Source organism: Microbacterium halophytorum, assembly GCF_002970975.1.
GTDB lineage: Bacteria > Actinomycetota > Actinomycetes > Actinomycetales > Microbacteriaceae > Microbacterium > Microbacterium halophytorum.
Genome location: NZ_PNFA01000006.1, coordinates 115,344 through 172,594 on the forward strand (window position 1 = coordinate 115,344; position 57,251 = coordinate 172,594).

Consider the following 57,251-nt stretch of genomic DNA (forward strand, 5'->3'; position numbering starts at 1 on the left):
GGCGGGTTCGAGGGCGCCGTCGCCGCCGCGCTCGGCCCGCTCGCCGAGGGCGTGCTCGTCGCCGACCGCGACGCGGCCCGCGAGGTCGCCGCCCGCGCCGAGGGCATCGGCGTCGTCGACATCGTGATCGCCCAGGGCGGCCCGGATCAGGCCGAACCGCCGGGCGCACCGGGCGAGCTCGAGCGGGCGTCGGACGTCGTGACGGCACCCGCGGGCATCCGCGCGATCCTCGCGCACACTTTCATCGCCGACGACCTCGCCGCCGCGCTCGACGCCGGTTCCGCGGCGTTCTCATCCGGCGCGGCCACGATCGTCACGCGCGCTGGCGAGGTGCTGACGCCGCAGACGCTGCGCGCCGGTTCGGGCGAGGGCCGGTCGCGCCTCGAGCTGCAGGCCGAGCGCGACGACGCCGTGGCGCGCCTCGAGGAGGTGCGGGCGCAGGTCGACGACTTCGCGGCGCAGCGCCGCGAGGCCGGCGATGCGCTGCAGGCCGCGCGCACGGCATCGAAGGAGGCGCTGGCCGAGCTGAGGCGCCACGACGCCCAGCTGGCCCAGCACGCGGAGCACCTCAACAGAGTGACGGTGCGGTACGAATCGGCCATCGCCGAGTGCGAGAGGCTCGAAGCGAGCCTCGGGCAGGCGCAGGCCGCGGTGGGCGACGCCGAGAAGGACGCGGCGGCGCACACGGCCGCGCTCGAGGCGGCGCTCGCCGAACCGCGCCCCGTCCTCGACGCGTCGGCGCGCGCGGGGGTCGCCGCCGCCGTCGAGGAGGCGCGCGAGGCGGAGATGGGCGCTCGCCTCGAGGTCGAGACGCTGAAGGAGCGCGTCCGCCAGGCGGAGGGCAGGGCGCGCGGCCTCGAGAAGCAGCGCGAACGCGAGAAGGCGGCGGCCGAGCACGCCGCGCGGCGCGCGGTCATCCGGCGACGGCAGCGGGAGGTCGCAGAAGGCGTCGCCGATGAGCTGCCCCGTGCCATGGAATCGGTCGACCGCTCCGTCGCGGAGGCGCGCGTGGCCCTCGCCGAGGCCGAGAAGCGGCGCACCGAGCAGAACGAGGAGCTGCGCGGCCTGCGCGAGCAGGAGGCGGGCCTGCGCGAGCGGCTCGCGGGCCTCACCGAGAGCGTGCACGGTCTCGAGCTGCAGATCCACGAGAAGAAGCTCCACGTCGCGAGCCTGCTCGAGCGCGTCGCGAGCGAGCTGGCCCTCGACGAGCGCATCCTCGTCGCCGAGTACGGCCCCGACCAGCCGGTGCCCCGCGACATCGCCGACATCACGCCGGATCGCGCGCCCCGTGAGCTGCTCCGCGAGCCGGCGGAGGCCGTTCCGGACGGCGCCGCGGCGGACGAAGACGCGGAAGCCGAAGAGGCGGCGCGCCGCGGGGTCGCGGAACGGCGCGAGGCCGCGGCGCAGCGCGACCTGATCGCGGAGCCGGACGGCGCGGGCGGCGGCCCCGAACCGGGGGCGTCCGCGGCCGGTGCCGACCGCGGCGGCGTGGGCGAGGCGCCCGGAGCGGGCTTCGGGGACGGGCCGGCAGCACCCGGTGCCGACCCCGTCGACGCGACCGCGGCAACCGGGGCCGCCCCCGATGCGCCGGGTGCGTACGACGACGTCGAGACGATCCCGTACGACCGCCGCATGCAGGAGCGCCGCCTGCGCGACGCCGAGCGCAAGCTCTCGCAGCTCGGCAAGGTCAACCCGCTGGCCCTCGAGGAGTTCGCGGCCCTCGAGCAGCGCCACGCGTTCCTGAAGGAGCAGCTCGACGACCTGCAGCAGACCCGCGCCGACCTGATGACGATCGTGGCCGACCTCGACGAGCGGATGCAGGTGATCTTCGCGGCGGCGTTCGAAGACACCAGGGCGGCGTTCACCGAGGTGTTCCCGATCCTGTTCCCCGGCGGTACCGGCAGCATCTCGCTGACGAACCCGGATGACATGCTCACGACGGGCATCGAGGTCGCGGTGCGGCCGGCGGGCAAGAAGATTGAGCGGCTCTCGCTGCTCTCGGGCGGCGAGCGCTCGCTCGCGGCCGTCGCCCTGCTGACGGCGATCTTCAAGGCACGACCGAGCCCGTTCTACATCCTCGACGAGGTGGAGGCCGCGCTCGACGACGCGAACCTCGGCCGCCTGCTCGGCGTGTTCGAGACGCTCCGCGAGAGCAGCCAGCTGATCGTCATCACCCACCAGAAGCGCACGATGGAGACGGCGGACGCGCTCTACGGCGTCTCGATGCGTCAGGACGGCGTCTCGGCCGTCGTGGGCCAGCGCATCCGGGAGACCCAGGACGCGTAGCGGCGCGAGGCGCCGAATAGACTGGCCGGATGGTGCCGGACGTGACCTCGCAGTTCGACGCGATCGGCCCCGGAATGCGCCGCTGGCCCGACGTCGAGACGCACGACCTCGTCGCCGCCGATCGGAGCGACCGGGCGGTCCTCGGCGAGGCGGGGGAGATGCCGGATGACGTGGTCGTCATCGGAGATCGGTACGGGGCGCTGGCCCTGCCCGTTCTCGCGGCCCGGCCGGGAACGCGCGTACGCGTGCACCAGGACCCTCTGACGGGGGAGCGGGCGCTCGCGGCGAATGCCGAGGCGCTGGGCATCGACCTGGGCGGGCTGACCTGGCACGCGCTCGACGCCTCTCTGACGCGCGGCGCCGGCCTCGTGATCGGGCACCTGCCGCGCGGCCTCGACGCGCTCGACGAGATCGCGGGCGTCGTCGCCGACCACGCCGACCCCGCCGTGCGCGTCGCCCTCGGCGGGCGCGTGAAGCACATGACGCCGTCGATGAACGAGGTGCTCGGGTTGCACTTCGCCGAGGTGCGCGCGAGCCGCGGCATCGGCAAGTCGCGCGTGCTGCACGCGGCCGCTCCCTTGCAGGGGGCCGGCGCGCCGTGGCCGCGCAGGGCGGAGCACGACGGGCTCGTGCTCGCCGCACACGGCGCCGCCTTCGCCGGCACCGACCTCGACATCGGCACGCGCTTCCTGCTCACGTTCCTCGACGACATGCCGCATGCGGCATCCGTGATCGATCTCGGCTGCGGCACGGGTGCGATCGCGGCGTCCTTCGCGCTCGCTCGGCCGGAGGCGCGCGTGATCGCGACCGACCGCTCGGCCGCCGCGGTGGCCTCCGCCGCCGAGACGATGCGCGCCAACGGCGTCGCCGATCGCGTCGCGGTCGTGCGCGACGACGGCCTCGGCGCACAGCCCGACGCGTCGGCCGACCTCGTGCTGCTGAACCCGCCGTTCCACTCCGGCAGCGCCGTGACCGACGAGATCGCGCCGCGCCTGTTCGCCGACGCGGCCCGGGTGCTGCTTCCCGGCGGCGAGCTCTGGTGCGTGTGGAATTCGCACCTCCGCTATCGCGCGCACCTCGAGCGCCTGGTCGGCCCCACGCGCCAGGTCGGCCGCAACGCGCGGTTCACGGTGACCGCGTCATCCCGCCGATCGCGGCCTTCGTAGAACGCGCACGACCGTTCCGACGGCCGGGAACGGTGATCCGCGTCGTTCGGAAGGCTCGGGGCGCCACTGTCGAGAACCGACCGGATTGCGCCGTTCGAGCCCCGTGGCCGTTGAATGATTCGCCGGATCCGGCGCTGACACGGCCCACGACTCCGTACGATCGAGTCATCGTTCGAAAGAGGGGGACCATGGCTCAGCAGGTCGCGATCGTGTGGAATCCGAGCAAGACGTCTCGGGAGGAACTGGAGGACGCGCTCGGGGACGCCGTCGAGAAGACGGGCGCCGAGCTCGAGGTGATGTGGCTGCAGACGTCGCCGGACGACCCCGGTCGTGCCGCGGCCGAGCAGGCGATCGACAAGGCGGCCGGCCTGATCGTCGCCGCCGGCGGCGACGGCACGGTCCGTGCGGTCGCCGAGGTCCTCGCCGAACGCACCGCGGCGCTCGATGTCGGCGCTCCCGGCGCGGCCAGCGCGAGCGTTCCCCGCGATGGCCTTCCCGACCTCGCGATCGCACCGCTCGGCACGGGGAACCTGCTGGCCAGGAACCTGGGCGTTCCGGTCGGCGACCTCGCCGCGGCGTTCACGAGGGCGCTCGCCGACGACGCGCGATCGATCGACGTCGGCTGGCTGTCGGTCGACGGGGCCGACGAGCGACAGGCGTTCGCGGTGATGGCGGGCTTCGGCATCGACGCGCACATGATCTCCGAGACGGACGACGACCTGAAGAGCCGGGTCGGTTGGCTCGCGTACGTCGAGTCGCTGGGCCGCGCCGTCTCGGTCAGCGAGGTCATCGACATCCGGGTCACGGAGGGCGACGGGGCCGAGCGCGAGGCACGCGCGCACACCCTGATGATCGGCAACTGCGGCATGGTCCAGGGCGGCATCACTCTGCTGCCGGCGGCCGACCCGGCCGACGGCGAGCTCGACATGCTCGTCGTCGACACCGAAGGCGTCGGCGGCTGGTTCGACGCCGCCCGGAACATGCTGTGGGACAACGGCCTCAAGAAGCTTCTGCCCGGCACGGGGGTCGAGGCGGAGAGCAGCGACTCGATCGCGCATCACCGCACCACCCGCATCCGGATCGACCTCGACGAGCCGCGCGAGATCGAGCTCGACGGCGACATCATCGGTGAGGCGACCCGCATCGATGCCGAGGTGCAGCCAGCCGCCCTCCGCGTCCGCTGACGCGGTCGGCGGGACGCCGCAGGATCGCTGACCCGCGGCATGCTTCCGCCGATTGCGCCGCGCCTCGCGGATTCTGCCGCGCGTCGCAGCGCCGGACGTCTCCGCAAGCGCGATCGCGATTCCGCCGCCGTCGCGATCGACGCGCTTTCGGGCGCGTTCTTGCCGCGGATTCTGGAACCGCGGCTCGGAACGAGCGCTGCGCGCCGGCGGCAGGGCGGGGCCGGGCGCGATCCGGATGCGCGGGGCCGGGCCGATAGGCTGGGGGCATGGCGGAGAAATGGTCACTCGGGCGCGCGCTGCGCGGCATGTTCACGAAGCCGCAGATCGACGACGGCACCTGGGACGACCTCGAGACGGCGCTCATCACGGCCGACTTCGGGCCCGACATCACCGAGGCGATCGTCGACGACCTGCGCGAGAAGGTCGTTCGCTACGGCACGACGGACCCGGCCGACCTGCAGCGCATGCTGCGCGAGTCGCTCGAGGAGCGCTTCGCGAAGTTCGACACGACGCTGAAGCTCACCGAGCGCCCCGCCGTGGTCCTCGTGGTCGGTGTGAACGGCGTCGGCAAGACGACCACGATCGGCAAGTTCGCGAACTTCCTGCGCCGATACGGCCGGTCGATCGTCGTCGGCGCGGCCGACACCTTCCGCGCCGCCGCCGTCGACCAGCTCGCCACGTGGGCCGAGCGCTCGGGCGCCGCGATCGTGCGGCCCGAGAAAGAGGGGCAGGACCCGGCGTCGGTCGCCTTTCAGACGATCGACTACGCCAAGGCGAACGGCACCGAGATCGTGCTCGTCGACACCGCGGGCCGCCTGCACACCAAGGCGGGCCTGATGGACGAGCTGACGAAGGTGCGCCGCGTCATCGAGAAGCAGGCTCCGATCAGCGAGGTGCTGCTCGTGCTCGACGCGACGACGGGCCAGAACGGCGTCATGCAGGCCGAGGCGTTCCTCGAGCACGCGGGCGTCACCGGCCTCGTCATCAGCAAGCTCGACGGCTCCGCGAAGGGCGGCTTCGTGCTCGCGGTGCAGGAGCGCACGGGCATCCCCGTGAAGCTCGTCGGCCAGGGCGAGGGCCTCGGCGACATCACCGGCTTCACGCCGCATGTCTTCGTCGAGCAGCTCGTCTCATAGTCAGCGGCCCGCGAGCACTGCGCCGGCGGCGTTCTCGTCGCTTGCAGTACGCGGTACAGCTGCGCTCCTCGGCCCTGCCGGCACGGCACTCGCGAACCGCTGGCCCGTCGTACGAGCACGGCGCAGAACGCAACCGGATGGCATCGATCGTCAGCGACTGCTGACATCCGGTGCCCGGAATGATTGGATAGCCGCATGGCACTCGAACACGACTTCTTCGGCCTCTTGGAGTCCGGGCCGGACGGCTCGGTCTTCTGGTCGGAGACCGTCGATCTCGGCGATCAGAGCGTCGCGGTCGACCTGACGGCGCCCGATCAGGACGACGTGACCCCCGACGCGCTCGATGCCGCCGCCGCGATCGTCGCGAGCATCGAGGAGATCGACCGCCGCGCGCGCATCGCGATGCTCGGCGAGGTCGACAACCGCGCCAGCGAGGTCACCGAGTACATCCTGCAGCAGCAGGACCAACTGGGCGACGATCTCGAGGACCTCCTCGTCGATGTGTCCGGCGACATCGCGGTCGACATCATCCGGTCGATGCAGCTCGCGAGCGTCACGATCCTTGCCGACGAGCACGGCGGCTCCGACCCCTTCGCGGTGTTCGAGTACGCACTCGACCGCGATGCCGCCGACGATGTGCTGCTGGTCAACCTGATGGGCGACGGCGAGATCCAGTCGGTCACGAGCGCCGAGTAACCGAGCTCTCGTAAGCGAGGACGTCGCCGGGCCGGCAGCCGAGCTCGCGGCAGATCGCGTCGAGCGTCGTGAACGGAACCGCCGTCGCAGATTCCGCACCAGATCCGCACGTCAGAGCGCGTTCGTTGTCACCGCGGCCGGGTGGGATTGCGCGCCCGGGCGGCCGGCCCGGGCTGAGGGCGGGGACAGGGCCCGACCCCGCGCGGCGGTCTACGCGTCGCGCGATCTCCAGAGCAGCCAGACGAAGTACGGCGCACCCAGGAGGGCGACGACGAGCCCGGCGGGCAGCTGCTCGGGGGCGATGACCGTTCGTCCGATCGTGTCGGCGGCGCCGACGAGCAGCGCTCCCAGCAGCACGGCGACGGGGACGACGCGGGCGTGCCGCGCCCCGACGAGCGCCCGCGCGGCGTGCGGGGCGACGAGCCCGACGAAGCCGATCACCCCGACGGCCGTCACGCTCAGCGCGGCCAGCACCGCAGCGGTCACGAGGAGCACCAGCCGCGTCCGCTCGAGCCTGATGCCGACCAGGCGCGGGGTGTCCTCATCCAGCGCGAGCACGTCCTCCTCGCGCCGCAGCGCGTAGGCGAGGGGCAGGGCGATCAGCAGCACGACCGCGATCGGGATGATCTGCTCCCACACCCGACCGTACGTCGTGCCGGACAGCCAGGTGTAGATCTTCGGGGTGTCCCACGGGTTCGCGCGCAGCAGCACGAACGTCGTCAGCGCCGTGGCGCCGTACGAGACGCCGATGCCGATCAGGATGAATCGGTCGGCGTTGAGCCCGCCTCGCCAGGCCAGCAGGTAGACGAGGGCGAACGCGAGCAGTGCGCCCGTGACGGCGGCGGCGATCATGCCGGCGGTCGAGGCGACGGCGCTCGTGACGACGATCACGGCACCGAGGCCCGCGCCGCCCGTCACGCCGAGGATGCCGGGGTCGGCCAGCGGGTTCCGGCTGACGGCCTGGATGAGCGTTCCCGCGAGCGCCAGCGCCGCACCGGCGCAGACCGCGGCGGTGATCCGGGGCGCGCGCTCCGACAGCGCGAAGGCGATCTGCGGCGGGGCGTCGCCCTGCAGCCACAGCGCGACGTCCCCGGTGCGCAGCAGCGAGGTCCCCAGCAGCAGGCCCGCGACGACGACGCCGATCACGCCGATGACCGCCAGCGCGAGGACGGTCCAGAAGCGGGATTCGCTGCGCACCCCGAAGCGCACTTTCGGGGGTTCGCGGGTCGGGCCCGCGTCGCGGATCCTGCGCGCCATGACCACGAGGACGACGGCGCCGAGCAGCGTCGTGGCGACGCCGGTCGGGATGCTGATGGCCGCTTCCGCGCCCAGGACGGCGCGGAGCACGGCGTCCGAGAGGAGGACGACCAGCGCGCCGATCAGGCCCGAGGTCGGGAGCAGGAACACGTGGCGGGAGAGCCCGGGGATCACCCGGGTGAGGAGACGGGCGAGCACGGGGGCGCAGAGCCCCACGAACCCGAGCGGGCCCGCGAGCGTGACCGAGATCGCGGTGAGCGCGACGGCGAAGAGGATGCCGACGGCGCGCGTCGAGCGGATCGGGACGCCCAGCGACGACGCCGTGTCGTCGCCCAGCGCGAGCACGTCGAATCGCCGCCCCATCAGGAGCGCGATCGCGAGCACGAGGATCACGACGGGGGCCGCCTGTGCGAAGGCGTCCAGGTTCAGCTGGGTGAGCGAGCCGCTTCCCCAGGCGAGCAGGCCGTCGGTCTCCTCCTGGAACAGGATGAGCAGCGTCGACGTGCCCGCCTGGAACGCCATCGCCAGAGCGGAGCCCGCGAGGACGAGCCGCGTCGTGGAGGAGGCGGCCCCGCCCGCGAGCCCGAGCACGATGACGGCGCCGACGAGCCCGCCGGCGAACGCCACCGTCCCGGATGCCCAGATCGGCACGGCGATGCCGAAGGCCGCGACGATCGTGACGGCCAGGTACGAGCCGGCGGTGACGCCGAGCGTGTCGGGCGAGGCGAGCGAATTGCGCGACAGCGACTGCAGCAGGGTGCCGGCCGCGCCGAGCGCGAGGCCGACCGTGACGCCTGCGGCCAGGCGGGGGAGGCGGGAGCCCCACAGCACCGTCTGGTCGGCGAACACGGCGCCGCTGGTGCCCTGCGTCAGATGCCACAGCGACACCAGCGCGAGGAGCACGGCGAGGGCGACGAGCGCCGCCGCGGGGCCGAGGCGCGCGGCGCGCCGATCGGGCGCGGTATCCGCTCCGACCGGAGCGCCGCGCGTCTCGGTGACGGTCACTCGCCCAGAGCCGACACGTACGCGTCGATGATCTGCTGGGCCGAGCGCGGGCCGCCGAAGGTCCAGATGCCGGCGGGGAAGCTGTACACGCGCTCCTCGGTGACGGCCGGGAGCGACGCCCAGACCTCGTTGCTGTCCAGCGCGGTGACGAAGTCGTCCTCGGCGTCGTCGACCGTGCCGGTGTGCAGCAGGTTCGCGTCGCCGACGGCGACCATGCCCTCGATATCGGTCTGGCCCAGGCCGTAGGCCGCGTCGACCTCGCCGGTCCAGGCGTTCGTGAGGCCGAGCTCCTCGCCGATCTCGCCGATCAGCGAGCCCTGGCCGAACGGGCGGATGGCGACGTTGCCGCCGTCGACCCAGCCGTCGAAGAACACGAAGTCGGTGGTGGCCAGGTCGGCATCCGCGAGCTCGCCCGAGGCCTCGGCGAGGTGGGCCTCGAACTCGTCGGTGACGACCTCGGCGCGCTCCTCGCGGCCCGTCGCCTGTGCGATGAGGTCGAAGGTCGACAGCATCTTCGCGATGGGGTCGGCCGCGTCGGCGCCGATCGTGGCGAGCACGGGCACGTCGTACGCCTCGAGCTGGGAGATGATCTCGTCGTCCGCGCCGGTGGCCTCGACGATCACGAGGTCGGGGTCGGTCGCGAACAGCGCCTCGAGGTTCGGCTCCTGGCGCGTTCCCACGTCGGTGATGCCGTCGGGGAGGGCCTCGGCGGTGTCCCACGTCGAGTACCCCTCGGCATCGGCGACCGCCACGGGGGTGACGCACAGCGTGAGCGCGTCCTCGATCTGCTGCCATTCCAGGATGGCGACGCGCTCCGCCGGCTCTTCGAGCTCGACCGTGCGGCCGTAGTCGTCGGTCAGGGTGACCGGGTCGGTCGACGTCGCGGTCTCGTCGGCCGAGCAGTCGGCGCTGGACGCCGACTCGGGGGCCGCCGTGTCCTCAGCGGCGACGTCGGTCGTGCCGCATCCGGACAGCGCGAGCGCGAGGACGCCGAGCGCCGCGAGCGAGGCGAGGGGTGCCTTCTTCATCATTCCTCTGTTCAGTTCGTCGAGGCGGTGAGCAGGGCATCGGATGCCCGGCGACGCCGCTCCTGGTGACGCCCGCGCGGGTGCACGCGGACGTGGCCTGTCTCGGCGTCGACGACGGTGTCGATCCGCAGTCCGTAGACCTCGGTGAGGTTCTCGGAGGTGAGCACGTCTTCCGGGGCGCCGGCAGCGCGGACGCGTCCGGCCTGGATGAGGACGACCTCGTCGGCGACGGACGCCGCGTGGTCGAGATCGTGGAGGACGACGCCGAGCGCCGTGCCGCGATCGGCGAGGTCGCGCACGAGCTCGAGCGTCTCGATCTGGTAGCGCAGGTCCAGGTGGTTCGTCGGCTCGTCCAGCAGCAGGATTCCCGTGTCCTGCGCGAGGCACGTGGCCAGCCACACGCGCTGCAGCTCGCCGCCGGACAGCTCGTCGACCGCGCGGTGCGCCATGTCGGCGAGGCCCGTGAGCGCGAGCGCGTGGGAGATGGCGGCGTGGTCGGAGCCGCTCATGCCGGAGAAGCGGCCGCGGTGCGGGTGGCGGCCGAAGGCCACGACGTCGCGGATCTCCAGGCCGGAGGGGTGGGGGCGGGACTGCGACAGCATGGCGACGGTGCGCGCGAACTCGCGGGAGGTGAGCGCGCGGGATTCCGCGTCACCGACGTGCACCGTCCCGGCGTCGATCGGATGCAGCCGCGCGAGCGAGCGCAGCACCGTGGACTTGCCGCTGCCGTTCGGGCCGATCAGGGCCGTGACCTCTCCCGGGCGCAGCTGGAGCGACACATCGTGCACGACCCGGTCCTTGCGGTAGCCGAGCGCCAGGCTGTCGCCGCGCAGCGCGCTGAGGGAGTGGTCGGCATCGGGGGCAGTCACATTAGGGGAGCCTAACCTATAGCCGCCGCCACGCCAAGCGGGCCGGCGCGACAGCGGCCCCCTCGGGCGCCGCGCCGCGTCAGCCGGCGGTCGACCCGGCCGCGATGAGCTCCGCCGTGAACGCGTGCTGCGGCTCCGCGTACACGCTCTCGGTCGGACCGAGCTCGACGACCTCGCCGCCGCGCATCACGGCCACGCGGTCGCTCACGCGGCGCACGACGGCGAGGTCGTGCGAGATGAACACGATTCCGAGGCCCTCGTCCCTCTGCAGGGCCAGCAGCAGGTCGAGGATGCCGGCCTGCGTCGTGACGTCGAGCGCCGAGACCGGCTCGTCGCAGATCAGCACGTCGGGCACGGCCGCCAGGGCGCGCGCGATCGCGACGCGCTGCCGCTGCCCGCCCGAGAGCGTCGCCGGCATCCGGCCCAGCAGCTCGGCGCCGAGGCCGACGCGCGCCAGCAGCTCGCGGTCGCCGGGCGCCCCGTCGCGCCGCGAGTGGCGCAGCAGCGTCGCGACGCTGTGCCGGGGGTCGAACGATCCGAGGGGATCCTGGGGGACGAGCCGGATGCGCGGGGCCGGCTCCGGCATCCGGATCTCGCCGTCGTCGGGCCGCTCGGCGCCGATCATCAGGCGCGCCAGGGTGGTCTTGCCGGACCCGGACTCGCCGACGATGCCGAGCACCTCGCCGCGGGCGAGGCCGAGGCTCACGCCGCTGACGGCGGTGACGTCGCCGTAGCGGCGGGTGACGTTCTCGGCGGTGATCGCCGCGGGCGTCGGCGCGCCGCTCCGCCGGGCGCCTTCGCCCGCTCGCGCGGGCGGGGCGGCGCCGCGCTTCGGGCCGGACGGCACGGCCGCGAGCAGGGCTCGCGTCGTCGGGTGCTCGGGCGCGTCGAGCAGGCGCCGCAGCGGAGCGGCCTCGACGATCCGGCCGGCGTCGATCACCGCGACGCGGTCGGCGATGCGCGACACCGCGCGCAGGTCGTGGCTGATCAGGACGACGCCCATGCCCTCGTCGCGCAGGCTTCCGAGCAGGTCGAGCACCTTCACGGCCGTCGTCGCGTCGAGCGCCGTCGTGGGCTCGTCGGCGATCAGCACCTCGGCGTCGCCGACGACCGCCGACGCGATCAGGGCGCGCTGGCGCATGCCGCCGGAGAGCTCACCGGAGCGGCGGCGGAGCAGCGACTCAGCGTCGGGGAGGCCCGCGTCCTCGAGGGCGTCGACGACCCATTCGCGGCGCACCTTGCGCCCGATCCCGCCGACGGCGAGGATCTCGCCGACCTCGGCCCCGATCGTCCGCAGCGGGTCGAGCGACTGCAGGGCGTCCTGCAGCACGAGCGCGACGTCGCGGCCCCGCACCCGCCGGCGGGCGCGTCGGCCGGCGCGCGCGAGGTCGGTGCCCGCGACCCAGAGTCGGTCGGCGGTCACCCGGGCGCGCCGGTCGTCCTGCGTCAGGCCGAGGAGGGTGCGCGCGAGGACCGACTTGCCCGCGCCCGACTCGCCGACGATCGCGAGGCACTCACCGGGCGCGACGGCGAGGTCGAGCCCGTCGAGCACGCCCCCGGCGCCCGGCAGGTCGACGCGCAGCCCTCGGACGTCCAGCGCGAGGGCAGCGTTCGGCCCCGTCAGGTCGAGGTCGACCCCGCGGCGCCTGTTCCGGCCCCCGCCGGCGCTCGTCGCGCTCATCGGCCCGCTCCCGACATCCGGCGGCCCAACACCGTCAGAGCGGTCGCGACGACGACGATCGCGAGGCCGGGGAACACCGTCATCCACCAGGCGGTCGTGATGTAGACGCGCCCGGCGTTCAGCATCGCGCCCCATTCGGGCGACGGCGGTTCGGCGCCGAGGCCGAGGAAGCTCAGCGCGGAGACCCAGACGACGGCCTGCCCGACGCCGAGCGTCGCGGTGGCGACGAGGGGCCAGAGCGTGTTCGGCGCGATGTGCCGCAGGAAGGTGCGGCCGCGCCCCGTGCCCTCGAGCCGCGCGTACGCCACGTAGTCGCTGCGCGCGACGCCGCGCACGCGCGAGCGCAGGATGCGCGCGTACCCCGGTGCGGTCGCGAGGCCGATCGCGAGCACGCTCGACGAGGTGCCGGCGCCGAGCACGGCGACGAACAGCAGCGCGAGCACGAGCGTCGGCAGGGCGAACAGCACCTCGATCGCGCGGCCGAGCGCCGCGTCGAGCCAGGCGGGCCCGAGCCCGGCCGCGAAGCCCACCACGAGCCCGAGCCCGATGCCGAGCCCCGTCGCGGCCAGGCCGATGCCGGCGGATGCCCGCGCGCCGTGCACGATGCGGGTCAGCACGTCGCGCCCCGATTCGTCGGTCCCCGCCGGGTGCGCCCAGCTCGGCGCCCGGAACGCGTCGCTCGGCGCGATCGCGAGGGGGTCGCCGGGCGCGAGCAGGCCGGGTGCGGCGATCGCGAGGGCGAGCAGCGCGACGAGGGCGAGCGCAATGGCTCCCGAGGGGCCGAGCGCTGCCCAGAACCGGATGAGGCGGCCGGGCCGCGTCGTGGGAGCGAGTGTCATGAGCGCACCTCCGCGCGAGTGCGGGGCGTGCCGCGCGCCGCGTCGATGCCGGTCACGAGACCACCACCGCATCCGGTGCCCCCAGGCTCTGACGCTTCGCGCGGCGCAGGCGGGGGTCGACGAGGAGCTCCGCGGCATCGGTGAGGATGATCACCACGACGTACATGACGGCGACGACCGTGACGGCGCCGACGACGACGGGGACGTCCTGGGCGAGCGCCGCCTCCTGCAGCAGGCGCCCGAGGCCCGGCCTCGCGAACAGCACCTCGACGACGACGGCGCCGCTGAGGAGGTTGCCGAACGCCCAGCCGGACAGGGCGAGCGCGGGCAGCGACGCGTGCCGAAGAGTGTGGCGGAAGAACACGCGCGCCTCGCCGGAGCCCCGCGACCGCGACGTCGTCGCGAACGGTGCGGCATCCGCTTCGAGCACGGCGTCGCGCGAGACCTGCGCGAGGAACCCGGCGATGGGTACGGCGAGGGTGAACACCGGCAGGACGAGTCCCGCCGGGTCGCCCGGTTGGCTCGTCGCGGGGAACCAGCCGAGCGCGGAGGCGAAGACGAGGATGAGCACGGCGCCCAGCCAGAACTGCGGCATCACGGTCGACACGATCTCGGCACCACGGATGACGGCGTCGACGGCGCGACCGATCTGCCCGCGCACGGTCGTCGCGATCAGCGCGCCGGTCACCGCGAGCGCCCAGGCCAGCGCGAGGGCGAGCACGGCGAGCAGGAGGGTGCCGGGCAGCTGGTCACCGATGAGCTCGGCCACGGGCTGCCTGCGCGCGTAGGAATCGCCCAGCTGCAGCGTCGCGATGCGCCACAGCTGCGTGAGGTACTGCACGAACAGCGGCCGGTCGAGGCCGTACTCCTCGACGGCGGCGGCGGTCGCCTCCGGCCCCGCCTGCGAGCCGGGGCCGCCCATGATGGCCTCGAGAGGGTCGCCCGTCGAGCGCAGCGCGAAGAACACGATCGTCGCGACGAGCCAGACGACCAGCACCGCCCGGCCGATCCGCGCGAGCACCCATCGGGCGACGGCGCGCGCGGTGCTGACACGACCGGATGCCGCGGCCGCCCCGTACGGGTCGGTCGCGGCATCCGGTCGTGCGCCCCCTGGCATGCGCTACTTCGTGAGCTGCGCGTTCAGCAGCAGCGGCGTCGCGATCGTGTGCAGCGCGTCGACGCCCGTCACGCCCTTGTACAGGAAGTGGTTCTGCTGGTCGTAGAGCGGCAGGACCGCGAAGCTGCCGAGGATGATCTCCTGCGCCTGCGCGTACAACTCGGTGCGCTCGGCGTCGTCGGTCGTGCGCAGGGCGTCCTCGAGCAGTCCGTCGAGCTCGGGCAGGGTCAGCTGAGCGTTGTTCGCGAAGTAGCCGGACGGTGCGGGGACCGTGGAGTCGGAGTGGTACAGGATGCGCAGCACGTCGGGCCCGACGGTCGTGTACGGCGCCGAGACGGCCTCGTACTCGTGCGCCGCGAGCGCTCCGTACCAGGTCGACAGGTCGACGGGGTTCAGCTCGACGTCGAAGCCGACCGCCGCGGTGTTCGCCTGGATCTGCTCGAAGAGCGACTGCTCGGCCTCCGTCGACTGGTTGGTCGAGACGGGGAACCGCACCGTCAGCGTCTCGCCGCCCTTCATCCGGACGCCGTCGTCGTTGCGCTCGGTCCAGCCGGCCTCGTCGAGCAGCTCGTTCGCCGCCTCCGGGTCGGTCGCGAACAGCGCCTCGTCGCTGACGCCCATCGGCTCGACGCTCGACAGCGCGGAGTAGGAGCGCTCCGCCGTGCCCCGGAAGAGCGACTCGATGCCGGGGTTCGGGTCGGCCGACCGGATGAACGCCTCGCGCACGCGGGCGTCATCGAACGGCGCCTGGGCCGTGTTCAGCTCGATGCGGTTGGCCGACGCGGGGCGCGGCGCGTCCAGGTGCTCGATGCCCTGCGCCTCGGCCGCGGCGATGTCGGTCGGGAGGGGGTTGTCGATGACGTGCACCTCGCCGGACGCGAGGGCGGCCTGGCGCGTGGCGGCATCCGGGATGAAGCGCCACTCGAGCGTGTCGACGTGAGCCGGGCCGTCGTGGTCGCGCTGCGGGTTCGTCGGCACGTAGTCGTCGTTGCGCGTCATCACGACGCGGTCCTGCGGCGCCCAGCTCTCGACGATGAAGGGGCCCGTGCCGATCGGGGCGGCGCAGTTCTCCTCCTGGCCGCGCTCGATGCCGGCCGGCGACTCCATGGCGCTCCACTGCTGGCTGAGCACCTCGAGCAGCGCCGACTTCGGGGTGGAGAGGTGGAAGCGCACGTGGGCGTCGTCGACGACCTCGACCTCGTCGATCTCCTTGACCGACAGGTAACCGGTCGACGAGGCCGTGTCCGGATCCTGCAGGTGCTCGATGTTGGCCTTGACGGCCGCGGCGTCGAACGGGGTGCCGTCGGTGAAGCTCACGTCGTCGCGCAGCGCCAGGTTCCAGGTGAGGCCGTCGTCCGTTGCCTCCCACTCGGTCGCGAGCCAGGGCTCGATCTCGCCGTCGGCGCTGCGACCGACGAGCGGCTCGAGGTACTGGGTCGAGATGAGGCCCTGCGGGTAGTTGCCGCCGACGTGGGGGTCGAGGCAGGTCGGCTCGGCATCGCCCGTCGCGTAGACGAGCGTGCCGCCCTCTACGGTCGCCGCCTCTTCTTCGGGGGCGGCGGTGCCGCCGGCGCACCCGGCGAGGATCACGGCGACGGCCGCGAGTGCGGCGATGGGCAGGGAACGGCGGAACGGAAGCATGGCTCCTCGGGTGGTTCGCGGACTCGGTCCGGAAAAGGGACCGTCGTCCAGCCTACCCGCGACCGCGCCCCCGGGCGCCGCGCGCTGCGCGGGCCCCGCAGGACGCGGGTCGCCGTCTTCGTCGAAGAACGGTGGCCCGCGTCATGCGAACGCGCTCAGACCGCCTGCGCGAACTCCGCTGGCTGGTCGTCGGCGAAGTGAGCGAGGTTCGCGGGCAGCGCCCGACCCTTCTCGCGCATGCTCTTCGCCCAGAGCCGACCGGCGCGGTACGACGAGCGCACGAGGGGCCCGGCGAGGACGCCGAGGAATCCGAGCCGCTCGGCGGTCTCCTTGAACTCGACGAACTCATCCGGCTTGACCCAGCGCGCCACCGGCATGTGGCGCGGGCTCGGGCGGAGGTACTGCGTCAGGGTGATGATGTCGCAGCCGGCGTCGCGCAGGTCGCGCAGGGCCTGCTCGACCTCATCCGGCTCCTCGCCCATGCCCAGGATCAGGTTCGACTTCGTGATGAGGCCGGCCTCATGGCCCTGCGTGATCACGCCGAGCGAGCGGTCGTAGTCGAAGGCCGGCCGGATGCGCTTGAAAACGCGCGGCACGGTCTCGACGTTGTGCGCGAACACCTCGGGCTGCGCGCTGAAGATCTCGCCGAGGAAGCGGGGGTCGCCGTTGTGCTCGTTCGCGAGGAGCTCGACGCCCGTGTTCGGGTTGAGGCGGTGGATCTGCCGCACCGTCTCTGCGTTGAGCCAGGCGCCCGTGTCGTCCAGGTCGTCGCGGGCGACCGACGTGACGGTCGCGTACCGGAGGCCCATCGTCCGCACGCTCTCGGCGACGCGGCGCGGCTCATCTGTGTCGTAGGCGTCGGGCTTGCCCGTGTCGATCTGGCAGAAGTCGCACCGGCGCGTGCACTGCGAGCCGCCGATCAGGAAGGTCGCCTCCCTGTCCTCCCAGCACTCGTAGATGTTGGGGCAGCCGGCCTCCTGGCACACCGTGTGCAGGTCCTCGCCCTTCACGAGCGAGCGGACGTCCTGGTAGGCGGGGCCCTGTCTGACGCGGGTCTTGATCCACTCCGGCTTCTTCTCGATCGGGGTCTGCGCGTTGCGGACCTCGAGGCGGAGGAGCTTGCGGCCATTGGGGGCCGTCGTGGTCATGCGGGGATCCTCTCGAAGGCGTTGCGGAAGGCGCTCGCCGCGGCATCGGCGAGGTCGGCGGGGGAGACGTCGCGCCTGGATTCGCGCGCGATCGTCGTGACGCCCGCGTCGGCGATGCCGCAGGCGACGATCTCCTCGTACGGCGCGAGCGAATGGTTGCAGTTCAGGGCGAAGCCGTGCATCGTCACGCCGTGCGCGACGCGCATGCCGATCGCGGCGATCTTGTCCTGCGCGCCGTCGGTGCGCTGCACCCAGACGCCGCTGCGGCCCTCCACGGCGATGCCGTCGATGCCGTACGGCGCGATCAGCTCGATGAGCATCCGCTCGATCCGGCGCACGACCCCGACGGCGCGACCGCGGTCCTCGGCGTGCATGATCGGGTAGCCGACGAGCTGGCCGGGGCCGTGCCAGGTGATCCTGCCTCCGCGGTCGACGTTGATGACGGGGGTGCCGGATGCCGTGGGCCGTTCGTGCGGCTCCGTGCGGGAGCCCGCCGTGAAGACCGGTTCGTGCTCCAGCAGGATGAGCGTCTCCGGACGCGAGCCGTCGACGACGCCGGCGTGGACGGTGCGCTGCAACTCCCAGCCGTCGAGATAGGGGACGGCGTCCGGGGCGAAGCCCGCCCGCAGCACATCGATCATTCGGCTTCCCGCTCTCTTCACCGGACCGGCCTTTTCGGACTCGGTCCAATAATCTCTCGGTGGCACCCACCCTAGCGCGGATAGAGTGGGGTCATGACCACCGCCGCGCGTCGCCCCGGCCGGCCGCGGTCGATCTCGCGCGACATGCTCGCCGAAGCGGCGTGCGAGCTGTTCCTCGAGAACGGCTACGACGACACGAGCGTGACCGACATCGCGTCGCGTGCCGGGATCGGGCGGTCGAGCTTCTTCAATTACGCCGCGACGAAGGCCGAGCTGCTCTGGGGCGGGCTCGACGAGCGCATCGCCGCCGCGGCGGCGGCCGTCGACGAGGGAGCGGCGGCGGAGGACGCCCTGCGGCGTGCCGCCGCCCGCCTCGCGCCCGACGCCCTGGCGCTCGCGATCGCGAACGCGAGCGCCATGCGGATCGAGGCGTCGCTCGAGCAGGAGTCGGCGCTGCGCGCGCACCGCGCCGCGGTGCTCGCGGCCCGCGCCCTGCGACGCGACGGCGCCGATCCGCTCGCCGCCGATGTCACAGGCGGCGCCTACGGGGCGGCGCTGCTGGCGGCGATCCGGGCGTGGGCGCTCGCGGGCGCCGGTACGGCGCCCCTGTCCGACTGGCTCGATCGCGCCCTCGCGGCCGTCCCCGCACCGGCGCGCTGACGCGCGCGCTCACCCGGCGCTCCCATGCGGAGCCCGCACCGCGCGTCAGGCGCTCACGCGAGAACGCCGGATGCCCGACCGCGCGGGTCGGGCAACCGGCGTTCGATGCGCCCTACTTGCCGAACAGCTTCTGGATCTCGGCCAGGTCGGCCTCGCTCGGCTGCTGCTGTGCGGCGCCGAGCCCGAAGCCGGAGCCCGTCGGGCTCTGCGGCGCGGCCGTGAGGCCGGCGTTCTCGGCGGCGCGCTTGGCCGGGTTGCCCGAGCGCGATCCGCCCTTCTTGCCCTTGGCGCCCTTCTTGCCGCGTTTCGCGCTGGCGCCGGTCTTGCCGCCCATGCCGGGGGGCATCGCGCCCATGCCGGGAATGTTCGGGGTGCCGCCGCGCGCGACGGTCTTCATCATCTTCGCAGCCTGCTCGAAGCGGTTCACGAGCGAGTTCACGTCGGTCACCGTCATGCCGGATCCGCGGGCGATGCGGGCGCGGCGCGAGCCGTTCAGGATCTTGGTGTTGCCCCGCTCGGCCGGGGTCATCGACCGGATGATCGCCTCGGTGCGGTCGATCTCGCGCTCGTCGAAGTTCTCGAGCTGCTCCTTCATGCCGCCCATGCCCGGCATCATGCCGAGCATCTTCTTCATCGAGCCCATCTTCTTCATCTGCTGCATCTGCTGCAGGAAGTCGTCGAGGGTGAAGGCCTCCTTGGCGAGCTTCTCGGCGACCTTCATCGCCTCCTCCTCGTCGAAGGCCTGCTGGGCCTGCTCGATGAGGGTGAGGATGTCGCCGAGGTCGAGGATGCGGCTCGCCATGCGGTCGGGGTGGAAGGCCTCGATGTCGTCGAGGTTCTCACCCGTCGACGCGTAGATGATGGGGCGACCCGTGACGGACGCGACCGACAGCGCGGCGCCGCCGCGCGCGTCGCCGTCGAGCTTCGAGAGCACGACGCCCGTGAAGTCGACGCCCTCCTGGAAGGCGCGCGCCGTGTTCACGGCGTCCTGGCCGATCATCGCGTCGATGACGAACAGGACCTCGTCCGGGTTCGTCTTCTTCCGGATGTCGCTGGCCTGCTTCATCAGCTCGGCGTCGACACCGAGGCGGCCGGCGGTGTCGATGATGACGATGTCGTGCTGGTGGCGCTCGGCGTAGGCGACGCCGTCCTTGGACGCCTTCACGGGGTCGCCGACGCCGTTGCCCTCGAAGGGCGCGTAGATGGTCGCGCCCGCTCGCTCGGCGACCACCTGGAGCTGGTTCACAGCGTTCGGGCGCTGCAGGTCGGCGGCGACCAGGAGGGGCGTGTGGCCCTCCTTCTGCAGCTGCTTCGCCAGCTTGCCGGCGAACGTCGTCTTACCCGAGCCCTGGAGGCCCGCGAGCATGATCACGGTCGGCGGCGTCTTGGCGAACTGCAGCTTGCGCTGCTCACCGCCGAGGATCGCCACGAGCTCCTCGTTGACGATCTGAACGACCTGCTGCGCCGGGTTCAGGGCGCGGTTCACCTCGTCGCCGAGGGCGCGCTCACGCACCTTCGCGGTGAAGGCCTTCACGACCTCGAGCGCGACGTCCGCATCGAGCAGCGCGCGCCGGATCTCGCGAACGGTGCCGTCGACGTCGGCGGCCGACAGCTTTCCCTTCGTCCGCAGATTGCGGAAGGTCTCGGTCAGCCGGTCGGAGAGGTTGCCAAATGTAGCCATGGTGCGCCCGATTCTACCGGCTCGCGGCGGTGAGCCCGCCCGGTCCCGGCAAGGGTCATCGTCAGGCGAGCTCGCGCTCCGGCTCCACGCCGTGGGCGTCGCGGAGGAGGGCCGCCGTCGCATCGACCTCGGCGTCGCGCTCGGCGGGCGTCCAGCCGCGCTCGGGGGCCATCGCGTCGGCGACGACGCCGAGCGCATCGGCGTCGGCGCGGCCCGTGAAGGCGATCGACGTGCGGCGCAGGATGACGTCCGACAGGCGCACCGCCTGCTCCTCCCGCACCATCCAGGCGACCTCGCGGCGGGACAGCTCGCCGCCGAGCAGCTCCTCGTCGTCGCCCTCCGCGAGGAAGGCGGCGACGTCGGCGGCGCGGGTGCCGTACCGCTCGAACAGCAGGCGCGTGCGGGCGGAGTCGTCGCCGAGGTGCGTGCGCTGCCATGCGGACGCCTCGGCCGGCGTCTCCGGGTAATCGCGCCCGCCGCCGATCGCTCGGCCGCGGGTGCCGGCGACGCGCGGTGCCTTCAGCAGGTACAGCACCCGGTCGGAGAGCGTCTCGCCGAGCGCACGGAACGTCGTCCACTTGCCGCCGACGAGGCTGATGACGGGGAGGCCGTCGAGCTCGCCCTCGACGATGCGGTAGTCGCGCGAGACCTGCCCCGGCCGATCAGCGTCGCTCGCCGGAAGGGGGCGGATGCCCGCGAATCGGTATACGATCTGCTCGCGGGACACCGCGATCGAGGGGAACACGTTCCGGATGAGGTCGAAGAAGTAGTCGACCTCGTCCTCGGTGCACACGGCGGGCTCGCGCGGGTCGGCGGGGATGTCGGTCGTGCCGACCATCGCCTTCCCCTTCAGGGGATAGATGAGCACGATGCGGCCGTCGGAGTGCTCGAAGAAGATCTCGCGCCCGCCGGTGGCCTCGACCAGCTCGGGGTTGTCGAGCACGATGTGCGAGCCTTTGGTGCCTCCCATGTACGCCGTGGCGTCGCCGAGCGCGGAGTTGGTGAGGTCGGTCCAGGGGCCCGAGGCGTTCACGACGGCCTCGGCCGCGATGCGGAACTCCTCGCCCGTCGCGTTGTCGCGCAGCACGACCTCGTTGCCTTCGCGCCCGATCGCCTCGACGTGGTTGACGGCGCGGCCGCCGGCGGCCACGCCGTCGTTCAGCACATCGAGCGCGAGCCGCTCGGGGTCGTGCATCGAGGCGTCGAAGTAGGTCGCGGTGTACTTCAGGTCGGGGTTCATCGCCGGCAGCTCCGCGAGCGACCGCGCGCGGCCGTGGAACGCGTGCCGGGGCGTGCTGCGCCCCGAGCGGGCGAACAGGTCGTACATCACGAGGCCCGCCTTGATCAGTGCCGCCCCGCGCTCCGACGGCGTGCCGGAGCCGAGCCCCAGGAACTTCAGCGGGGCGCTCACGAGGCCCGCGAACGTCGAATAGATCGGGATCGTCGTCTTCAACGGCTTCACGAAGTGCGGCGCCGTCTTCAACAGGTCGTTGCGCTCCTGCACCGACTCGTGCACGAGGCGGAACTCGCCGTTCTCGAGGTACCGGATGCCGCCGTGCACCATGTGGCTCGACGCGCTCGACGCCCCGGACGCGAAGTCGCCCCGCTCGACCAGCACGACGTCGATGCCCTGCAGTGCGAGATCGCGGAACGTCGCGATGCCGTTGATGCCGCCGCCGATGATCAGCACGCGCGCGCGGCCGGCGCCCCTGATGGAGGCCAGGGCCTCGTCGCGGCGGGTCGGTGCGGTCGCGGCCATGGTGCTCCTCACTTCGGGCGGTCCCGCTGCGCCGGATGCGCCGACCGCCCCACAACTCTAGGCTGGCGAGGCGCGAACGCATGCGCAAGCAACGTGCACGGATGTGCAGGTACCGGACGGAGGGTGCGGATGGACGACTCGGCGGACGCACGCGGCGGGGCCGACGAACGCGGCGCACCCAAGCTCGAGCGCGCGCTCGCCGCGGCGCAGCTGTACTACCTGCAGGACCTCACGATGGACGCGATCGCCCGGGAGCTGCGCACCTCGCGCTCCTCGGTCTCGCGGTTGATCGCCCACGCACGGCGCGTCGGCCTCGTGGACATCCGGATCAACTCCCCGCTCGCGGGCGCGCAGGCGCTCGAGCGGCGCATCCGGGACCGCTTCGGTGTGACGCCCCACGTCGTTCCGGTCGGGTCGGGCGTCAACGAGGTCGACAGGCTCGAGCGCGTCGCGATGACGGCCGCCCGCCTGATCGGCGGCTTCGTCGACTCGAACGCGTCGATCGGCGTCGCGTGGGGGTCGACCCTCGGGGCGATCAGCCGCCACCTGCCGCAGCGCGAGACGCACGGCACCACGGTGGTGCAGCTCAACGGCGCCGGCAACACCATGACGAGCGGCGTCGAGTACGCCAGCGAGATCCTGCAGCGATTCGCCGGCGCGTTCTCGGCCGACGTGCAGCAGTTCCCCGTCCCGGCCTTCTTCGATGACCCCGCCACTAAGGAGGCGATGTGGCGCGAGCGCAGCACGCGCCGGGTGCTCGGAATCCAGGACCGCATCGACGTCGCGATCTTCGGGCTGGGCTCCCCGTCGGCCGACGTGCCGAGCCGCGTGTACGTCGGCGGGTACCTCGACCGCGCCGACTTCCGGAGCCTCGCCGACGACGGGGCGGTGGGCGACGTCGCGACGGTGTTCTTCCGCGCCGACGGATCGTGGCGCGACATCGCCCTGAACGCGCGGGCGACGGGCCCCGGTATCGACCGCCTGCGCCGCGTGCCCCGGCGCGTCTGCGTCGTGAGCGGCCTGCCCAAGGTCCCCGCCGTGCGCGGTGCGCTCGCCGCCCGCGTGGCGACCGACCTCGTGATCGACGAAGAGCTGGCCCAGGAGCTCGTCGGCTGAGGGCGGGGGTGCGAGGCGGCCCGCACGTTCGTGCATCCGGTGCGGGCGCCGGCGCCGCGACCCGTAGCCTGGTTCGCGACGCAGCAGAGGCGACGAAGGGGTTCCCGTGGCGAACGAGCAGAAGTACGTGATCGCGATCGATCAGGGCACGACGTCGACGCGGGCGATCGTGTTCGACCACGACGCGACGATCGTCGCGACGGGCCAGCGCGAGCACGAGCAGATCTTCCCCGGGCCCGGCCTCGTCGAGCACGACGCGCTCGAGATCTGGGCGAGCACCCGCGAGGTGATCGGGCAGGCGCTGTCCGGCCCCGAGATCACGAGGCACGACGTCGCCGCGATCGGCATCACGAACCAGCGGGAGACGGTCGTCGTGTGGGACAGGGCGACGGGTCGGCCGATCCACAACGCGATCGTCTGGCAGGACACGCGCACGCAGGACGAGATGGACCGTCTCGCCGAGGCGGGGGAGGGCGAGCGGGTGCGCCGCCTCACGGGGCTGCCCATGAGCGCCTACTTCTCCGCCTCGAAGCTCGCCTGGATCCTGGACAACGTCGAAGGAGCGCGGGAGCGCGCCGAGGCAGGGGACCTCCTCTTCGGCACGATCGACACGTGGCTCGTCTGGAACCTCTCGGGCGGTTCGGCGGGCGGCGCGCACGTCACGGACGTGACCAATGCGAGCCGCACCATGCTGATGGACGTCGAGAGCCTCGAATGGTCGGACGAGATGCTCGAGCTGTTCCGGATCCCGCGCGCGATGCTGCCGAGCATCCGGTCGTCCTCCGAGGTCTACGGCGCCGGCAACCCGCAGAGCCTGCTGCGGGAGACGCCGATCGCCGGCATCCTGGGCGACCAGCAGTCCGCGACGTTCGGCCAGACGGCGTTCTCGCGCGGCCAGTCCAAGAACTCGTACGGGACGGGCAACTTCGTGCTCCTGAACACGGGCGAGGAGATGGTGCGCTCCGAGCACGGCCTCATCACGACCGTCGCCTACCGCCTGGGGGAGGAGCCCCCCGTCTACGCTCTCGAGGGCTCGATCGCCGTGACCGGTTCGCTCATCCAGTGGCTGCGCGACAACCTCGGCATGATCTCCTCCGCGCCGGAGGTCGAGGAGCTGGCGCGCAGCGTCGACGACAACGGCGACGTGCACATCGTGCCCGCCTTCTCCGGGCTGTTCGCGCCGCACTGGCGCAGCGACGCGCGCGGGGCGATCGTCGGCCTGACGAGGTTCGCGACGAAGGGGCACTTCGCCCGCGCGGCGCTCGAGGCGGTCGCCTTCCAATCGCGCGAGGTGATCGACGCCATGAATGCCGACGCCGGTGTGCCTCTGTCGGAGCTGCACGTCGACGGCGGCATGGTGCACAACGAGCTGCTGATGCAGTTCCAGGCCGACATCCTCGGCGTGCCCGTCGTGCGACCGGTCGTCTCCGAGACGACCTCGCTGGGCGCCGCGTTCGCGGCGGGCCTCGCCGTCGGCTTCTGGCGCGACCGCGAGGAGCTCGGCGCGCTCTGGGCCGAGGACGCGCGGTGGGAGCCCCGGATGCCGGACGACGAGCGCGAGGCGCGCTTGGCCCGGTGGAAGAAGGCCGTCGACCGCACGCTCGACTGGGTGGAGTGACCCCGGCTAGTTCTCGGCCCTGCCGAGGCGCCAGTAGCCCATGAACGCCACGGCCCGGCGGTCGACGCCGACCTCGCGGACGAGGTGGCGCCGGATGCGCTTGATCGCGCCGGCCTCGCCGGCGACCCAGGCATACAGCGGCGCGCTCTTCAGCGCTGCACCGCCCTTCGCGGTGCGCGGCACCTCCCAGAGCAGGCCGCTGTCGACGTCGACCTCCTCGACGTCGGAGCCGCGGCCGTCGGGGCAGAGGGCCGCGGCCTGCTCGGCGGCCGCCCGATCGAGGTGGGCGTGCCGCTCGCCGTCGCCGCGGCCGGCGACCTCGATGTGGAAGCCGGGGTGCTCGGGCAGGTAGGCCGCGTCGGCCTCGTACGGCACCTCCAGCACGACGACGCCTCGCGCTTCGCGGGGCAGCTGCTCGAGCATCACCGCGATCGCGGGGGCCGCGGTCTCGTCTCCGACCAACAGGTACTTCTCGGTTCGCTCCGGCGGCACGAAGTCGACGCCGAGGCGCGCACCGCCGTGGTGGATCGTCGGGGCGGCCAGCATCACCTCGTCACCCGGTGCCGCGTCGCGGATCCACGCCGAGGCGGGGCCCGACACCTCGTGAGCGACCATGTCGACGTCGACCTCCCGCAGCTCGTTGCGCACGGCACGGGTCGTATACGTGCGGAACGGGTGGCGCTCATCCGGATCCTGCTCGCGCCACGGCGTGTACCAGTCGTCGGCCGTCGGCATCGTGTCGAGCGAGCCGCCCGGGCGGGGGAAGACGACCTTGATGCGCTGGTCGTACCCGGGGTCGCCGTACTCGTGCAGGTCGTCGCCCGTGAAGGTGAACCGGCGGAAGCTCGGCGTCAGGTCGGTGATGCGGCTGACCCTGGCGCGGAAGAGTCGCATCGGGCGGGTGTCGGTCGCAGCTGCGGTGCTCATCTGGGCGCTCCTGCGGGCTCGGCCGCGGCGCTCGCCGCGGGGGTGTCGGTCGTGGATGTCTCCGGTGCGCCCGGGGCGGCGTCGCGCGGCGCGCTGTGGTGGCGGCCGCGCGGGATGACGAGGGGCGTCCCCGAGACGGGGTCGGCCGCGACCACGGCATCGAGGCCGAAGACGTCGGCGATCAGCTCCGGCGAGACGACGTCGGCCGGCGCGCCAGAGGCCACGAGGCGGCCCCGCCGCATCGCGAAGATGTGGTCGGCGTAGCGCGCGGCGAGGTTGATGTCGTGCAGCACCATCGCGATCGTGGTGCCGCGGGAGCGGTTCAGGTCGGTGAGCAGGTCGAGCACCTCGACCTGGTGCGCGAGGTCGAGGAAGGTCGTCGGCTCGTCGAGCAGCAGGACGTCGGTCTCCTGCGCGAGGGCCATGGCGATCCACACGCGCTGGCGCTGGCCCCCCGAGAGCTCGTCGACGACGGCATCGGCGAGGCCTGTGATGCCGGTCGCCTCGAGGGCCTCGGCGACGGCGCGGTCGTCCTCGGCGCCCCAGGAGCGGAACAGCTTCTGGTGCGGGTGCCGCCCGCGCCCGACGAGGTCGGCGACGGCGATGCCCTCGGGCGCGACCGGCTGCTGGGGCAGCAGGCCGAGGGTCCGCGCGAGCGCCTTGGTGCTGCGCTTCGCGATCGCCTCGCCGTCGAGCAGCACCGCGCCGCCGGTCGCGGGGACGAGGCGCGAGAGCGTCTTCAGCAGCGTCGATTTGCCGCACGCGTTGGCGCCGACGATCACGCTGATGCCCCCGGCCGGCAGCTCGAGGCTGACGTCGTCGACGATCGTCGTCGAGCCGTAGCCGGACGACAGGGCGTCTGCGGCGAGCGTTCGGTCGGCGGTCATGAGGATGCCCCCTTGCGGTTGGTGCGGATGAGCAGGACGAGCAGGTACGGCGCGCCGAGGATACCCGTGATGACGCCGACGGGGAACTTCGTGTCGAACGCGAACTGCCCGATCAGGTCGGCGGCGAGCACCAGGCACGCACCGACCAGCGCCGACGGCACGACGAGCGAGGCGCCTGCACCGACGATGCGCTGGGCGATGGGCCCGGCGAGGAAGGCGACGAAGGCGATCGGCCCCGTCGTGGCGGTCGCGACGCACGCGAGGGCGACGGCGGAGAGGATCAGTGCGACGCGGGTGCGGCCCACCCTGACGCCGAGCGCCGTCGCCGATGCGTCGCCCAGCTCGAGCGCGCCGAGGTCGCGCGAGAGCGCGGCCACGACGGGCCCCAGCAGCGCCAGCGCGAGCACGAGGGGCCAGAGCTCCTCCATCCGGGCGCCGTTGAGGCTCCCCGTGAGCCAGCGCATCGCGACGGGGACGTCCCACTCGGCGGCGCGCTGGATGACGAAGGCCACGACGGCATCGAGCATCGCCCCGATTCCGATGCCGATCAGGATCAGGCGGCCGCCCGTCGATTCGCCGCCGCGCGCGGCCGCGTAGATGACGGCGGCGGTGGCGACGCCGGCGACGAGGGCGATGACGGTCGTGGCGCCGCCCGAGAGGTGCAGCACGGCGAGCGAGATCACCGCCGCGGCGCTGGCGCCCGAGGTGATGCCGATGACATCCGGGCTCGCGAGCGGGTTCCTCAGCATCGTCTGGAACGTCGAGCCGGCGATGCCGAACGCCGCCCCGGCGAGCAGGCCCGTCAGCGCCCGGGGCAGCCGCTGCTGGCCGACGGTGAAGCTCGCGCCCGGCACGTCCTCGCCCGCGAGGACCCGGATGACCTCGGCGACCGGGTAGAACGTGGTGCCGACGAGCAGGGTCGCCATGATCAGGAGCAGGGCCAGCGCGGCGAGCACGGCGGTCCCGACGGCGCGGCGGCGCCGCCGGCGCCTGCGGCCGGCCAGGAGCGCGGCGGGGGCCTGGCGCGCGGGCGAGGTCATCAGCATCACAGGCCCCGCATCCGGGTGCGCCTGGCGATCATCACGAGGACGGGGGCGCCGAGGAAGGCCGTGAGGATGCCGGCTTCGACCTCGCCCGGCGAGCCGAGCACGCGGCCGGCCGTGTCGGCGAGCGTGAGCAGCACGGCGCCGCCGATCGCCGAGATCGGGAGGATCCAGCGCTGGTCGGGGCCGACGACCATCCGCACCACGTGCGGGATCATCAGCCCGACGAAAGCGATCGGGCCGCACAGCGCGGTCGTCGCTGCGCACAGCACGACGCCGGCGATCGCCGCGATCGCGCGGGTACGTCCGACGCTGACGCCGAGCCCGGATGCCGTCTCGTCGCCGAGTGCGAGGGCGTTCAGGGCGGAGGCGCAGATCATCGCGACGGCGCCGGCGACGAGCAGCAGGGGTGCGGCGGCGGCCATCGACGCCCATTCGGCGCCGCCGGTTCCGCCGACCTGCCAGAACCGGAAATCGTTCATTGCGGCGGCGCGCGGGAGCATGACTGCGCTGACGAGCGACGACAGGGCCGCGGTCGTGGCCGCGCCCGCGAGGGCGAGCTTGATGGGCGTCGCGCCGCCGGCACCGATGGAGCCGACGACGTAGACGAACGCCGCCGCGAGCGCCCCGCCGGTGAGCGCGAGCGCGAGGTACTGGTAGGTCGAGGAGATGCCGAAGAACGCGATGCCGCACACGACGAACAGCGCGGCACCCGTGTTCACACCGAGGATGCCGGGGTCGGCGATCGGGTTGCGGGTCAGCGCCTGCATCACCCCGCCCGAGACCGCGAGCGCCGCGCCGGCGACGAGCGACAGCACGGTGCGCGGGATGCGCTCCTGCACGGCGATCGCGCCGATGTCCTCGGGCGCGCGCCCGGCGAACCACGCCGTCAGGCCGTCGGCGATCTCGGTGAGGCCGACGCTGCGCGAGCCGAAGGCGAGGGAGACGACGAGCGCGATGGCGATCGCCGCGACTCCGACGACGACCGTCGCGGCGCGCCTGGTCGCCCCGGTCGTGCGTGCGGCCGGGGCATCGACGGCGGTCAGCGTCGCCGCACTCACTTCGCGCTCGTCGCCGCCTCCTCAAGGATGCCGACGTAGTCGTCGAGCATCCAGGGGATCGAGAGGGCGGTCGGGGTGACGGCGCCGCTGAACGCATCGCCGTTGCCGGCGATCGCGACCGCGCCGGCCTCGACGGCGGGCACGGTGCTCCACAGCGGGTCGTCCTGCAGGGCCTGCGCCGTCGTGTCGTCGCCGTAGGCGACGATGACGTCGAAGTCGTCGAGCATGTCGGCGTTCTCGGCTGCGACGTCGAGGTAGAAGGCGCCGTCCTCCGTCGCCTGCTCGGCCGTCTCGGGGAACTCGAAGCCCAGGTCGCCGAGGAACGCGGTGCGCGAGTCGGAGGTGCCGTAGACCGACACGACCGAGAGATCGGCGGGGTTCACGTACACGAAGGCGGCCTTCTTGCCGGCGAACTTCTCGCCGCCGTCGGTCGCCTGCGAGATCTGGTCCTCGAGCGAGGCGATGAGCTCCTCACCGGCCTCCGCCTGACCGAGCGCCTCGGAGTCGAGCCGGATGGTGTCGCGCCACGGTGTGAACCAGGGGACCTCGGGGTAGGCGACGACGGGGGCGATCTCGCTCAGGGTGTCGTAGTCCTCCTGCGTGAGGCCGGAGTACGCGGCGAGGATGAGGTCGGGCTGCGAGTCGGCGATCGCCGTGAAATCCGTGCCGTCGGCGGTACTGTAGACGACGGGCTCCGGCGCGCAGAGGGCCGCGAATCCGTCGGTCGTCCAGTCGTACAGCCCCAGGCCGTCGCTGCTGTCCATCGACCAGGTCTGGTCGTCGGCGCCGACCGGCGCGACGCCGAGCGCGAGAGCGACGTCCTGGTTGCCCCAGCCGATCGACGCGACCCGCTCGACGCCGGCGGGGATCTCGGTCGTGCCCAGCGCGTGCTCGACCGTGACCGCCTCCTCCGACGGCCCGGCCGCCTCGAGGCTCGGCGTGCAGTCCTCGGCCGCGGGCTCCTCCGCGGCGGGGGAGGCGCCGCCTGCGCAGGAGGCGAGCAGGAGTGCGGTGCCGGCGAGGGCGACGGAGGCGATCCAGGGGCGTGCGGACATCATGGCCTTTCGGGTGGTGTTCGGGTGCACAGCGGCGAGGGCCGGACGGCGTGCACAGGCAAGGATTGCCTAAAATCCAGGCGACCGCAAGGTGAGCCTTACCTAAATGCCGAGTGGTGTCGCGGCGCGCCCCGCGTCGATTCGCAACGTTCAGCGACGATCTGGCAGAATAGAGGTTTGGAACGCGGGAACGACCCTCTATCCTTCTCTGCGAACCGCCATCAGAGCTTCCGCCGGCGTGCATGACCCCACGCGCGAGGCGATTGGTTCGACCACTTTCGAAAACCACAGGAGAATCGTGGCTGTCAAGATCCGTCTGAAGCGCTTCGGCAAGATCCGCGCGCCGTACTACCGCATCATCGTGGCCGACTCGCGCAAGAAGCGCGACGGTCGTGTGATCGAGGAGATCGGCAAGTACCACCCCACCGAGCAGCCCTCGTTCATCGAGGTCGACTCGGAGCGTGCGCAGTACTGGCTGAGCGTCGGCGCCCAGCCGAGCGACCAGGTGCGCGCCATCCTCAAGCTGACCGGCGACTGGGGCAAGTTCAAGGGCGACAAGGACGCGAAGAGCACTGTCCAGGTCGCCGAGGAGAAGGCCGCCTTCGCGGTCGACGCCAGCAAGAAGTCGGTCATCAAGCCGAAGGCCGAGAAGAAGGCGGCAGAGCCCGCCGAGGCTCCGGCCGAGGACGCGGCTCCGGCCGAAGAGACCGCAGAGTAATCGCCGTGCTGGCCGCCGCGCTCGAACACACCGTCAAGGGGATCGTCGATTCCCCGGATGACGTACGAATCGTTTCGTCGACCACGCCCCGCGGCGATGTGCTGGAAGTGCACGTCGCCGAGGAGGATCGTGGCCGTGTGATCGGGCGCGGCGGTCGCACCGCAAAGGCGCTGCGCACCGTCGTGAGCGCCCTGGCAGACGGCAAACGCGTCCGCGTCGACGTCGCCGACGACTGATCGTGGCAGAGCGCGCAGCCAAGCCGCAGCTCCGAGTGGGGCGCCTCCTCAAGGCCCACGGCCTCAAGGGCGCCCTCAAGGTCGAGCTGTACACCGACGACCCCGATCGTCGGTTCGTCCCTGGAGCGGAGTTCACGCTCCAGGTTCCGCAGGACTCCAAATGGCACGGCAAAACCGTCGTCGTGCGGGAGTTCCGCTGGATGAACAATCACCCCGTCGTGTTCCTCGAGGGCATCGACGACCGCACGGAGGCCGAGAGCATCGTGCGCGCCATCCTGTGGATCGACCAGGACGCCGCCGAGTCGGAGCCCGAGGACGACGCCTGGTACGACCACCAGCTCGCGGGCCTCGATGTCGTGCGCGACGGCGAGGTCATCGGCAAGGTGTCGCGCGTCGACCACCTGCCCTCGCACGACCTGCTGATCGTCAGGGCGAACGGCGACGAGGTCATGGTGCCGTTCGTGGCGGCCATCGTCCCCGAGGTCGATCTCGCGGGCGGTCGCGTCATCGTCACGCCCCCGGCGGGGCTCTTCGAGGAGCTCCCTGAGGAGCCGGCGCCCGCCGACGGCGCGCTCGAGCCCGAAGGCGGCGACAGGGCGGCCTCCGAGTAGGAGCGCGGCTCGGCGCCCGCGGCGGATCCGGAATCTCGGAGCCGCGGCGAACTAGACTGTCCCGGTGCGCCTGGATGTCATCACGATCTTCCCGTCCTTCTTCGACGTGCTCGACCTCTCCCTGGTCGGGAAGGCGCGCGAGCGCGGCCTGATCGACGTCAGGGTCCACGACCTGCGCGACTGGGCGCACGATCGCCACCGCACGGTCGACGACACCCCCTACGGGGGCGGCGCCGGCATGGTGATGAAGCCAGAGCCGTGGGGTGAAGCGCTCGACCACGCGCTCACGGACGACGGGGTGCTGCTCGTGCCCTCGCCGGCGGGGGAGCGCTTCTCGCAGCCGATGGCGCGCGAGCTCGCCGACGAGGAGCAGCTGGTCTTCGCCTGCGGCCGCTACGAGGGCATCGACCAGCGGGTCATCGACCACTACGCGGCGAAGGGCCGCGTGCGGCTCGTGAGCCTCGGCGACTACGTGCTCAACGGCGGCGAGGTCGCCGCGATGGCGATGATCGAAGCCGTGACGCGGCTGATCCCCGGCATGGTGGGGAACCCGGCGAGCCTCGTGGAGGAGTCGCACGAGGAGGACGGCCTCCTGGAGTATCCGATCTACACGAAGCCCGCCCAGTGGCGCGGCCTCGAGGTTCCGCCCGTGCTGCTGAGCGGCAACCACGGCGCCGTCGACGCGTGGCGCAGGGAGCAGTCCATCGCCCGCACGCGTGAGCACCGCCCCGACCTGCTCCCGGACGACGCCGAATAGCTCCCGACCGACCCCTCGGGCGGTCGCGCGCCCCGAACGACTCCCGTCATCCGGCCCCGCGACCGCTATGCCGGCGTGCGCTCCGGCCCCGCCTCGGCGGGCGCGTCGGTGAACGCCTCCTTCGGCACGAGCAGGAGCGCGGTCGCGGCGACGAGCGCCGTGATGCCGCACACGAGCCAGACCGTGACGTAGCCCGAGAGCGAGCCCGCGGTCGACTCGGGGCCGGCGGCGGCGACGCCGTTGAGCAGCGCGATGCCGAAGACGCACGATGCGACGGCGCCGCCGACCGTCTTGACCGAGTTCGTCAGGCCCGTCGCCACGCCGGTCTGCGCGGGCGGCGCCGCAGCCGCGGCCGCGGCCGGCAGGGCCGCGACCAGCGCGCCCGAGCCGAGGCCGGCGAGCATCATGTTCGTGATCGTCTGCGCGTACTCGTCGTGGAAGGGCAGGAACAGCAGGTATCCGAGACCGACCAGGAGCGACGCCAGGATCAGCGAGACCCGCGGCGTCGTCGCGCGCGCGACACGGGGGAAGGCGAGCGCGCCGACGATCATCGCGACGAGGTAGAGCCCGATGATCAGAGACGTGGCGAATCCGGTCGTCCCGAGGCCGTATCCGTAGACATCCGGATCGGTGCGGGCGAACGTCGACAGCGGCGCCTGGGCACCGAGCACGCTGACCCCGAAGAGCCCGGCCGTCAGGAAGATCGGCCACAGGGCCGGCGACCGGAACATGCGCACGTCGATGAGGGGGTCGGGGTGCCGGCGCTCCCACAGCACGAAGGGCACGAGGAGCGCGATGCCGAGCGCGGTCACGGCCCACGCCGCAGCAGAATCCGGCCCTCCGACGCGGAGCAGGCTGAGCCCGCCCGTGAAGGCGATCAGCGCGAGCGAGACGAGCGCGAGGCCCACCGTGTCGAGGCGGCCGCCGACCGGGTTCGGCGACTCCTCCACGCCGAACAGGATCGCGAAGAAGCACGCGACGACGGCCGCCGCGGGGATGAGCAGGACGGCCCGCAACGGCAGTGCATCGATCAGGGCGCCGCCGATGAGGGCGCCGCCGATCGCGCCGAACTCGAGCGCGGCCACGAGCAGGCCGGCCGCCTGGGCGGTCACGGCGGCCGGCCGGACGCCGCCGCGCTCCGCGATGCGCCTCGCCCTGATCCAGATGAGCGCGACCTCGAGCGGCAGCCACACGACGTAGACGCCCTGGAGCGCCCAGGCGATGAGGAACACGGCGAACGAGTCGATGAACGGCAGCGCGAGCGATGCGGCGGCCGTGATCGCGGTCGAGATCAGCAGCATCCGCTTGTGCCCGACCATGTCGCCGAGCTTCGTGAAAGCGGGGACGACGAGCGCCGAGAGCATCAGCTGCCCGCCCTCGATCCAGTTCACGTCGGCGTCGTTGACGCCGAGGTGGCGCGCGATGTCGGTGAGCATGGGCGTGTAGTAGCCCTGGATGATGCCGCTCGTGAACTCGACGGCGGCGAGGAAGCCGACGACGCCCATGAGCGCCCTGACGCCGGTGCGCGGTGTCACGACGGGCTCCCCGCCGCGAGCGCGCGCCGCTCGCGGGTCACGACAGCCCCCGGATGAGCGCCTCGTGGAACGCGCGGCCCCGGGCGAGGGAGAACGCCTCGACCCACTCGCCGACGCCGTGGATCGAAGCGCGCTGCGCCGACGACATCTCGAGCGGCGCGAACCGGTAGACAGCTGGCCAGCGCGCGTGGAAGTGCCGCGCGTCGCTCGCCTGCATCATCAGATACGGAGCGGGCAGCGCGTCGGGGTACGCGGCGCGCACGGCATCGGCGATCGCGGCGAACTGCGGCCCGTCGACGGGCGACTCCGGCGACGGGTCGTCTCCCTCGAGGAGCTCGACGTCGACGCGGCCGTCGCGGATGCGCCGCCGCACGCGCCGCGCGGCGCCGCGGGCCGTCTCGCCCGGGATGATCCGGAGGTTCAGGGTCGCCGATGCCCGCGACGGCAGCACGTTCGCGGCCGAGCCTCCCGACTGCATGGTCGCGGCGATCGTCGTGCGCGCCAGGGCCGCCGGTTCGCCGCCGAGCGCGGCGAACACCCGGCCGCCGAGCCACGGCCAGCGGGCGAGGAGGCGCAGCAGCGGCCGCGCGGGGCCAGTCGCCCTGCCGGCGAAGACCCCGATCATCCGGGCGACGGATGCCGGCATGCGCGGCCGGAACGTGCCGGGGCCGAGGCGGCTGACGGCGCGCGCGACGCGATCGATCGCACCGGGGCCGCGCGGGGCCGATGCGTGCCCTCCGTCGCCGGAGGCGCTGAGGCGGAGTGTGGCGACCCCCTTCTCGCCGACGCCGATCATCGCGGCGCGGCCCGCGACGAAGGGCAGTGGGGCGTCGACGACGGCGCCACCCTCGTCGACGACCAGCCAGGGGTCGACGCCGCGCCCCGCGAGTTCGGCGGCGATGGCCCGGGCCGAGGCGCCGTGGACCTCCTCGTCGCCGCCGAACGAGAGGTAGACGTCGCGTGCGGGGGAGAAGCCGTCGGCGAGGAGCTGCTCGACGGCCTCGATCGCCACCAGGAGCGGGCCCTTGTCGTCGAGCGCGCCGCGACCGAACACCTTGCCGTCGGCGACGAGCCCGGCGAACGGATCCTGCTCCCAGCCATCGGCCGCATCGGCCGGAACGACGTCGTAGTGCGCCATCAGCACGAGGGGGTCGCCGTCGCCGCGCCCGCGCCACCGGTACAGCAGCCCGCGGTCGCCGACGAGCTCGACATCGAGCTCGGCGTGCACCCGGGGGTACAGCTCCTGCAGCAGCGCACGGAACTCCTCGAACGGCGCCTCGGAATCGGCACCAGCGCTGACCGTGGCGACCCGGATCATCCGGCCCAGCCGTTCGGCCATATCGGCGTCTTCACCCATGCCACGACAGTAGCCGAGCCCTCCCGCGTTCCCGCGCCCCACCGGGGCGAGCGCCGCCGCGCGCGGTCCCGAGGAGTTCGCGCCCGCGCGGAGGTCTCCCGCGTTCTCGTCCTCGATCCCGCTGATCCTCCTCGGTGGTGCGCGATCGCTCGCACCGGGATGCGCCGGTGGCCCTGGTTCATGTAAGCTGTAGTGCTCGGAGAGATTCCGAGCCGCCCGGCCGCCGGGCACGATGCGCCCTCGGGCGCTGATAAGTGCACAGAGTGTGAGAGGTTCCCTTCTGCGGAAGGATCCACGGGGCTGATCGGTTTCGACAGCGCCTGCCGATCTGACAGAAGCGGGCCGAGGATGCGGGGTTATCTCGTTAACGCCCCCCGCGAAACTATAAGTGCCAACGCTAACGCTAAGCGCACTGACTTCGCCCTCGCAGCCTAAGCTGCGAGCCCGAGTCCGTCAGACCGTGGTCGACCCCGACACGGACCCTGGCGCCATCTAAGGGGTCTTGCTGTGCGACGGGGCCGCGACGTCGTACGGGACTCCTCTGCGGCTGGGCCCGTCGACCTATGTGTCTGTGCTGAAGGTCGGGGCCGAGCAGAACGTCTCCACAGACTGCGCCCGGAGAAACTTCAGTGAACCAGCGTTGGACGGGGGTTCGATTCCCCCCAGCTCCACAGACGATTGAGGCGAGAGGCAGGAGCGCTCGCGCTCATGCTCGAGCCGATTGAGTCTGTTCCCGGTTCTATGGACCACAGACGATTGAGGCGAGAGGCAAGAGCGCTCGCGCTCATGCTCGAGCCGATTGAGTCTGTTGACCGGCACGTCGGTGCCGGGAACACAGACCTCTCACCCTTTGCACAACCCCCGCGTTCCCTCCTCTTGACAGGGAGCGCGGGGGTTTCTTCATGCGCTGGCAGCCCGTGAGCCGGCGCGGGTCCGAATCCATCGGCGCTCCGGTCGTCCGCGGTGGTGCGTTCGAGGCGCTCGTCGGCGTCGCGCGCCCGACCGAGGGCGGTGGCGGTATCGGGGCGTGGGGTCGGCCGGGCTCAGGCCAGCGAGTCGTCCGACTGCACCTCGCTCCAGACGGACAGCATGTGCGAGCGGGAGTGCGCCTCGGCCTCCTCGCCGCGGCCCGCGCTGACCGCGGCCGCGACGGACTCGTGCTCCTCGAGGGTTCCCGCGGCGGGGACGGGCGGCGTCAGGCCCAGCCGGGTGCGCCCGGTGAGCACCTCCCGCACGGGTGCGCGCAGGGCGATCAGCTGCGGGTTCCCGGATGCCTGGAGCAGCAGATCGTGGAAGGCGACGTCGGCCTCCAGGAAGTCGTCCGACGCGCCGTTGCCCTCGGAACCCAGGGCCCGGAGTCGCCCGGCCAGCCGGCGCAGCTCCGCGCGCTGCGCGGGAGTCGCACGGAGGGCGGCCAGGCGCGCCGCCGTCGGTTCGACCGCAACGCGCAGCTCCATGAGCGCCTCGAGCTGCTGCTGGCGGAACGGACCCTGCAGGTTCCACTCGATCACTCGCGGGGCGAATGCGTCCCAGGAATCCCGCGGCTGCACCGTGATGCCGACCCGCCGGCGCGAGGCGACTAGGCCCAGGCTCTCGAGCACCTGCACGGCGTCGCGGGCGATCGTCCGGGAGGCGCCGTAGTCGTTCTCCAGCTGCGCCAGGGTGAAGACTGCACCCGGTGCGATCTCTCCCGCGACGATGCGGGTGCCGAGGTCGCGGGTGACGTCGTCGTGGATGCGGCCCGCCATCGGGTTCCCTTCTCGATGTAACTAGTGATACCTTACTACGGCTATAAGTAGTACTTTTGCGTTGTGGACCGTCGCCGATCCGCTGCGCTCGACCCATGTTCAACGGAGAATCTCATGACTGAAGAGTGGACCCAGACGCTCGGCCCGGGGGCGCTGCTCGGCATCGCCGCCGGCGCCGTCCTGCTGATCCTGTTCCTGGTGATCAAGCTGCGTCTGCACGCGTTCCTCACGCTGATCCTCGTCTCGGTGCTGACGGCGATCGCAACGGGGCTTCCCGTCGGCTCGATCGTCGACGCGCTCGTGGGCGATTTCGGCAAGACGCTCGGCTCGGTCGCGCTGCTGATCGGGCTCGGCGCGATCCTCGGGCGGCTGATCGAATCGTCGGGCGGTGCGAAGGCCGTCGCCGACCTGATGGTGCGCGTCTTCGGCGAGAAGCGCGCGGCCTTCGCCCTCGGCCTCACCTCTCTGCTGCTGGGCTTCCCGATCTTCTTCGATGCGGGCCTCGTGGTCATGCTCCCGATCATCTTCGCCGTCGCGCGCCGCATCGGCGGCAAGAACCTGCTCCTGTTCGGCATCAGCAGCGCCGCGGCGTTCTCCGTCATGCACGTCTTCCTGCCGCCGCACCCGGGCCCGGTCTCGGCCATCGAGTTCTACGAGGCGAACCTCGGGCTCGTGCTCCTGCTCGGCATCGTCGTCGCCTTCCCGACCTGGTACCTGTCCGGTTACCTGTGGGGCAAGTTCGTCAACAAGCGCATTCCGCTCGTGGTGCCGTCGCTGTTCGGTGCGAGCGACGACGACCAGCCCGAGAACCCGCCGAAGCCCGGCACCGTCATCGCGATCCTGCTGGTCCCGATCGTCCTGATCTTCCTGAACACGGGCCTGAGCACGCTCGGCTCGGTCGGCGCTGTCGACCCCGAAGCGTTCTGGGTGCAGTCCCTGGTGTTCATCGGCCAGTCGCCCATCGCCCTGCTGATCACGGTGATCGTCGCTCTGCTCGTGCTCGGCCGTTTCCGCGGCGAGCAGGGCTCGGCTCTCGAGAAGCTCGTCGACGGCACGCTGGGCCCCGTCGCATCGGTCATCCTGATCACCGGCGCCGGCGGCATGTTCGGCGGTGTGCTGCGGGCATCCGGCATCGGCGACGCCCTCGCGGACACGCTCGCCGACCTGGGCCTGCCCGTCATCTTCGCGGCGTACATCATCGCCGTCGTGCTGCGCCTGGCGCAGGGCTCCGCGACCGTCGCGCTGGTGACGTCCGCCGGCCTGATGGCGCCGGCCGTCGCCGCCGGGGACTTCGGCGCGATGGACGTCGCGGCGATCACGCTGGCGACGGCCGCCGGCTCGGTGTTCGCCGGCCACGTCAACGACTCCGGCTTCTGGCTGGTCGGACGCCTGATGAAGCTGGACGTGCAGACCACCCTCAAGACCTGGACGGTGCAGCAGGCGATCGAATCGGTCGTCGCGTTCGTCATCGTCCTCGCCGTCTACCTGATCTTCTAGGAGAAGCGGATGACTACCGATCTGTTCGACATCACGGGGCGCTCGGCGCTCGTCACCGGCTCGTCCCGCGGGCTCGGGCGCACGCTGGCGCTCGGCCTCGCGGAGGCGGGGGCTCGCGTGATCCTGCACGGCCGCGATGCGCGGGCCCTCGCCGAGGCCGCGGAAGCGGTCGCCGATGTCACGGGCGCCGCGCCGGCGACGGCGCGGTTCGACGTGACGGACGCGCAGGCGGTGCAGACCAGCGTCGAGGAGCTGATCGCCGAGCACGGCGTGCCCGACATCCTCGTGAACAACGCCGGCCTGCAGCGGCGCGCGCCGATCGGCGAGTTCGCCGTCGACGACTGGGACGCGGTGATCGCCAGCAACCTGTCGAGCATGTTCTACGTGTCGCGCTTCGTCGTGCCCGGCATGACAGAGCGCGGTTCGGGCAAGATCATCAACGTCGCCTCCGTGCAGTCGAAGCTGGCGCGGCAGACGATCGCGCCGTACTCGGCGTCGAAGGGCGGCGTGGCGCTGCTGACCCAGGGGATGGCGGCAGACCTCGCGCGCTTCGGCGTGCAGGTGAACGCCCTCTCGCCCGGCTATTTCGCGACCGACATGAATCGCGCCCTCGTCGAGGACGAGGCGTTCAACGACTGGCTCGTGAACCGCACGCCCGCCCACCGGTGGGGCGACGTGCGCGAGCTGCGAGGGGCGCTGCTCTTCCTCGCATCCGATGCATCAAGCTTCGTCTCGGGCCAGAACATCGTCGTCGACGGCGGAATGACGGCCGTCGTATGAGCGCCGAAGCGAACCGCGCGGTGTACATCGACGGCAAGGACCGCATCGCGATCCGGCACGTCGGCGCGGCGGAACCTGGCGAGGGGGAGGTGCGCATCCGGGTGCAGCGCGTCGGCATCTGCGGGAGCGACCTGCACTACTTCTTCGAAGGGGCGAACGGCGAGTACGCGGTGCGCGAGCCGCTCATCCCCGGCCACGAGATGTCGGGGGTCGTCGAAACGGACCCGCGGGGCGAGTGGGCGCCGGGGACGACCGTCACGGTGCACCCCGCACGCTTCGGCACCGAGGCGCCGGGCATCGAGGACCAGCCGCACCTGTGGCCGGGAGGGTCGTATCTCGGCAGCGCGGCGACCATGCCGCACACGCAGGGGGCGATGGTCGATCTGCTGGTCGTCGACCGCGGGATGGTGCGGGTGCTCCCGGATGGCGTCGGAACGGCCGAGGCCGTGCTCGCGGAGCCGCTCGGCGTCGCTCTGCACGGTGCGACGCGCGCCGGCGACCTCACCGGCGCCCGCGTGCTCGTCTCGGGGGCGGGCCCCATCGGGCTGCTCGCCGTCGCGGCGGCCCGCGCCCGAGGAGCCGCGCACGTGACCGTCAGCGACATGCTCGACGAGCCGCTGGAGAGGGCGCGCGAGATCGGAGCCGACGCCGTGGTGCGCGTCGGCCGCGACGAGCTCGCGGCCGAGGCGTTCGACGTCGTGCTGGAATGCTCCGGGGCTCCGGCGGCGATCAGCTCCGCGGGAGCCGCGGTGCGCCGGCGCGGGGTCGTCGTGCAGATCGGCATGCTCCCGAACACGCCGCAGGGCGTGAACCTGGCGCCGTTCATCTCCAAGGAGGTCGACCTGCGCGGGGCGTTCCGCTTCCGCGACGAGATCGACGAGGCCATCGCGCTGCTCGGGCGGCGCCCCGAGATCGCCCGTGTCGTCACGCACGTCGTCCCGGTCGCCGATGTCGGCGGCGCCTTCGAGATCGCGCGCGACGCGAGGGCCTCCGGCAAGGTCGTCGTCTCGTTCGAACCCGACGCGAACGCGTCGTACGGGGGCTGAGATGGGATCCGCAGACGTCGTCATCGGTGTCGACATGGGAACGACGGCGACCAAGGTCGTCGCCTACCGGGCGGACGGATCCTCCGTCGCCCAGGCATCGCACGGGTATCCGCTCGACGAGCCGATGCCGGGGCGCGCGGAGCAGAATCCGCACGACATCCTCGACGCCGTCCATCGCGGCATCCGGGAAGTCGTCGCGCGCGTCGGGGCCGATCGCGTGCGCGGCCTGAGCTTCTCGAGCGCGATGCACTCCGTGATGGCGCTGGACGACGACGCGGAGCCCTTCACGCCCGTGGTGACCTGGGCGGACACGCGTGCGTCGGAGCAGGCGACTCGACTGCGGGCGAGCGGGAGCGGGCTCGCGCTGCATCGGCGCACGGGCACCCCCGTGCACCCGATGTCACCTCTGACGAAGCTGATCTGGTTCCGCGAGCGCGAGCCGGAGACCTTCGCGCGGGCGCGGATGTGGGTCGGCATCAAGGACTGGGTGCTGCTGCGGCTGTGCGGTGCGCTGGTGACGGACCATTCGCTCGCCTCGGCATCCGGACTCATGGACATCCATCAGCTGGCGTGGGACGACGAGGCGCTCGGGCTCGCGGGCATCGGGCCCGAGCGGCTTCCGCGCCTCGTGCCGACCAGGCACGTACTGGAAGGCGTGACCGATGCCGCCGCCGCGGCGACGGGTCTGCGTCCGTCGACGCCGGTGATCGCCGGCGCGGGCGACGGCCCATTGGCGAACCTCGGCGTCGGAGCGGTGCGGCACGGTGTCGCGGCCTGTTCGGTCGGCACCAGCGGTGCGCTGCGCGTGAGCGTCGATCGGCCGGGCGTCGATGAGAACGGCGGCGTATTCTGCTACGCGCTCACGGAGGACCACTGGGTGCTAGGAGGTGCCATCAACAACGGCGGCGTCGTGCTCGACTGGGTGCGCGCGGAGCTCGCCTCCGGCGAGGCGGGCCTGTCGACCGCGCAGCTGCTCGACGAGGCGATGACCGTACCGGCCGGCTCGGGAGGGCTGCTCATGCTGCCGTACCTGTTGGGCGAGCGGGCGCCGCGCTGGGGCGGGGCTGCGCGCGGAGCGTACATCGGCCTGACGCGCTCCCACCGCCGCGCCCACATGGTGCGCGCGGCGGTGGAAGGAGTCGCGCTGCAGCTCACACTCGTGCTGCAGTCGATGCGCGCGACGGATCTCGACATCGCCGAGATCCGGGCGACCGGCGGCGTGATGAAGCACGAGATCTGGCGACGCACTCTGGCCAGCGCGTTCGACGCGCCCATCGGGTTCCCCGCCAGCCCGGAGGGATCGGGGTTCGGCGCCGCACTGCTCGGCATGGACGCGCTCGGCATGGTCGACTCGATCGATGTCGCGGCCGACCTGGTGCCGGTGGCTGATCAGACGGCGCCCGACGCTCGCGACGCCGACGTGTACGGGGCGCTGCGCCCCGTGTTCGAGTCCCTCTACGACGCGCTGCTGCCGGCGAACACGGCGCTCGCGGGTCTCGGCGCGAAGATGCCGCTGTCGCACGACGGCTGAACCCCCGGCGGCGCCGAGGCAGGGTGCGCCGCATCGGTCGGACCACCATGCGCTGAGCTGGTCATCCGGCGCCGTTCTGCGCCGCGGTCAGATGGCTGCGCTGCTCCACCAGGGGGCACGTGAACACGTCGCGTTCGCCGAGCCCGACCCGGTTGATGTAGCGGATCACGATCGCGTACGACGCGAACAGTCCCGTCTGCGTGTACGGCACGCCGTGGTCGCGGCAGAACGCGGCGATCAGGGGCGAGGCCTTCCGCAGGTGCGGGCGCGGCATCGAGGGGAAGAGATGGTGCTCGATCTGGTAGTTCAGGCCGCCCATCGCGGTGTCGAGCACGCGGCCGCCCCGGATGTTCCGGCTCATCATCACCTGGCGGCGCAGGAAGTCGAAGTCCGCCTCCCGCGGCACGATCGGCATCCCCTTGTGATTGGGGGCGAATGACATGCCCATGTAGACGCCGAAGAGCCCCACCTGCACGGCGAGGAACACTGCGGCGATCCCCGGTGAGAGCACGAGGAACACGAGCGTCGTGAACCCGATCAGCCGGACGGCGAGGAAGCCGATCTCGACCCAGCGCCGATCCAACCGGCCGCGCGACATCACTCGCCGGATGCCGGAGGCATGCAGCGACAGGCCCTCCAGCAGCAGGATGGGGAAGAAGAACAGCCCCTGGTGCCCGCGGAGCCACGTCAGGACGGGCCCGGGCCGCTTCCGCGCCTCCTCGTTCGTGAGGGCGATCACGGGGAGCTCGATGTCGGGGTCGGAGCCGAGCTTGTTCGGGTTGTCGTGATGGCGGGTGTGCTTGTTCTGCCACCAGCCGTAGCTCATACCGACCATCAGGTCGCCGAGGACGAGGCTGATCCAGTCGTTCCAGCGGCCCGACCGGAAGATCTGCCGGTGCGCGGCGTCGTGCCCGAGGAACGCGAGCTGCGTGAACGCCACGGCCAGGATGACGGCGGTGAACAGCTGCCACCAGGTGTCGCCGATCCAGACGAACGCGACGAGGGTCGCCGCGACGGCGAGCGGGAGCCCGATCAGCTTCGCCCAGTAATAACCGTAGCGACGGCGGAGGAATCCGCCGTCGCGCACCTTCTTCGCGAGCTCCGCGAACTCGCTGCTGCCTCCGCGGCTCCGGCGCGGGCCGGCGCGGCTGGGCGTTGTCGTACGGATCGCGGACATGATGTCACCTGCTCGCAGCGGGTCGTCAGTCGCCGTGGCCGCCCTCTGCCTCCCAATCGTCGATCTGGGCTCGGTCGGCCGCCGCCGCGCGCTGCCCTTCGCGGACATCGCTGCCGATCTCCGCGGGCGGCGCGGGCGGGGCATCGACGAGAACCGATCCCAGCCCGATCACCCCGGCTCTGTCGCCGGTCCTTCGTGTTCGGGGTTCCATACCATAAGGCTACGCGCCTATTCTGAACGGGGCTCAGCTTCGCAGTTCGGGCGGGCGCCCGGACCGGGCGGGGCGGCGTACACACGTCGTCGGGGCCGGGTGCGCGCATCCCGGGCCCACGACAAGATCGCGGGGGGGCGCCGGCCCGGGGCGGGGCGGCGCACCCCCGCGGGCGGCTCCGGATGCGCTCATCCGGAGCCGACGACATGATCGCGGTGGAGCGCCCGGTCAGCCAGTGTTCTGGAGGCCGGCGGCGACGCCGGAGACGGCGAGGAGGAGCAGGCGCTGCACCTCGGGGTCGGTCTCGGCGGTCTCGTCGGCGTCGCGGAGCGCGCGGAGGGCGCGCAGCTGCAGCAGTGAGAGGGCGTCGACGTACGGGCTGCGCAGCTTCACGGCGCGCTGCAGCACGGGCTTGTTCGAGAGGAGGCCGTCGCCGCCGGTGATCCGGATGACCCAGTCGCGCGTGAGCGACATCTCGTCGAGCACGAGCCCGGCGAGGTCGTCGCGGTCACCGAGCGCCAGGTATTCGCGGGCGATGCGCTCGTCGGTCTTGGCGAGGCTCATCGCGACGTTGTCGATCATCGTGCGGAACAGCGGCCACTCGGCGTACGCGTCGCGCAGCACCTGCTCGTCGCCCACCGACTGCAGCGCCGTGCCGAGGCCGAACCAGCCGGCGAGGTTGATGCGCGCCTGGGTCCAGGCGAACACCCAGGGGATGGCGCGCAGGTCCTCGAGCGACTCGACGGAGAGGCCTCGGCGCGCCGGGCGCGAGCCGAGCGCCAGCAGCCCGACCTCCTCCATCGGCGTCACGGTCGCGAACCACGGCGCGAAGCCATCGGCCTTGACGAGCTCGAAGAAGCGGGCGCGCGACGACGTCTCCATGCGTGCGGCGACGTCGGCGAACCGGTCGGCCGCCCCGTGGTTCCTGGCCTCGTTCGACGGGGCGCCCGCGGTCAGGATGGCGGCGGCGACCTGGTCGACGTGGCGCTGCGCGATGTCGGGGTCGCCGTAGCGGGCGAAGATCACCTCGCCCTGCTCCGTGAGCTTGAAGCGGCCGTCGACCGAGTGCGGCGGCTGGGCCAGGATGGCGCTGTTCGCGGGTCCGCCGCCGCGGCCGAGGGCGCCGCCGCGGCCGTGGAACAACGTGAGCTCGATGTCCTTCGCCCGCGCCCATTCGGCGATGTCCGCCTGCGCCTCGTACAGCGCGAGCGTCGCCGCCACGGGGCCGACGTCCTTCGACGAGTCGGAGTAGCCGAGCATGATCTCGAGCTTGCGCCCGGTCGCCTCGAGCCTGCTCGCGAACTCGGGGTGGTCGACGATCTCGGCCATGATGCCCGGCGCGGCCTGCAGGTCGTCGAACGTCTCGAACAGCGGGATGACGTCGAGGACGGGCGGCGTGCCGCTCGCGCCGACGGCGTGGCGGGCGAGCCGGTGCACGTTCGCCAGGTCTTCGGCCGACTGCGTGAACGAGACGATGTAGCGGCCGGCCGCGCGGAGACCGAAGCGCTCCTGGACGTCCGCGATCGTGCGGAAGACCTCGAGCACCTCCTCGGTGAGCTCGCTGCGCACGCTGCCCGACTCGAGCTCGGCGAGCACCTTGGCGTGCACGGCGGAGTGCTGGCGCACCTCGAGCTCCGTGAGGTGGAAGCCGAAGGTCTCGGCCTGCCAGATCAGGTCCTGCAGCTCCCCGTACGCCTGGCGCGCGGCACCGGCGGCCACGAGCGAGTCCTGCACCACGCGCAGATCCGCGAGGAACTCCTCGGGTGCGCGGTAGGCGAGGTCGGCGTTCCGCTCGCGCGTGGCGGTGATCTTCCGCGACAGCATCAGCATGACGGCGCGGTGCGTCTCGCCGGGGGAGCGCTTGGCGATCTCGGCCGCCGACTCCTCGTCGAGGCCGCGCAGCCTCTCCCACAGCGCCTCGACGTCGGCGCTCGGCGGCGTGGACGCCTCGCTCAACGTCAGCCCGCGGCCCACGCGCTGCGTCGCCCGCTCCAGGCCGTGTAACACGTGGTCGCTGGCGATCGCGGCCGCGCTGCGGCTGATCTCGGCGGTGACGAACGGGTTGCCGTCGCGGTCGCCGCCGACCCAGCTGCCGATGCGCACGAAGGGCTTCACGACGGGCGCCGCTCCGCCCGTTCCCGTGCCGCGCACGGCGTCGTCGACGTGGCGGTAGATCTCGGGAACCGTCGTGAAGAGCGTGTCGTCGAAGACGTTCATCACGGTGCGCACCTCGTCGAGGGGCGAGGGCTTGTCGCGCCGGATGGGGGAGGTGCGCCAGAGCGTGTCGATCTCCTCGAGCATGCCGCGCTGCGTGCGCTTCTCGGCGCCGCCGCCGCGGGGCCCGGCCTCGAGCTCGCCGAGGAGCTCGGACAGGCGCCGGATGCTCGTGGAGACGGCGCGACGGCGCGCCTCCGTCGGGTGGGCCGTGAAGACGGGGTGGAACTCGAGACCCTCGACGCCCTTGAGGGCCGCGTCCTCGCCGACCTCGTCGACGAGCGCGGCGTACGCACCGGCGACCGTCCCGCGGGGATCGCGCGGCGAGGCGCCGTCGCGCTCGCGGAGCACGCGCACGCGGTGGTGCTCCTCCGCGAGGTTCACGAGATGGAAGTACACCGTGAACGCGCGCACGACCTCATCGGCGCGCTCCGGGGTGAAGCCGCCGACGATCTCGACGGCGCGGTCGAACGCGTCCGACGTCGGGTCGGTGTACGCCTCGATCGTCGCGGCGCGCAGCCGCTCGACGTCCTCGAACAGCCCGGCGGATCCGCTCTCGCTCAAGATGTGCCCGAGCAGGCGCCCGAGGAGGCGCACGTCGGCGCGCATCTGTTCGGGGATGCCCTTCTCGGCCTCGAGGCGCCCGACGACGTCGAGCACTTCCGTGGGGGTGGGGGAAGAAACCATGCTTCCCACGCTAGCGGCAAAAATCGCCGCTCTTGAATCCGGAGGGACTTGTGTCAGCCGATGACGGCGATGCCGGCCTTCGTGTCGGAGACCGCGGCCCAGCCGTCCCCGAACGCGTACGTGTAGCCGTACCCGTCCTCGTCGACGGCGAAGGCGTAGTCGGGGTTCTCCGTGATGTAGACGATGTCGCCCTCCTCCTCGCGCTTCCAGCCGCCGTCCTCGAGCTCGGCCTCGATCTCGGCGGCCTGATCCGCTTCGATCGCAGCGAGGCCGTAGATCTGCACGTTGCCGCCGCCGGTGCCCTCGGGGTCGCCCCACTTGCACTGGATGCCGTCCTCGAGCTCCGTGCTGCCCGCCATGAACGGCTCCTCGAGCGGCTCCCAGCCGATCTCCTCGAACGAGGCGACGAGGCTGTCCGGGATGATGTTCTCGCACGTCAGCGCTTCGGGCGCGGGTGTCGGCTCGCCCTCGCCGCCGGACCCGCCCGACCCAGCCACCTCATCGGCCCCCGCGCATCCGGTGAGCAGGAGCGCGGCGGCCGCCAGCGAGGCGATCGCCGCGGTTCGGCGCGAGCGCTGCCGCGCCGGCGCGGCGACGGGCGCGGGCGCGCTCACTCGTCGCCCCGGCCGTGCAGCGCGCTCAGGAACTCGTCGTGCAGCAGGCCGTTGCTCGCAACGGCGGAGCCCGTCGCGAGCGCCTCCTCGCCCTCGAACGAGGTGAAGCGCCCGCCGGCCTCGCGCACGATCGCGGCGGCCGCGGCCACGTCGTACTCCTTGACGTCGAACTCGCCGACGAACTCGAGGCGCCCCTCCGCGAGGAGCATGTACGACCAGACGTCGCCGTAGGCGCGGTCGCGCCAGACCGCGGCCTGCAGGTCGAGCAGCGCGTCGAGGCGCCCCGCATCGCGCCACTGCCCGATGCTCTGGAAGCTGATGCTGGCGTGCTCGAGCTCCGCGACGCGCGACACCGCGATCCGACGGGGGTCGCCCGCGCCGTCGGCGCCCCGGCGCTCTGCGGCGTCCGTCCACGCGCCGAGCCCCTCGGCGGCCCACCAGCGCCTGCCCATCGCCGGCATGCTCACGACCCCGGCCCGGACGGCGCCGTCGATCTCGAGCGCGATCATCGTGCCCCACGCCGGCACACCGCGCAGGTAGTTCGCCGTGCCGTCGATGGGGTCGATGATCCAGCGGCGCGGGGCATCCGCGCTCGCGCCGAACTCCTCGCCGAAGATCGCGTCGCCCGGCCGCTCCTCGGCGATCAGATCCCGGATGGCCCGCTCGGCGGCGAGGTCGGCCTCCGTCACGTGCGTGCGGTCGGCCTTGGTCCGGCTGGAGAGGCCGGGCCGGTCGAAGCGGGGCAGCGACTCGGCGTCGGCCGCGTCGGCGAGGCGGAGCGCGAACGCCAGGTCGTCGGAGAGCGAGGGGGTGGCCATGCCTCCCAGGCTATCGGCCCGCGCCCCTGGCCCCGATGGGCGTGCCCGCCCGACGCGGAAGACCGATCCGCCCGCGGCCGGCTAGGGTGACCGCCGTCGGGAGACCGGACGACGAAGGCCCCGGTCCGCGCGGACCGGGGCCTATTCGTGGTGCGCCCCCTGGGACTTGAACCCAGAACCCACTGATTAAGAGTCAGTTGCTCTGCCGATTGAGCTAGAGGCGCATGTCGTGGTGAGCGAATCGCTTGCCGCAACGAGGTAATACATTACCGATCTGCGACGCTCGGTGCCAATCGGCGCGCTCGCCCGGCGTGTCTGAAATCTGGCTGAGCGGGCGGCCGTCGCGGAGCGGGGACTTGACAGGCGTGCTCAAGCCAGCCACAATCTCGTCTACAACGTTTACCTACAACGTTGGAGAAGCGCGGGATGACGAGGGCGTCCCACACCGCGAGAGGAAGAATCACAGCCATGAAGAAACGAATCCTCGCTGCCGGCGGCGTCGTCGCCGTTGCGGCGGCTGCGCTCACCGGCTGCTCCGGGGGAGCGGCCGAGGCGACCTGCACGAACGAGATCGCGAAGGAAGACGCGACCCAGGTCACGGTCTGGGCCTGGTACCCCGCATTCGAGCAGGTCGTCGACCTGTTCAACGAGACGCACGACGACATCCAGGTGTGCTGGACCAATGCGGGTCAGGGCGCCGACGAGTACAACAAGTTCTCGACGGCGCTCGAGGCCGGTTCGGGGGCCCCCGACGTGATCATGCTCGAGGCCGAGCAGATCCCGACCTTCACGATCCAGGAGGGGCTCGTCGACCTCTCCCAGCACGGCGCCGCAGACATCCAGGGCGAGTACACGGACGGTGCCTGGAGCGACGTCTCGAGCGGCGACGCCGTCTATGCGGTCCCTGTCGACGGCGGCCCCATGGGGATGCTCTTCCGCCAGGACATCTTCGACGAGTACGGCATCGAGGTGCCGACGACGTGGGACGAGTTCCGCGAGGCGGCGCAGAAGCTCAAGGACGCGGGCGCGCCCGGCGTGCTCGCCGACTTCCCGCCGAACGGCGGCGCCTACCTGTATGCGCTGATGGCCCAGGCCGGCGCCGAGCCGTTCTCGTATGACGCGGCCAACCCGACCGAGACCGGGATCGACGTGAACAGCGACGAGGCCAAGAAGGTCATGGAGTACTGGGACGGCATGGTCGATGACGGCCTCGTCGCGACCGACGACGCCTTCACGGCCGACTACAACACGAAGCTCGTCGACGGCAGCTACGCCGTCTACGTCGCCGCCGCGTGGGGCCCCGGCTACCTCGGCGGCCTCGAGGACGCCGATGCCGAGGCGAAGTGGCAGGCCGCGCCGATCCCGCAGTGGGACCCTGAGAACCCCAAGCAGGTCAACTGGGGCGGCTCGACCTTCGCGGTGACGACGCACACGCCCGAGGAGCGGCTCGACGCGGCCGCGACTGTCGCCAAGGACATCATGCGCACCGAGGAGGCCTGGCAGATCGGCATCGATGAGGCTGCGCTCTTCCCGCTCTGGAAGCCCGCGCTCGAGTCGGAGGAGTTCGCGCAGAAGGAGTATCCGTTCTTCGACGGCCAGAAGATCAACGAGGACGTCTTCCTCGAGGCCGCATCCGGATACTCCGGCTTCGGCTACAGCCCGTTCCAGGTCTACGCCTACGACCAGACGTATGAGCAGATCTTCGCGATGACCGAGGGCGAGAAGGACGCCTCGCAGGCGCTCGACGACCTGCAGGGCACGCTCGAGACCTACGCCACGAGCCAGGGCTTCACGCTCACCGAATGACGGCAGCCGCGCGGCCGGCTCCCTCGGACGGGGCCGGCCGCGCGGTCTCCAGGAGACACCATGACTACCGCAACCCTTGTGGCCGGGAAACCGCCACAGACCCGAGGCGGCCTGAAGCGTCAGTGGTACGGCTGGATCTACGTCGCGCCGTTCCTCGTCATCTTCACGCTCTTCCTCGTCATCCCGCTCGTCTACGCGTTCTGGATGAGCCTGTTCGAGTCGACGCTCGCCGGCGGCGAGCAGTTCACGGGCCTCGCGAACTACGTGAAGGCCTTCACCGACCCCCTCTTCCTCGGAGGCCTCGGCCGCGTTGCGCTGTACGGGCTCGTCATGATCCCGATGCAGCTCGGCGTCGCCCTCGTGCTCGCGCTCGTGCTCGACACGCTCTCGACCAAGCTCTCCAAGGTCGCGCGCCTGGCCATCTTCGTGCCGTACTCGATCCCGATCGTCATCGGCGCCCTGATGTGGAGCTTCCTCTACAGCCCGCGGTTCGGCCCTGCGGCGACGATCTTCAGCATCTTCGGCGCGGAGGCGCCCGATTTCCTCGCGCCGGGTTCGATCTTCGGCGCGCTCGTGAACATCGTGACGTGGCAGTGGGCCGGGTACTACATGATCGTGATCTACGCGGCCCTGCGCTCGATCGACCCGGCGATCTACGAGGCCGCCCGCATCGACGGCGCGAACGGCTTCCAGACCGCCGTCCGGATCAAGATCCCGATGATCGCGTCGTCGATGGTCATGGTGCTGACGTTCGCCCTCATCGGAACGCTCCAGTTCTTCACGGAGCCCGTGATCCTGCGCAGCGTCGCCGGCGGCTCGATCGACGCGGCCTACACGCCGAACATGTACGTGTTCTCGCTGGCGTTCAACTACAGCCAGTTCAATTACGCCTCGACGATCGCGTTCTCGCTCGGGATCATCGTGTTCATCGGATCGTTCCTGTTCCTGTTCCTCACTCGCAAGCAGAGCGGACTCAAGTGATGTCGACGATGACTGACGACGCCCCGCGCACCACGGCGACGGGGATCCCGAAGCGGGCCGGTCGGCGCCCCGGCGACCGAACCGGCGGGCGCCGGATCGGCTCCCACGTCCTCCTCGTGATCGTGGGGATCTACTTCCTGTTCCCCCTGTGGTGGCTGTTCGTCGCCGCGACCAAGTCGACGCCCGAGCTGTTCAACACCGGCCCGTTCTGGTTCGGCGACATCACCCACTTCTTCGACAACATCGCCGCGCTGTTCACGGAGAAGGGCGGCGTCTACTGGATGTGGATGGGGAACTCGTTCCTCTACGCCCTCACGGGCGGCCTCGGCGCGACGATCCTCGCGATCCTCGCCGGATACGGGTTCGCGAAGTACCGGTTCAAGGGGCGCGGGGTCGTGTTCGGCTTCGTCCTCGGCGCCATCATGGTGCCGCCGACCGCCCTCGCCGTCCCCACGTTCGTGCTCCTCAGCGACTACGGCATCATCAACACCGCCTGGGCCGTCATCCTGCCGTCGCTGCTGAACCCGTTCGGCGTCTACCTGATGCGCATCTACGCGCAGGACGCCGTTCCGGATGAGATGCTCGAAGCCGCCAGGATCGACGGGGCGGGGGAGTTCCGCACCTTCTTCCAGGTGGCGCTGCCGCTGCTGCGCCCCGCGATCGTCACGGTCGCGCTGCTGGCCGTCGTGGGAGTCTGGAACAACTTCTTCCTGCCCCTCGTGGTCCTGACCGATGAATCGCTCCTGCCCGTCACGGTGGGCCTGAACCGCTGGACGGTGCTCTCCAACGCGGGCGCCGGCGGCGAGCAGGTGTGGAACCTCATCACGTCGGGCGCGTTCATCTCGATCCTGCCCCTGATCCTGTCGTTCCTCTTCCTGCAGCGCTATTGGCAGGGCGGGCTCGCCATCGGAAGCCTCAAGTAACACTCAAGGAGCAACTGTGCCCACCGCACGCATGACCATCGACCCGCACTTCTCCGTCGGTCCCATCGACCGCAACCTCTTCGGCGGGTTCGTCGAGCACCTCGGCCGCCACGTCTACGACGGCATCTACGAGCCCGGCCACGAGTCGGCCGATGCCGAGGGCTTCCGTCAGGACGTCATCGAGCTCGTGCGCGAGCTCGGCGTCTCGACCATCCGGTACCCGGGCGGCAACTTCGTCTCGGGGTTCAAGTGGGAGGACAGCGTCGGGCCGCGCGAGCAGCGCCCCCGCCGCCTGGACCTGGCCTGGCACTCGACCGAGACCAATGAGATCGGGATGCACGAGTTCAGCTCGTGGCTCGAGAAGGTCGACAGCGAGCTCATGCTCGCCGTGAACCTCGGCACGCGCGGCACCTCGGAGGCGCTCGATCTGCTCGAGTACACGAACCTTCCCGGCGGCACGTTCCTCTCGCAGAAGCGGATCGACAACGGCAGGAAGGACCCGTTCGCCGTCAAGATCTGGTGCCTCGGCAACGAGATGGACGGCCCGTGGCAGCTCGGCCACCGCTCGGCCGACGACTACGGCAAGCTCGCCTCCCAGACCGCGAAGGCCATGCGCCAGCTCGATCCCTCGATCCGGCTCGTCGCGTGCGGCTCCTCGAGCGCGCACATGCCGACGTTCGGCGAGTGGGAGCGCGTCGTGCTGTCCCACACGTACGACGACGTCGACTACATCTCGTGCCACGCGTACTACCAGGAGCACGGCGGCGACGCCGCGTCGTTCCTCGCGAGCGCCGTCGACATGGACGGCTTCATCGAGAAGGTCGTCGCGACGGCCGACCACGTCGGCGCCGTGCGCCGGTCAGACAAGAAGATCAACATCTCGTTCGACGAGTGGAACGTCTGGTACCAGACGCGCTTCGAGAACGTGGACAAGATCGAGGGCCTCGACAACTTCCCCGTCGCACCGCGCCTGCTCGAGGACATCTACTCGGTCATCGACGCCGTCGTGTTCGGGAACCTGATGATCTCGCTCCTCAAGCACGCCGACCGCGTGACGAGCGCGTCGCTCGCGCAGCTCGTCAACGTGATCGGCCCGATCATGACCGAGCCGGGCGGCCCCGCGTGGCGCCAGACGACCTTCTTCCCGTTCTCGATCACGTCGCGCCTCGCACGGGGAGCGTCGCTCGAGCTCAAACTCGACGCGCCGAGTCACGCGACGGAGCGCTACGGCGAGGTCCCGCTCGTCGACGCCGTCGCGACGCACGACGCTGAGGCGGGGGAGGCGGCGGTGTTCCTCGTGAACCGCTCGCTGAGCGACGCGGTCGACGTGACGATCGACGTGAACGGCCTCGGGGACATCGCGATCCGCGAGACGCACACCATCGCGGACGACGACCTGTACGCGGCCAACACGCTCGAGGATCCGGAGCGCGTCGCGCCGAAGGCGAACGAGACCGCGTCGCTGGACGACGGCGTGCTCACGATCACGCTGCCGCCCGCGTCGTGGACCGCCGTCGGCCTCGGCTGACGATTGCGGATATACGCTCGCATCAGCACGAAGAAGGGGACAGCATGGGGGCGACGCTGAAGGACGTGGCGCAGAGGGCCGGCGTATCGATCAAGACGGTGTCGAACGTCATCCACGACTACCCGCACATCCGGCAGGAGACGCGGGAACGAGTGGAGGCCGCGATCGCGGAGCTCGCCTACACGCCGAACCAGACGGCGCGGAACCTCAGGTCGGGCCGCACGGGCGTGATCACGCTCGCGCTGCCCGACCTGGCCCTGAGCTACTTCGCCGAACTCGCGGGCGCCGTCATCGCCGCCGCCGACGACCGCGGCATCGCGGTCCAGGTCGAGCAGACCGGCGGCACCCGCGAGCGCGAGATCGAGCTGCTCAGGGCGCCCAGGCTCCGGATGACCGACGGGGTGCTGTTCAGCCCGCTCCAGATGGGGCAGGAGGACGCGGCCGCGCTCGATGTCGGCTACCCGCTCGTCCTGCTCGGCGAGCGGATCTTCGATGGGCCGGCGGACCACGTCACCATGCGGAACGCCGCGGCCGCGCGTGCGGCGACCGAGCGGCTGATCGACGGGGGCCGCGAACGCATCGCGATCCTCGGCGTGCACGAGGGCGAGGTGATCGGGTCTGCGGGCCTGCGCCTCGCCGGCTATCGCGAGGCGCTCGCCTCCCGCGGCGTGCCGTTCGACGAGGCGCTCGTCGCGCCGTCCGTGATGTGGCACCGCCGCGACGGGCTCATCGCGACGCGCGACCTGCTCGCGCGCGACGTGGCGTTCGACGCGCTGTTCGCACTGAACGACACGCTCGCCTTCGGAGCGCTGCGCGCGCTCGAGGAAGCGGGCAGGAGGATTCCGGACGACGTGGCCGTGATCGGCTTCGACAACATCGACGAGAGCGCGTTCTCATACCCGGCTCTGACGACCGTCGACCCCGGCCGCGACTGGATCGCGGAGCAGGCCGTCGCGACGCTGCTGGCGAGGATCGAGGAGCCGTCGGCACCCGCCGAGACGCGCTACGCCGACTTCCGGATCGTCGAGCGCGAGACGACGACGCGCTGAGCCCCGGCACCTGGAGGATCGGTCGGTCGGCGGAACCCGCGGTTCCGCCGACCGCTCAGTCCTCGATGCGGCGGTACTTGTGCTCGCTGCCGAAGATCGGGGAGTCCTCGTCGACCTCGTCGCCGCGCTCCGCCTTCCGGATGTCGAGGATCAGGCCGATCGAGAGGGCGAGCGTGAGGGCCCAACTGAGCCATGCAACGGCGACGCGCCAGGTGAACCTCTGCTCCTCGGAGCCGCGCAGCATCGACAGACCCGAGAGCAGGACCCCGATGATTCCGGTACCCGCGACGTACTTGCTCATGCCCATGCGCCCACGCTATCGCGCCGGCGGCGCTGGGGCCATCGCGACGAGCCGTCGGCGCGGGGCGCGCCAGCGGCGGCCCCTGCGGGCGTCAGCCGTGTGCGGCCCGACGCGCGCGCGGCGGTACGCTTGCGGCATCGGAGCGGAGCTGTTCCGGATTCAGGGAGTGGTGTCATGAAGCGCTCAGAACTCGTCGTCGTCGCGAATCGCCTGCCCGTCGACCACGTCGGAGAGGGCGACGGCCCCGACGCGTGGCGGCGCTCGCCCGGCGGGCTCGTCACGGCGCTCGAACAGGTGATGGCGGGCCGCGACGCGGCCTGGGTCGGCTGGCCGGGAAAGGCCGATCTGATGATGGAGCCGTTCGAGTTCGACGGCAACACGCTCGTGCCGGTGCGCCTGTCCAGCGACAACCTCGAGCAGTACTACGAGGGCTTCTCGAACGGCACGATCTGGCCGCTGTACCACGACGTGATCGCGGCCCCGATCTACCGGCGCAGCTGGTGGGACGCCTACGTACGGGTCAACCGCCGCTTCGCCGAGACGGCCGCGACCGTCGCCGCGGAAGGAGCCTTCGTCTGGGTGCAGGACTATCAGCTGCAGCTCGTGCCGAAGATGCTCCGCGAGCTGCGCCCCGACCTCACGATCGGCTACTTCCATCACATTCCGTTCCCCGCATACGGGCTCTTCGCGCAACTGCCGTGGCGGTCGGAGGTCATCGAGGGGCTCCTGGGCGCCGACGTGCTCGGCTTCCAGAGGCCCGCGGACGCCGGCAACTTCCAGCGGTCGGTGCGGCGCCTGTTCAAGTACCCGACGAAGGCGAACCGCATCGACGTGCCCGACGGCGAGGGCGGCACCCGTCGCGTTCTGGCCGCGCCGTTCCCGATCTCGATCGACGCCGAGGCGTTCGTCGAGCTCGCCGAGAGGCCCGACATCATCGCGCGAGCGGCCGAGATCCGCGAGCAGCTGGGCAACCCCCGCAAGATCCTCCTCGGCGTCGACCGCCTCGACTACACGAAGGGCATCAGGCACCGGCTGAAGGCGTTCGGCGAGATGCTCGTCGACGGCACGGCGGAGGTCGGCGACGTGACACTGGTGCAGATCGCGAGCCCCTCCCGCCCCGGCGTGGAGGCCTACCAGGATCTGCGCGACGAGATAGAGCTCACGGTCGGCCGCATCAACGGCGACTACGACACGATGCACCACACGGCGATCCGGTACCTGCACCAGGGGTTCCCGCGCGACGAGATGGTCGCTCTGTACCTCGCGGCGGATGTGATGCTGATCACGGCGCTGCGGGACGGCATGAACCTCGTCGCGAAGGAGTACGTGGCGGTGCGGACCGACCAGAGGGGCGTGCTCGTGCTGAGCGAATTCGCCGGCGCCGCCGACGAGCTCGGCAGCGCCCTGCTGATCAACCCGCATGACATCGGCGGCATGAAGGCCGCGATCAAGAAGGCAATCGACATGACGCCAGCGGAGCAGGGCCGTCGGATGCGTTCGATGCGCCGCAAGGTGCTGCACAACGATGTCGAGCGCTGGGGGCAGGGGTTCATGGCGGCGGTCGACGAGATCCGCGCGGCCAAGGGCGCGAACTGACGCGAGGGCGACGACGAAGGGGAATCGGATGACGGAAGCAGCGACCGACGCGATCACGGATTGGGCGGGGGAGCTGCCCCGCATCGCCGAGGCGGAGCGTTTGCTCGTGGCGCTCGACTTCGACGGCACGCTCGCGCCGCTCCGCGACGAGCCGATGGACTCGCGGGCGCTGCCGGAATCGGTCTCGGCGATCGCGCGCCTCGTGGAAGCGCCCGAAACGGTCGTCGCGCTCGTGTCGGGGCGCACCGTCGCGGACCTCCGCGTCATCGCCGAGCACGGCGACGATGCTCGGGTCTGGCTCGCCGGCTCGCACGGCGTCGAGTTCTGGCGGCCGGGCGGGGTCGACGTGCCCGGCGACGAGCACGCCGACGACGCTGAGCACGCCGCCCTCTCCGATCGCCTTCGCGCGGCGGCGAGGCGTCTCGTCGCCGGCATCGAAGGGGCTTGGATCGAGGACAAGGCGGTCGGATTCGCGCTGCACACCCGCATGGCAGAGGAGGTCGGCGCGCGCCGCGCGCACGAAGCTGTCGCGGCCCTGATGGCGGCCGAGGCCCCCGAATGGCGCCGCCGCGAGGGCAAAGACCTGGCCGAGTACACGTGGCGCCACGAGGGCAAGGACGTCGCCATCGAGAAGCTCCGCGCGCAGACGGGCGCAACGGCGGTCCTCTTCGCCGGTGACGACGTGACGGACGAGGACGCGTTGGCCAGCCTCGAGCCGCAGGACCTGGGCGTGCGCGTCGGTGAGGGCGACACCCATGCGCGCGTGCGCGTCGCCGACGCGCACGAGTTCGCGGTGCTCCTGCACCGGCTCGCCGGCCTGCGCGCGGCGCGCGAGTGACGCCCGCCGGGCCGACGCGCCGGGGCGGGCGACCGTTCGACATAGACTCGTACGCATGAGCGCCGCTGCAGCTGCCGCGCCCCGCCGGGGCCCGGTCGGCCGTGTACGGAGGCACCCGTCGGATGCACTACGCTGGGGGAACGGTCGATCCGGCGGCGGCACAACCAGCCCCGGCGGCCGTACTGCATTCAGCGCCCGCGTCTCCGCGGCCCGGATGCGCGATGGTGATCTGAACAGGGTCGATATCGCGGCCCGTCCCTCCGAACCACGCGTCGGCGGGGCAGGGCTCGAATCTCGGGGCGCCACGGCGGCGCTCCGGCCCCTGCGCCACCCGCGCAGCGCTCAGGCGAAGCTCTCATTGCTCGTCCGCTCCGCTTCTTCGGAGTGCGCGATGACCGGCTGATCCGCTCCGCTCGAATCACGCCAGCCGTCGTGACTGAAGTCGCGGCACCCGGACATCCGATATCAGATCTAGGAATGCGATATGTCTTCTGACACCGCCCAGGCCGTGCCACGGCCACCCGCGCGCACCTCCTCCCAGGCGCCCATCCTCACGGGCGCGGAGGCCGCGATCCGCTCGCTCGAGCTGCTCGGCGCCGACGACGTCTTCGGCCTGCCCGGCGGCGCGATCCTCCCGACCTACGACGCACTGATGGGCGCGAACTCGCTCAACCACATCCTCGTGCGCCACGAGCAGGGCGCCGGCCACGCGGCCGAGGGCTACGCCTCGGCGAGCGGCAGAGTCGGCGTCGCGATCGCCACATCGGGCCCCGGAGCCACGAACCTCGTCACCGCTATCGCGGACGCGTACATGGATTCTGTGCCGCTCGTCGCGATCACCGGTCAGGTGTTCTCGACCCTGATGGGCACCGACGCGTTCCAGGAGGCCGACATCGTCGGCATCACGATGCCCGTCACCAAGCACTCCTTCCTCGTCAAGCGTGCGGAGGACGTGCCGGGCGCGATCGCGGCGGCGTTCGAGATCGCCTCGACGGGGCGCCCCGGCCCCGTGCTGGTCGACATCACCAAGGACGCGCAGCAGAACCAGGCGCCGTTCATCTGGCCGCCCCGCTACGAACTGCCCGGCTACCGGCCCGTGACGAAGGCGCACGGCAAGCAGATCCAGGCGGCGGCCCAGATGCTGACCGAGGCGGCGAAGCCCGTCCTGTACGTCGGCGGCGGCGTCATCCG

Annotated in this window: 50 protein-coding genes, 1 tRNA gene and 1 other RNA gene (2 of these 52 cut by a window edge); 25 read left to right on the forward strand and 27 right to left on the reverse strand. The window is 71.9% G+C overall.

The annotated features are described in order from the left end of the window. The 5 genes from C0010_RS07730 to C0010_RS07750 all read left to right on the forward strand — a co-directional run. Positions 1–2,286, forward strand: the 3' portion of a protein-coding gene (locus tag C0010_RS07730; protein WP_105566491.1) for an AAA family ATPase. 1,554 nt of this gene lie to the left of the window's left edge; 2,286 of the gene's 3,840 nt are visible here — the last part of the coding sequence; its start codon lies beyond the left edge, outside the window; the stop codon is at positions 2,284–2,286. A gap of 29 nt (positions 2,287–2,315) precedes the next feature. Then, positions 2,316–3,452, forward strand: a complete 1,137-nt coding sequence (locus C0010_RS07735) for a class I SAM-dependent methyltransferase (RefSeq protein WP_232531821.1) — start codon at positions 2,316–2,318, stop codon at positions 3,450–3,452. Positions 3,453–3,640: 188 nt separating this feature from the next. Then, positions 3,641–4,636 (forward strand): diacylglycerol/lipid kinase family protein, encoded by a 996-nt coding sequence (locus C0010_RS07740; protein ID WP_105566492.1) that lies wholly within the window; start codon positions 3,641–3,643, stop codon positions 4,634–4,636. Between the two features lie 266 nt (positions 4,637–4,902). Continuing rightward, entirely contained in the window at positions 4,903–5,772 is an 870-nt protein-coding gene (gene ftsY, locus C0010_RS07745) for a signal recognition particle-docking protein FtsY (RefSeq protein WP_105566493.1), read from the forward strand. Positions 5,773–5,967: 195 nt separating this feature from the next. Beyond that, entirely contained in the window at positions 5,968–6,468 is a 501-nt protein-coding gene (locus tag C0010_RS07750; RefSeq protein ID WP_105566494.1) for a DUF2004 domain-containing protein, read from the forward strand. Here C0010_RS07750 and C0010_RS15410 read toward each other — a convergent pair. The 10 genes from C0010_RS15410 to lipB form a co-directional block, all read right to left on the reverse strand. Further along, positions 6,452–6,709, reverse strand: coding sequence for a helix-turn-helix domain-containing protein (locus C0010_RS15410; protein WP_198410806.1), 258 nt, complete (start codon positions 6,707–6,709; stop codon positions 6,452–6,454). The two genes, C0010_RS07750 and C0010_RS15410, sit on opposite strands and share 17 nt — an antisense overlap. After that, positions 6,679–8,730: an iron ABC transporter permease gene (locus C0010_RS07760; RefSeq protein ID WP_105566495.1), complete on the reverse strand. Its 2,052-nt coding sequence runs from the start codon at positions 8,728–8,730 to the stop codon at positions 6,679–6,681. Before C0010_RS07760 ends, C0010_RS15410 begins: the two co-directional genes overlap by 31 nt. Next, positions 8,727–9,761, reverse strand: a complete 1,035-nt coding sequence (locus C0010_RS07765) for an iron-siderophore ABC transporter substrate-binding protein (RefSeq protein WP_174150255.1) — start codon at positions 9,759–9,761, stop codon at positions 8,727–8,729. The genes C0010_RS07760 and C0010_RS07765 overlap by 4 nt, the downstream gene beginning before the upstream one ends. Positions 9,762–9,769: 8 nt before the next feature. Continuing rightward, positions 9,770–10,627 (reverse strand): ABC transporter ATP-binding protein, encoded by an 858-nt coding sequence (locus tag C0010_RS07770; RefSeq protein ID WP_105566496.1) that lies wholly within the window; start codon positions 10,625–10,627, stop codon positions 9,770–9,772. Between the two features lie 79 nt (positions 10,628–10,706). Continuing rightward, on the reverse strand, positions 10,707–12,308 hold the full coding sequence (locus C0010_RS07775) for an ATP-binding cassette domain-containing protein (protein ID WP_105566497.1): 1,602 nt from the start codon (positions 12,306–12,308) through the stop codon (positions 10,707–10,709). Further along, positions 12,305–13,147 (reverse strand): ABC transporter permease, encoded by an 843-nt coding sequence (locus C0010_RS07780; protein WP_105566498.1) that lies wholly within the window; start codon positions 13,145–13,147, stop codon positions 12,305–12,307. The genes C0010_RS07775 and C0010_RS07780 overlap by 4 nt, the downstream gene beginning before the upstream one ends. 52 nt (positions 13,148–13,199) lie before the next feature. Beyond that, entirely contained in the window at positions 13,200–14,264 is a 1,065-nt protein-coding gene (locus tag C0010_RS07785) for an ABC transporter permease (protein WP_105566499.1), read from the reverse strand. A 3-nt stretch (positions 14,265–14,267) separates the two neighbouring features. Beyond that, positions 14,268–15,905, reverse strand: a complete 1,638-nt coding sequence (locus C0010_RS07790; protein ID WP_105566500.1) for an ABC transporter substrate-binding protein — start codon at positions 15,903–15,905, stop codon at positions 14,268–14,270. A gap of 155 nt (positions 15,906–16,060) precedes the next feature. Next, positions 16,061–17,053 (reverse strand): lipoyl synthase, encoded by a 993-nt coding sequence (gene lipA / locus C0010_RS07795; RefSeq protein WP_105566501.1) that lies wholly within the window; start codon positions 17,051–17,053, stop codon positions 16,061–16,063. Continuing rightward, positions 17,050–17,715, reverse strand: coding sequence for a lipoyl(octanoyl) transferase LipB (lipB, locus tag C0010_RS07800; protein ID WP_267893847.1), 666 nt, complete (start codon positions 17,713–17,715; stop codon positions 17,050–17,052). The genes lipA and lipB overlap by 4 nt, the downstream gene beginning before the upstream one ends. Before the next feature lie 72 nt (positions 17,716–17,787). Between lipB and C0010_RS07805 the strand changes: the two genes are divergently transcribed. After that, the gene (locus C0010_RS07805) at positions 17,788–18,354 is read left to right on the forward strand and encodes a helix-turn-helix domain-containing protein (RefSeq protein ID WP_105566503.1); all 567 of its coding nucleotides are present in this window, start codon (positions 17,788–17,790) and stop codon (positions 18,352–18,354) included. 112 nt (positions 18,355–18,466) lie between these two features. On the opposite strand, the gene ffh is transcribed toward C0010_RS07805, so the two are convergent. Then, complete coding sequence (ffh, locus tag C0010_RS07810) at positions 18,467–20,035, reverse strand: signal recognition particle protein (RefSeq protein WP_105566504.1); 1,569 nt, start codon at positions 20,033–20,035, stop codon at positions 18,467–18,469. 61 nt (positions 20,036–20,096) lie between these two features. After that, a complete protein-coding gene (locus C0010_RS07815) occupies positions 20,097–21,794 on the reverse strand; it encodes a glycerol-3-phosphate dehydrogenase/oxidase (protein ID WP_105566505.1) in 1,698 nt (565 codons plus the stop codon). 129 nt (positions 21,795–21,923) lie between these two features. On the opposite strand from C0010_RS07815, the gene C0010_RS07820 reads away from it, so the two are divergent. After that, positions 21,924–22,910 carry a sugar-binding transcriptional regulator gene (locus C0010_RS07820; protein WP_105566506.1) on the forward strand — a complete coding sequence of 329 codons (987 nt, stop codon included), beginning with the start codon at positions 21,924–21,926 and terminating at the stop codon, positions 22,908–22,910. A 106-nt stretch (positions 22,911–23,016) separates the two neighbouring features. Next, the gene (glpK, locus tag C0010_RS07825; protein ID WP_105566507.1) at positions 23,017–24,528 is read left to right on the forward strand and encodes a glycerol kinase GlpK; all 1,512 of its coding nucleotides are present in this window, start codon (positions 23,017–23,019) and stop codon (positions 24,526–24,528) included. A 6-nt stretch (positions 24,529–24,534) separates the two neighbouring features. On the opposite strand, the gene C0010_RS07830 is transcribed toward glpK, so the two are convergent. The 5 genes from C0010_RS07830 to C0010_RS07850 are packed head-to-tail and all read right to left on the reverse strand — an operon-like array spanning position 24,535 to position 29,501. After that, positions 24,535–25,455: a siderophore-interacting protein gene (locus C0010_RS07830; protein ID WP_105566508.1), complete on the reverse strand. Its 921-nt coding sequence runs from the start codon at positions 25,453–25,455 to the stop codon at positions 24,535–24,537. Continuing rightward, entirely contained in the window at positions 25,452–26,342 is an 891-nt protein-coding gene (locus C0010_RS07835; protein ID WP_105566509.1) for an ABC transporter ATP-binding protein, read from the reverse strand. Before C0010_RS07835 ends, C0010_RS07830 begins: the two co-directional genes overlap by 4 nt. Further along, a complete protein-coding gene (locus C0010_RS07840) occupies positions 26,339–27,382 on the reverse strand; it encodes a FecCD family ABC transporter permease (RefSeq protein WP_105566620.1) in 1,044 nt (347 codons plus the stop codon). Before C0010_RS07840 ends, C0010_RS07835 begins: the two co-directional genes overlap by 4 nt. A gap of 5 nt (positions 27,383–27,387) precedes the next feature. Further along, positions 27,388–28,446: a FecCD family ABC transporter permease gene (locus tag C0010_RS07845; RefSeq protein WP_198410803.1), complete on the reverse strand. Its 1,059-nt coding sequence runs from the start codon at positions 28,444–28,446 to the stop codon at positions 27,388–27,390. Then, positions 28,443–29,501 carry an iron-siderophore ABC transporter substrate-binding protein gene (locus C0010_RS07850; protein WP_105566622.1) on the reverse strand — a complete coding sequence of 353 codons (1,059 nt, stop codon included), beginning with the start codon at positions 29,499–29,501 and terminating at the stop codon, positions 28,443–28,445. The genes C0010_RS07845 and C0010_RS07850 overlap by 4 nt, the downstream gene beginning before the upstream one ends. Positions 29,502–29,799: 298 nt before the next feature. Here C0010_RS07850 and rpsP point away from each other — a divergent pair, with 298 nt between their 5' ends. From rpsP to trmD, 4 genes are all read left to right on the forward strand, one after another. Then, positions 29,800–30,219 (forward strand): 30S ribosomal protein S16, encoded by a 420-nt coding sequence (gene rpsP / locus C0010_RS07855; protein WP_105566510.1) that lies wholly within the window; start codon positions 29,800–29,802, stop codon positions 30,217–30,219. Between the two features lie 5 nt (positions 30,220–30,224). Beyond that, entirely contained in the window at positions 30,225–30,455 is a 231-nt protein-coding gene (locus C0010_RS07860; protein WP_105566511.1) for a KH domain-containing protein, read from the forward strand. Next, positions 30,455–31,066, forward strand: a complete 612-nt coding sequence (gene rimM, locus C0010_RS07865; protein ID WP_408631076.1) for a ribosome maturation factor RimM — start codon at positions 30,455–30,457, stop codon at positions 31,064–31,066. The genes C0010_RS07860 and rimM overlap by 1 nt, the downstream gene beginning before the upstream one ends. 64 nt (positions 31,067–31,130) lie before the next feature. Then, complete coding sequence (gene trmD, locus C0010_RS07870; protein ID WP_105566513.1) at positions 31,131–31,823, forward strand: tRNA (guanosine(37)-N1)-methyltransferase TrmD; 693 nt, start codon at positions 31,131–31,133, stop codon at positions 31,821–31,823. Positions 31,824–31,888: 65 nt separating this feature from the next. Here trmD and C0010_RS07875 read toward each other — a convergent pair whose 3' ends face one another. Then, the gene (locus C0010_RS07875) at positions 31,889–33,328 is read right to left on the reverse strand and encodes an MFS transporter (RefSeq protein WP_105566623.1); all 1,440 of its coding nucleotides are present in this window, start codon (positions 33,326–33,328) and stop codon (positions 31,889–31,891) included. A gap of 67 nt (positions 33,329–33,395) precedes the next feature. Beyond that, positions 33,396–34,715 carry a M20/M25/M40 family metallo-hydrolase gene (locus tag C0010_RS07880; RefSeq protein WP_105566514.1) on the reverse strand — a complete coding sequence of 440 codons (1,320 nt, stop codon included), beginning with the start codon at positions 34,713–34,715 and terminating at the stop codon, positions 33,396–33,398. Positions 34,716–35,011: 296 nt separating this feature from the next. On the opposite strand from C0010_RS07880, the gene ssrA reads away from it, so the two are divergent. After that, positions 35,012–35,389, forward strand: a transfer-messenger RNA (tmRNA) gene (ssrA, locus tag C0010_RS07885). Between the two features lie 369 nt (positions 35,390–35,758). Here ssrA and C0010_RS07890 read toward each other — a convergent pair. After that, complete coding sequence (locus tag C0010_RS07890; RefSeq protein ID WP_105566515.1) at positions 35,759–36,463, reverse strand: FadR/GntR family transcriptional regulator; 705 nt, start codon at positions 36,461–36,463, stop codon at positions 35,759–35,761. A gap of 114 nt (positions 36,464–36,577) precedes the next feature. Between C0010_RS07890 and C0010_RS07895 the strand changes: the two genes are divergently transcribed. The 4 genes from C0010_RS07895 to C0010_RS07910 are packed head-to-tail and all read left to right on the forward strand — an operon-like array spanning position 36,578 to position 41,317. Further along, positions 36,578–37,960 (forward strand): GntP family permease, encoded by a 1,383-nt coding sequence (locus C0010_RS07895; protein ID WP_105566516.1) that lies wholly within the window; start codon positions 36,578–36,580, stop codon positions 37,958–37,960. Positions 37,961–37,969: 9 nt separating this feature from the next. Further along, complete coding sequence (locus C0010_RS07900; protein ID WP_105566517.1) at positions 37,970–38,740, forward strand: SDR family oxidoreductase; 771 nt, start codon at positions 37,970–37,972, stop codon at positions 38,738–38,740. Beyond that, positions 38,737–39,786, forward strand: coding sequence for a zinc-binding dehydrogenase (locus tag C0010_RS07905; protein ID WP_105566518.1), 1,050 nt, complete (start codon positions 38,737–38,739; stop codon positions 39,784–39,786). Before C0010_RS07900 ends, C0010_RS07905 begins: the two co-directional genes overlap by 4 nt. A gap of 1 nt (position 39,787) precedes the next feature. After that, complete coding sequence (locus tag C0010_RS07910; RefSeq protein WP_105566519.1) at positions 39,788–41,317, forward strand: gluconokinase; 1,530 nt, start codon at positions 39,788–39,790, stop codon at positions 41,315–41,317. 61 nt (positions 41,318–41,378) lie between these two features. On the opposite strand, the gene C0010_RS07915 is transcribed toward C0010_RS07910, so the two are convergent. The 6 genes from C0010_RS07915 to C0010_RS07935 all read right to left on the reverse strand — a co-directional run bounded on the left by C0010_RS07915 (position 41,379) and on the right by C0010_RS07935 (position 47,262). Next, positions 41,379–42,494: a fatty acid desaturase family protein gene (locus C0010_RS07915; RefSeq protein WP_105566520.1), complete on the reverse strand. Its 1,116-nt coding sequence runs from the start codon at positions 42,492–42,494 to the stop codon at positions 41,379–41,381. A gap of 25 nt (positions 42,495–42,519) precedes the next feature. Further along, a complete protein-coding gene (locus C0010_RS14945; protein WP_158685375.1) occupies positions 42,520–42,705 on the reverse strand; it encodes a hypothetical protein in 186 nt (61 codons plus the stop codon). Positions 42,706–42,933: 228 nt separating this feature from the next. After that, the gene (locus C0010_RS07920) at positions 42,934–45,606 is read right to left on the reverse strand and encodes a phosphoenolpyruvate carboxylase (protein ID WP_105566521.1); all 2,673 of its coding nucleotides are present in this window, start codon (positions 45,604–45,606) and stop codon (positions 42,934–42,936) included. A gap of 53 nt (positions 45,607–45,659) precedes the next feature. After that, positions 45,660–46,220 (reverse strand): hypothetical protein, encoded by a 561-nt coding sequence (locus C0010_RS07925; protein ID WP_105566522.1) that lies wholly within the window; start codon positions 46,218–46,220, stop codon positions 45,660–45,662. Next, positions 46,217–47,038, reverse strand: a complete 822-nt coding sequence (locus tag C0010_RS07930; protein WP_105566523.1) for an inositol monophosphatase family protein — start codon at positions 47,036–47,038, stop codon at positions 46,217–46,219. The genes C0010_RS07925 and C0010_RS07930 overlap by 4 nt, the downstream gene beginning before the upstream one ends. 148 nt (positions 47,039–47,186) lie before the next feature. After that, positions 47,187–47,262, reverse strand: a tRNA-Lys gene (locus C0010_RS07935). Positions 47,263–47,506: 244 nt separating this feature from the next. Between C0010_RS07935 and C0010_RS07940 the strand changes: the two genes are divergently transcribed. Genes C0010_RS07940 through C0010_RS07960 form a run of 5 tightly spaced genes read left to right on the forward strand, consistent with a single transcriptional unit; the run spans position 47,507 to position 53,325 of the window. Then, positions 47,507–48,844 (forward strand): ABC transporter substrate-binding protein, encoded by a 1,338-nt coding sequence (locus C0010_RS07940; protein ID WP_158685377.1) that lies wholly within the window; start codon positions 47,507–47,509, stop codon positions 48,842–48,844. A gap of 60 nt (positions 48,845–48,904) precedes the next feature. After that, a complete protein-coding gene (locus C0010_RS07945; RefSeq protein ID WP_105566525.1) occupies positions 48,905–49,825 on the forward strand; it encodes a carbohydrate ABC transporter permease in 921 nt (306 codons plus the stop codon). Between the two features lie 8 nt (positions 49,826–49,833). Next, positions 49,834–50,748: a carbohydrate ABC transporter permease gene (locus C0010_RS07950; protein ID WP_232531822.1), complete on the forward strand. Its 915-nt coding sequence runs from the start codon at positions 49,834–49,836 to the stop codon at positions 50,746–50,748. A 16-nt stretch (positions 50,749–50,764) separates the two neighbouring features. After that, entirely contained in the window at positions 50,765–52,276 is a 1,512-nt protein-coding gene (gene arfA / locus C0010_RS07955; protein WP_105566527.1) for an arabinosylfuranosidase ArfA, read from the forward strand. 44 nt (positions 52,277–52,320) lie between these two features. Then, positions 52,321–53,325, forward strand: coding sequence for a LacI family DNA-binding transcriptional regulator (locus tag C0010_RS07960; RefSeq protein WP_105566528.1), 1,005 nt, complete (start codon positions 52,321–52,323; stop codon positions 53,323–53,325). Positions 53,326–53,380: 55 nt separating this feature from the next. Here the strand turns inward: C0010_RS07960 and C0010_RS07965 are convergent, their stop codons facing one another. Beyond that, positions 53,381–53,632, reverse strand: coding sequence for a hypothetical protein (locus C0010_RS07965; RefSeq protein WP_232531823.1), 252 nt, complete (start codon positions 53,630–53,632; stop codon positions 53,381–53,383). A 168-nt stretch (positions 53,633–53,800) separates the two neighbouring features. On the opposite strand from C0010_RS07965, the gene C0010_RS07970 reads away from it, so the two are divergent. The 3 genes from C0010_RS07970 to C0010_RS07980 all read left to right on the forward strand — a co-directional run. After that, entirely contained in the window at positions 53,801–55,222 is a 1,422-nt protein-coding gene (locus C0010_RS07970) for an alpha,alpha-trehalose-phosphate synthase (UDP-forming) (protein ID WP_105566529.1), read from the forward strand. A gap of 28 nt (positions 55,223–55,250) precedes the next feature. Then, positions 55,251–56,060 carry a trehalose-phosphatase gene (gene otsB / locus C0010_RS07975; protein ID WP_105566530.1) on the forward strand — a complete coding sequence of 270 codons (810 nt, stop codon included), beginning with the start codon at positions 55,251–55,253 and terminating at the stop codon, positions 56,058–56,060. Positions 56,061–56,544: 484 nt separating this feature from the next. Further along, positions 56,545–57,251 carry the start of an acetolactate synthase large subunit gene (locus C0010_RS07980; RefSeq protein WP_105566531.1) on the forward strand. 1,090 nt of this gene lie beyond the right edge of the window, so the window shows 707 of its 1,797 coding nt (coding positions 1–707); its start codon is at positions 56,545–56,547; its stop codon lies beyond the right edge, outside the window.

What these genes read in the sequence shown, in the direction of transcription:
- C0010_RS07850 (WP_105566622.1), bottom strand. Translation starts at nt 29,501, where the DNA reads ATGTCCGCACGCCCCTGGATCGCCTCCGTCGCCCTCGCCGGCACCGCA.
- C0010_RS07950 (WP_232531822.1), top strand. Translation starts at nt 49,834, where the DNA reads ATGACTGACGACGCCCCGCGCACCACGGCGACGGGGATCCCGAAGCGG.
- lipA (WP_105566501.1), bottom strand. Translation starts at nt 17,053, where the DNA reads ATGACCACGACGGCCCCCAATGGCCGCAAGCTCCTCCGCCTCGAGGTC.
- C0010_RS07735 (WP_232531821.1), top strand. Translation starts at nt 2,316, where the DNA reads ATGGTGCCGGACGTGACCTCGCAGTTCGACGCGATCGGCCCCGGAATG.
- C0010_RS07830 (WP_105566508.1), bottom strand. Translation starts at nt 25,455, where the DNA reads ATGAGCACCGCAGCTGCGACCGACACCCGCCCGATGCGACTCTTCCGC.
- otsB (WP_105566530.1), top strand. Translation starts at nt 55,251, where the DNA reads ATGACGGAAGCAGCGACCGACGCGATCACGGATTGGGCGGGGGAGCTG.
- C0010_RS07835 (WP_105566509.1), bottom strand. Translation starts at nt 26,342, where the DNA reads ATGACCGCCGACCGAACGCTCGCCGCAGACGCCCTGTCGTCCGGCTAC.
- C0010_RS07920 (WP_105566521.1), bottom strand. Translation starts at nt 45,606, where the DNA reads ATGGTTTCTTCCCCCACCCCCACGGAAGTGCTCGACGTCGTCGGGCGC.
- C0010_RS07930 (WP_105566523.1), bottom strand. Translation starts at nt 47,038, where the DNA reads ATGGCCACCCCCTCGCTCTCCGACGACCTGGCGTTCGCGCTCCGCCTC.
- C0010_RS07940 (WP_158685377.1), top strand. Translation starts at nt 47,507, where the DNA reads ATGAAGAAACGAATCCTCGCTGCCGGCGGCGTCGTCGCCGTTGCGGCG.
- C0010_RS07815 (WP_105566505.1), bottom strand. Translation starts at nt 21,794, where the DNA reads ATGGCCGCGACCGCACCGACCCGCCGCGACGAGGCCCTGGCCTCCATC.
- C0010_RS07805 (WP_105566503.1), top strand. Translation starts at nt 17,788, where the DNA reads ATGACCACCGCCGCGCGTCGCCCCGGCCGGCCGCGGTCGATCTCGCGC.
- C0010_RS07965 (WP_232531823.1), bottom strand. Translation starts at nt 53,632, where the DNA reads ATGGGCATGAGCAAGTACGTCGCGGGTACCGGAATCATCGGGGTCCTG.
- C0010_RS07820 (WP_105566506.1), top strand. Translation starts at nt 21,924, where the DNA reads ATGGACGACTCGGCGGACGCACGCGGCGGGGCCGACGAACGCGGCGCA.
- C0010_RS07960 (WP_105566528.1), top strand. Translation starts at nt 52,321, where the DNA reads ATGGGGGCGACGCTGAAGGACGTGGCGCAGAGGGCCGGCGTATCGATC.
- C0010_RS07790 (WP_105566500.1), bottom strand. Translation starts at nt 15,905, where the DNA reads ATGCTTCCGTTCCGCCGTTCCCTGCCCATCGCCGCACTCGCGGCCGTC.
- C0010_RS07895 (WP_105566516.1), top strand. Translation starts at nt 36,578, where the DNA reads ATGACTGAAGAGTGGACCCAGACGCTCGGCCCGGGGGCGCTGCTCGGC.
- C0010_RS07840 (WP_105566620.1), bottom strand. Translation starts at nt 27,382, where the DNA reads ATGACCTCGCCCGCGCGCCAGGCCCCCGCCGCGCTCCTGGCCGGCCGC.
- C0010_RS07875 (WP_105566623.1), bottom strand. Translation starts at nt 33,328, where the DNA reads ATGGGCGTCGTCGGCTTCCTCGCCGCCGTCGAGTTCACGAGCGGCATC.
- C0010_RS14945 (WP_158685375.1), bottom strand. Translation starts at nt 42,705, where the DNA reads ATGGAACCCCGAACACGAAGGACCGGCGACAGAGCCGGGGTGATCGGG.
- ffh (WP_105566504.1), bottom strand. Translation starts at nt 20,035, where the DNA reads ATGGCTACATTTGGCAACCTCTCCGACCGGCTGACCGAGACCTTCCGC.
- C0010_RS07890 (WP_105566515.1), bottom strand. Translation starts at nt 36,463, where the DNA reads ATGGCGGGCCGCATCCACGACGACGTCACCCGCGACCTCGGCACCCGC.
- C0010_RS07780 (WP_105566498.1), bottom strand. Translation starts at nt 13,147, where the DNA reads ATGACACTCGCTCCCACGACGCGGCCCGGCCGCCTCATCCGGTTCTGG.
- C0010_RS07775 (WP_105566497.1), bottom strand. Translation starts at nt 12,308, where the DNA reads ATGAGCGCGACGAGCGCCGGCGGGGGCCGGAACAGGCGCCGCGGGGTC.
- C0010_RS07910 (WP_105566519.1), top strand. Translation starts at nt 39,788, where the DNA reads ATGGGATCCGCAGACGTCGTCATCGGTGTCGACATGGGAACGACGGCG.
- C0010_RS07750 (WP_105566494.1), top strand. Translation starts at nt 5,968, where the DNA reads ATGGCACTCGAACACGACTTCTTCGGCCTCTTGGAGTCCGGGCCGGAC.
- C0010_RS07945 (WP_105566525.1), top strand. Translation starts at nt 48,905, where the DNA reads ATGACTACCGCAACCCTTGTGGCCGGGAAACCGCCACAGACCCGAGGC.
- C0010_RS07880 (WP_105566514.1), bottom strand. Translation starts at nt 34,715, where the DNA reads ATGGGTGAAGACGCCGATATGGCCGAACGGCTGGGCCGGATGATCCGG.
- C0010_RS07915 (WP_105566520.1), bottom strand. Translation starts at nt 42,494, where the DNA reads ATGTCCGCGATCCGTACGACAACGCCCAGCCGCGCCGGCCCGCGCCGG.
- C0010_RS07970 (WP_105566529.1), top strand. Translation starts at nt 53,801, where the DNA reads ATGAAGCGCTCAGAACTCGTCGTCGTCGCGAATCGCCTGCCCGTCGAC.
- C0010_RS07785 (WP_105566499.1), bottom strand. Translation starts at nt 14,264, where the DNA reads ATGCCAGGGGGCGCACGACCGGATGCCGCGACCGACCCGTACGGGGCG.
- C0010_RS07905 (WP_105566518.1), top strand. Translation starts at nt 38,737, where the DNA reads ATGAGCGCCGAAGCGAACCGCGCGGTGTACATCGACGGCAAGGACCGC.
- C0010_RS07740 (WP_105566492.1), top strand. Translation starts at nt 3,641, where the DNA reads ATGGCTCAGCAGGTCGCGATCGTGTGGAATCCGAGCAAGACGTCTCGG.
- ftsY (WP_105566493.1), top strand. Translation starts at nt 4,903, where the DNA reads ATGGCGGAGAAATGGTCACTCGGGCGCGCGCTGCGCGGCATGTTCACG.
- C0010_RS07900 (WP_105566517.1), top strand. Translation starts at nt 37,970, where the DNA reads ATGACTACCGATCTGTTCGACATCACGGGGCGCTCGGCGCTCGTCACC.
- C0010_RS07765 (WP_174150255.1), bottom strand. Translation starts at nt 9,761, where the DNA reads ATGATGAAGAAGGCACCCCTCGCCTCGCTCGCGGCGCTCGGCGTCCTC.